At 56.5% G+C, this 56,438-nt stretch carries 54 protein-coding genes and 3 pseudogenes (2 of these 57 only partly in view); 20 read left to right on the top strand and 37 right to left on the bottom strand.

The genetic code is table 11. The features are described 5' to 3' along the window. The 3 genes in view from ACSQ3H_RS29140 to ACSQ3H_RS29150 are tightly spaced (at most 21 nt apart) and all read left to right on the top strand, a layout consistent with a single transcriptional unit that may run on beyond the window. A protein-coding gene (locus ACSQ3H_RS29140; RefSeq protein ID WP_436120525.1) for an ABC transporter permease crosses the window boundary here: on the top strand, nt 1-1,017 show its 3' portion. 18 nt of this gene lie to the left of the window's left edge; the window shows 1,017 of its 1,035 coding nt (coding positions 19-1,035); its start codon lies off the left edge, out of view; it ends in the stop codon at nt 1,015-1,017. Between the two features lie 21 nt (nt 1,018-1,038). Further along, nucleotides 1,039-2,040, top strand: coding sequence for a dihydroxyacetone kinase subunit DhaK (locus tag ACSQ3H_RS29145; protein ID WP_436120526.1), 1,002 nt, complete (start codon nt 1,039-1,041; stop codon nt 2,038-2,040). A 7-nt stretch (nt 2,041-2,047) separates the two neighbouring features. Further along, nucleotides 2,048-2,704, top strand: coding sequence for a dihydroxyacetone kinase family protein (locus ACSQ3H_RS29150; protein WP_436120527.1), 657 nt, complete (start codon nt 2,048-2,050; stop codon nt 2,702-2,704). Between the two features lie 364 nt (nt 2,705-3,068). On the opposite strand, the gene ACSQ3H_RS29155 is transcribed toward ACSQ3H_RS29150, so the two are convergent. Together ACSQ3H_RS29155 and ACSQ3H_RS29160 are read right to left on the bottom strand one after the other, a co-directional pair. Further along, nucleotides 3,069-4,271, bottom strand: a complete 1,203-nt coding sequence (locus tag ACSQ3H_RS29155; protein WP_436120528.1) for a ZIP family metal transporter — start codon at nt 4,269-4,271, stop codon at nt 3,069-3,071. After that, entirely contained in the window at nt 4,268-5,389 is a 1,122-nt protein-coding gene (locus ACSQ3H_RS29160) for a multicopper oxidase domain-containing protein (RefSeq protein WP_436120529.1), read from the bottom strand. Before ACSQ3H_RS29160 ends, ACSQ3H_RS29155 begins: the two co-directional genes overlap by 4 nt. A 116-nt stretch (nt 5,390-5,505) precedes the next feature. Between ACSQ3H_RS29160 and mntR the strand changes: the two genes are divergently transcribed. After that, a complete protein-coding gene (gene mntR, locus ACSQ3H_RS29165) occupies nt 5,506-6,063 on the top strand; it encodes a manganese-binding transcriptional regulator MntR (protein ID WP_436120530.1) in 558 nt (185 codons plus the stop codon). 156 nt (nt 6,064-6,219) lie between these two features. Here the strand turns inward: mntR and ACSQ3H_RS29170 are convergent, their stop codons facing one another. The 10 genes from ACSQ3H_RS29170 to ACSQ3H_RS29215 all read right to left on the bottom strand — a co-directional run bounded on the left by ACSQ3H_RS29170 (nt 6,220) and on the right by ACSQ3H_RS29215 (nt 16,306). Continuing rightward, nucleotides 6,220-7,002, bottom strand: coding sequence for an ATP-binding cassette domain-containing protein (locus ACSQ3H_RS29170; protein WP_436120531.1), 783 nt, complete (start codon nt 7,000-7,002; stop codon nt 6,220-6,222). Next, nucleotides 6,995-9,250: an ABC transporter permease gene (locus ACSQ3H_RS29175; RefSeq protein WP_436120532.1), complete on the bottom strand. Its 2,256-nt coding sequence runs from the start codon at nt 9,248-9,250 to the stop codon at nt 6,995-6,997. Before ACSQ3H_RS29175 ends, ACSQ3H_RS29170 begins: the two co-directional genes overlap by 8 nt. 83 nt (nt 9,251-9,333) lie before the next feature. After that, a complete protein-coding gene (locus ACSQ3H_RS29180) occupies nt 9,334-10,416 on the bottom strand; it encodes a substrate-binding domain-containing protein (RefSeq protein WP_436120533.1) in 1,083 nt (360 codons plus the stop codon). Between the two features lie 412 nt (nt 10,417-10,828). Beyond that, nucleotides 10,829-11,791 (bottom strand): DUF6454 family protein, encoded by a 963-nt coding sequence (locus ACSQ3H_RS29185; protein WP_436120534.1) that lies wholly within the window; start codon nt 11,789-11,791, stop codon nt 10,829-10,831. 158 nt (nt 11,792-11,949) lie between these two features. Continuing rightward, entirely contained in the window at nt 11,950-12,480 is a 531-nt protein-coding gene (locus ACSQ3H_RS29190; RefSeq protein ID WP_436120535.1) for a SixA phosphatase family protein, read from the bottom strand. 303 nt (nt 12,481-12,783) lie between these two features. Continuing rightward, nucleotides 12,784-13,254 (bottom strand): methyltransferase family protein, encoded by a 471-nt coding sequence (locus ACSQ3H_RS29195; RefSeq protein WP_436120536.1) that lies wholly within the window; start codon nt 13,252-13,254, stop codon nt 12,784-12,786. 193 nt (nt 13,255-13,447) lie between these two features. Beyond that, nucleotides 13,448-14,659, bottom strand: a complete 1,212-nt coding sequence (locus tag ACSQ3H_RS29200) for a sensor histidine kinase (RefSeq protein WP_436120537.1) — start codon at nt 14,657-14,659, stop codon at nt 13,448-13,450. A 125-nt stretch (nt 14,660-14,784) separates the two neighbouring features. Beyond that, the gene (locus tag ACSQ3H_RS29205; protein WP_436120538.1) at nt 14,785-15,462 is read right to left on the bottom strand and encodes a response regulator transcription factor; all 678 of its coding nucleotides are present in this window, start codon (nt 15,460-15,462) and stop codon (nt 14,785-14,787) included. A 4-nt stretch (nt 15,463-15,466) separates the two neighbouring features. Beyond that, nucleotides 15,467-16,027, bottom strand: coding sequence for a cytochrome b/b6 domain-containing protein (locus tag ACSQ3H_RS29210; protein WP_436120539.1), 561 nt, complete (start codon nt 16,025-16,027; stop codon nt 15,467-15,469). Between the two features lie 6 nt (nt 16,028-16,033). Then, the gene (locus ACSQ3H_RS29215; protein WP_436120540.1) at nt 16,034-16,306 is read right to left on the bottom strand and encodes a PepSY domain-containing protein; all 273 of its coding nucleotides are present in this window, start codon (nt 16,304-16,306) and stop codon (nt 16,034-16,036) included. Between the two features lie 246 nt (nt 16,307-16,552). On the opposite strand from ACSQ3H_RS29215, the gene ACSQ3H_RS29220 reads away from it, so the two are divergent. Further along, nucleotides 16,553-17,203, top strand: coding sequence for a BON domain-containing protein (locus tag ACSQ3H_RS29220; RefSeq protein ID WP_436120541.1), 651 nt, complete (start codon nt 16,553-16,555; stop codon nt 17,201-17,203). A 34-nt stretch (nt 17,204-17,237) separates the two neighbouring features. Here ACSQ3H_RS29220 and ACSQ3H_RS29225 read toward each other — a convergent pair. From ACSQ3H_RS29225 to ACSQ3H_RS29255, 7 genes and pseudogenes are all read right to left on the bottom strand, one after another. Then, a pseudogene (locus ACSQ3H_RS29225) lies at nt 17,238-18,860 on the bottom strand (MBL fold metallo-hydrolase). A gap of 128 nt (nt 18,861-18,988) precedes the next feature. Then, nucleotides 18,989-19,720, bottom strand: a pseudogene (locus tag ACSQ3H_RS29230) (YoaK family protein); the annotation flags it as partial. 37 nt (nt 19,721-19,757) lie between these two features. After that, on the bottom strand, nt 19,758-20,408 hold the full coding sequence (locus ACSQ3H_RS29235) for a helix-turn-helix domain-containing protein (protein WP_436120542.1): 651 nt from the start codon (nt 20,406-20,408) through the stop codon (nt 19,758-19,760). Nucleotides 20,409-20,489: 81 nt separating this feature from the next. Next, nucleotides 20,490-20,855, bottom strand: coding sequence for a transcriptional regulator (locus tag ACSQ3H_RS29240; RefSeq protein ID WP_436120543.1), 366 nt, complete (start codon nt 20,853-20,855; stop codon nt 20,490-20,492). 126 nt (nt 20,856-20,981) lie between these two features. Next, nucleotides 20,982-21,596, bottom strand: coding sequence for a response regulator FixJ (gene fixJ / locus ACSQ3H_RS29245; protein WP_436120821.1), 615 nt, complete (start codon nt 21,594-21,596; stop codon nt 20,982-20,984). After that, nucleotides 21,592-23,037, bottom strand: coding sequence for a PAS domain-containing sensor histidine kinase (locus ACSQ3H_RS29250; protein WP_436120822.1), 1,446 nt, complete (start codon nt 23,035-23,037; stop codon nt 21,592-21,594). Before ACSQ3H_RS29250 ends, fixJ begins: the two co-directional genes overlap by 5 nt. A gap of 296 nt (nt 23,038-23,333) precedes the next feature. Then, entirely contained in the window at nt 23,334-23,513 is a 180-nt protein-coding gene (locus tag ACSQ3H_RS29255; RefSeq protein ID WP_436120544.1) for a hypothetical protein, read from the bottom strand. Nucleotides 23,514-23,551: 38 nt separating this feature from the next. On the opposite strand from ACSQ3H_RS29255, the gene ACSQ3H_RS29260 reads away from it, so the two are divergent. From ACSQ3H_RS29260 to ACSQ3H_RS29285, 6 genes are all read left to right on the top strand, one after another. Next, a complete protein-coding gene (locus tag ACSQ3H_RS29260; protein WP_436120545.1) occupies nt 23,552-24,064 on the top strand; it encodes a hypothetical protein in 513 nt (170 codons plus the stop codon). A 228-nt stretch (nt 24,065-24,292) separates the two neighbouring features. Next, on the top strand, nt 24,293-25,267 hold the full coding sequence (locus ACSQ3H_RS29265) for a GAF domain-containing protein (protein WP_436120546.1): 975 nt from the start codon (nt 24,293-24,295) through the stop codon (nt 25,265-25,267). Nucleotides 25,268-25,458: 191 nt separating this feature from the next. After that, complete coding sequence (adh, locus tag ACSQ3H_RS29270; protein ID WP_436120547.1) at nt 25,459-26,976, top strand: aldehyde dehydrogenase; 1,518 nt, start codon at nt 25,459-25,461, stop codon at nt 26,974-26,976. A 75-nt stretch (nt 26,977-27,051) separates the two neighbouring features. After that, complete coding sequence (locus ACSQ3H_RS29275; RefSeq protein ID WP_436120548.1) at nt 27,052-27,390, top strand: DUF779 domain-containing protein; 339 nt, start codon at nt 27,052-27,054, stop codon at nt 27,388-27,390. A 123-nt stretch (nt 27,391-27,513) separates the two neighbouring features. Next, nucleotides 27,514-29,466, top strand: a complete 1,953-nt coding sequence (gene acs, locus ACSQ3H_RS29280; RefSeq protein WP_436120549.1) for an acetate--CoA ligase — start codon at nt 27,514-27,516, stop codon at nt 29,464-29,466. Nucleotides 29,467-29,798: 332 nt separating this feature from the next. Continuing rightward, nucleotides 29,799-31,352: a Fic family protein gene (locus ACSQ3H_RS29285; RefSeq protein ID WP_436120550.1), complete on the top strand. Its 1,554-nt coding sequence runs from the start codon at nt 29,799-29,801 to the stop codon at nt 31,350-31,352. 5 nt (nt 31,353-31,357) lie between these two features. Here the strand turns inward: ACSQ3H_RS29285 and ccoS are convergent, their stop codons facing one another. The 9 genes from ccoS to ACSQ3H_RS29330 form a co-directional block, all read right to left on the bottom strand. Continuing rightward, nucleotides 31,358-31,525 (bottom strand): cbb3-type cytochrome oxidase assembly protein CcoS, encoded by a 168-nt coding sequence (gene ccoS, locus ACSQ3H_RS29290; RefSeq protein WP_436120551.1) that lies wholly within the window; start codon nt 31,523-31,525, stop codon nt 31,358-31,360. Next, a complete protein-coding gene (locus tag ACSQ3H_RS29295) occupies nt 31,522-33,795 on the bottom strand; it encodes a cation-translocating P-type ATPase (protein WP_436120552.1) in 2,274 nt (757 codons plus the stop codon). The genes ccoS and ACSQ3H_RS29295 overlap by 4 nt, the downstream gene beginning before the upstream one ends. A gap of 4 nt (nt 33,796-33,799) precedes the next feature. Beyond that, nucleotides 33,800-34,588 carry a DUF2189 domain-containing protein gene (locus ACSQ3H_RS29300; RefSeq protein ID WP_436120553.1) on the bottom strand — a complete coding sequence of 263 codons (789 nt, stop codon included), beginning with the start codon at nt 34,586-34,588 and terminating at the stop codon, nt 33,800-33,802. A 41-nt stretch (nt 34,589-34,629) separates the two neighbouring features. Beyond that, nucleotides 34,630-34,818, bottom strand: a complete 189-nt coding sequence (locus ACSQ3H_RS29305; RefSeq protein WP_436120554.1) for a hypothetical protein — start codon at nt 34,816-34,818, stop codon at nt 34,630-34,632. Beyond that, nucleotides 34,815-35,720: a cytochrome-c oxidase, cbb3-type subunit III gene (ccoP, locus tag ACSQ3H_RS29310; RefSeq protein WP_436120555.1), complete on the bottom strand. Its 906-nt coding sequence runs from the start codon at nt 35,718-35,720 to the stop codon at nt 34,815-34,817. The genes ACSQ3H_RS29305 and ccoP overlap by 4 nt, the downstream gene beginning before the upstream one ends. Beyond that, complete coding sequence (locus tag ACSQ3H_RS29315) at nt 35,711-35,884, bottom strand: cbb3-type cytochrome c oxidase subunit 3 (protein WP_436120556.1); 174 nt, start codon at nt 35,882-35,884, stop codon at nt 35,711-35,713. The genes ccoP and ACSQ3H_RS29315 overlap by 10 nt, the downstream gene beginning before the upstream one ends. Nucleotide 35,885: 1 nt before the next feature. Beyond that, a complete protein-coding gene (gene ccoO, locus ACSQ3H_RS29320; RefSeq protein ID WP_436120557.1) occupies nt 35,886-36,617 on the bottom strand; it encodes a cytochrome-c oxidase, cbb3-type subunit II in 732 nt (243 codons plus the stop codon). 2 nt (nt 36,618-36,619) lie between these two features. Beyond that, on the bottom strand, nt 36,620-38,278 hold the full coding sequence (ccoN, locus tag ACSQ3H_RS29325; protein ID WP_436120558.1) for a cytochrome-c oxidase, cbb3-type subunit I: 1,659 nt from the start codon (nt 38,276-38,278) through the stop codon (nt 36,620-36,622). Between the two features lie 248 nt (nt 38,279-38,526). Beyond that, nucleotides 38,527-39,339 carry a cation transporting ATPase C-terminal domain-containing protein gene (locus tag ACSQ3H_RS29330; protein WP_436120559.1) on the bottom strand — a complete coding sequence of 271 codons (813 nt, stop codon included), beginning with the start codon at nt 39,337-39,339 and terminating at the stop codon, nt 38,527-38,529. Nucleotides 39,340-39,397: 58 nt separating this feature from the next. Between ACSQ3H_RS29330 and ACSQ3H_RS29335 the strand changes: the two genes are divergently transcribed. Continuing rightward, nucleotides 39,398-40,758, top strand: a protein-coding gene (locus ACSQ3H_RS29335) for an IS3 family transposase (protein ID WP_436116471.1) whose coding sequence is annotated in 2 segments (ribosomal slippage) — nt 39,398-39,878 and nt 39,878-40,758 — 1,362 coding nt in all. Because the reading frame shifts where the segments join, the coding sequence is not laid out codon by codon here. 12 nt (nt 40,759-40,770) lie between these two features. Here ACSQ3H_RS29335 and ACSQ3H_RS29340 read toward each other — a convergent pair. Further along, nucleotides 40,771-41,148, bottom strand: a complete 378-nt coding sequence (locus tag ACSQ3H_RS29340) for a hypothetical protein (RefSeq protein ID WP_436120560.1) — start codon at nt 41,146-41,148, stop codon at nt 40,771-40,773. Nucleotides 41,149-41,217: 69 nt separating this feature from the next. Next, nucleotides 41,218-42,549, bottom strand: a complete 1,332-nt coding sequence (locus ACSQ3H_RS29345; protein ID WP_436120561.1) for a cation-translocating P-type ATPase — start codon at nt 42,547-42,549, stop codon at nt 41,218-41,220. Between the two features lie 219 nt (nt 42,550-42,768). Between ACSQ3H_RS29345 and ACSQ3H_RS29350 the strand changes: the two are divergent. Continuing rightward, nucleotides 42,769-45,458 (top strand): annotated as a pseudogene (locus tag ACSQ3H_RS29350) (bifunctional acetate--CoA ligase family protein/GNAT family N-acetyltransferase). A gap of 15 nt (nt 45,459-45,473) precedes the next feature. Here the strand turns inward: ACSQ3H_RS29350 and ACSQ3H_RS29355 are convergent. Both ACSQ3H_RS29355 and ACSQ3H_RS29360 read right to left on the bottom strand, forming a co-directional pair. Continuing rightward, nucleotides 45,474-46,292: a universal stress protein gene (locus tag ACSQ3H_RS29355; RefSeq protein WP_436120562.1), complete on the bottom strand. Its 819-nt coding sequence runs from the start codon at nt 46,290-46,292 to the stop codon at nt 45,474-45,476. A 48-nt stretch (nt 46,293-46,340) separates the two neighbouring features. Next, nucleotides 46,341-46,727, bottom strand: coding sequence for a hypothetical protein (locus ACSQ3H_RS29360; RefSeq protein ID WP_436120563.1), 387 nt, complete (start codon nt 46,725-46,727; stop codon nt 46,341-46,343). Between the two features lie 134 nt (nt 46,728-46,861). Between ACSQ3H_RS29360 and ACSQ3H_RS29365 the strand changes: the two genes are divergently transcribed. Together ACSQ3H_RS29365 and ACSQ3H_RS29370 are read left to right on the top strand one after the other, a co-directional pair. Next, nucleotides 46,862-47,692, top strand: a complete 831-nt coding sequence (locus ACSQ3H_RS29365) for a universal stress protein (RefSeq protein ID WP_436120564.1) — start codon at nt 46,862-46,864, stop codon at nt 47,690-47,692. Nucleotides 47,693-47,724: 32 nt separating this feature from the next. Beyond that, nucleotides 47,725-50,289, top strand: a complete 2,565-nt coding sequence (locus ACSQ3H_RS29370) for a cation-translocating P-type ATPase (RefSeq protein ID WP_436120565.1) — start codon at nt 47,725-47,727, stop codon at nt 50,287-50,289. Nucleotides 50,290-50,522: 233 nt separating this feature from the next. On the opposite strand, the gene ACSQ3H_RS29375 is transcribed toward ACSQ3H_RS29370, so the two are convergent. Then, nucleotides 50,523-51,080 (bottom strand): flavodoxin domain-containing protein, encoded by a 558-nt coding sequence (locus ACSQ3H_RS29375; RefSeq protein ID WP_436120566.1) that lies wholly within the window; start codon nt 51,078-51,080, stop codon nt 50,523-50,525. A 517-nt stretch (nt 51,081-51,597) separates the two neighbouring features. Here ACSQ3H_RS29375 and ACSQ3H_RS29380 point away from each other — a divergent pair. Beyond that, nucleotides 51,598-52,272, top strand: coding sequence for a CBS domain-containing protein (locus ACSQ3H_RS29380; protein ID WP_436120567.1), 675 nt, complete (start codon nt 51,598-51,600; stop codon nt 52,270-52,272). A 416-nt stretch (nt 52,273-52,688) separates the two neighbouring features. On the opposite strand, the gene ACSQ3H_RS29385 is transcribed toward ACSQ3H_RS29380, so the two are convergent. Beyond that, on the bottom strand, nt 52,689-52,910 hold the full coding sequence (locus ACSQ3H_RS29385; RefSeq protein WP_436120568.1) for a hypothetical protein: 222 nt from the start codon (nt 52,908-52,910) through the stop codon (nt 52,689-52,691). Nucleotides 52,911-53,084: 174 nt separating this feature from the next. On the opposite strand from ACSQ3H_RS29385, the gene ACSQ3H_RS29390 reads away from it, so the two are divergent. Further along, nucleotides 53,085-53,921: a universal stress protein gene (locus ACSQ3H_RS29390; protein WP_436120569.1), complete on the top strand. Its 837-nt coding sequence runs from the start codon at nt 53,085-53,087 to the stop codon at nt 53,919-53,921. Nucleotides 53,922-53,961: 40 nt separating this feature from the next. Continuing rightward, complete coding sequence (locus tag ACSQ3H_RS29395; RefSeq protein ID WP_436120570.1) at nt 53,962-54,408, top strand: pyridoxamine 5'-phosphate oxidase family protein; 447 nt, start codon at nt 53,962-53,964, stop codon at nt 54,406-54,408. 21 nt (nt 54,409-54,429) lie between these two features. On the opposite strand, the gene ACSQ3H_RS29400 is transcribed toward ACSQ3H_RS29395, so the two are convergent. The 3 genes from ACSQ3H_RS29400 to ACSQ3H_RS29410 form a co-directional block, all read right to left on the bottom strand. Further along, nucleotides 54,430-54,897 carry a DUF6691 family protein gene (locus tag ACSQ3H_RS29400; RefSeq protein WP_436120571.1) on the bottom strand — a complete coding sequence of 156 codons (468 nt, stop codon included), beginning with the start codon at nt 54,895-54,897 and terminating at the stop codon, nt 54,430-54,432. Then, a complete protein-coding gene (locus ACSQ3H_RS29405; RefSeq protein ID WP_436120823.1) occupies nt 54,894-55,304 on the bottom strand; it encodes a YeeE/YedE family protein in 411 nt (136 codons plus the stop codon). Before ACSQ3H_RS29405 ends, ACSQ3H_RS29400 begins: the two co-directional genes overlap by 4 nt. Before the next feature lie 88 nt (nt 55,305-55,392). Beyond that, complete coding sequence (locus ACSQ3H_RS29410) at nt 55,393-55,626, bottom strand: hypothetical protein (protein WP_436120572.1); 234 nt, start codon at nt 55,624-55,626, stop codon at nt 55,393-55,395. A gap of 203 nt (nt 55,627-55,829) precedes the next feature. On the opposite strand from ACSQ3H_RS29410, the gene ACSQ3H_RS29415 reads away from it, so the two are divergent. Together ACSQ3H_RS29415 and ACSQ3H_RS29420 are read left to right on the top strand one after the other, a co-directional pair. After that, complete coding sequence (locus tag ACSQ3H_RS29415; protein WP_436120573.1) at nt 55,830-56,306, top strand: phasin family protein; 477 nt, start codon at nt 55,830-55,832, stop codon at nt 56,304-56,306. Nucleotides 56,307-56,376: 70 nt separating this feature from the next. Then, nucleotides 56,377-56,438, top strand: the beginning of a protein-coding gene (locus ACSQ3H_RS29420) for a phosphoketolase family protein (protein ID WP_436120574.1). Its footprint extends 2,371 nt past the window's final position; only the first 62 of its 2,433 coding nucleotides appear in the window; its start codon is at nt 56,377-56,379; its stop codon lies off the right edge, out of view.

The following is a 56,438-nucleotide window of genomic DNA, read 5'->3' on the forward strand; positions in this document are numbered from 1 at the left end:
GAAGAGCTCCGGGAAAGCCAGGGCGTATCCCGGGCATTCAACCTCGGCGAACTGCTCCGCCGCCGGCCAGAAACGATAACGCTTGCGCTGCTTGTGGCAATCTGCGTCGTCGTTGCGCTGATCAACCCCGCATTTTTACAGGCTTCCTCCCTGATCGACATCGGCAGAGCCAGCGTTGTCACGGGGCTTTTTGCGCTCGGCGTTTTCGTCATCCTCGCCGCCGGCGGTATTGATGTGTCGTTCACCGCGATTGCGGCCTTCACGATGTATTCGATGACGCTTCTGGTATCGAAACATTTTCCGGGCATGCCCATGCCGGTGATCATGCTGGCGTCCATCTTCGGTGGAGCGGCGCTCGGCGTCGTCAACGGTTTGTTGGTGCATAACCTCAAGGTTCCCTCGCTGATCGTGACCATCGGAACCCAATATCTCTTTCGCGGCGCGCTGCTGTCGTTCATTGGCACGGTCTGGATCATGTCCCTGCCGCCGCAGATGGGCGCCTTCGGGAGGATGCCGCTACTACAATTCGAATCTGCGAATGGGGCGACGATCACGCTTCCGATGTACTTTCTGATCCTGCCGCTGGCGGTGCTCGCGACTTGGTGGATCCTGAACCGTACGCTGATGGGGCGCGCCATCTTCGCCGTTGGGGGAAATGCAGACGTCGCCGGACGTCTCGGTTACAATCTGCGAACAGTGCACGTCTTTCTTTTTGCCTATGCCGGTGCGCTCGCCGGATTGGCCGGCATCATCCACGTGTGCGCCAACCGGCAGGCAAATCCTTTCGACCTCGTCGGAACGGAAATCAACGTTATTGCCGCAGTCGTTCTAGGCGGCGCACGGATTACCGGCGGCACTGGCACTGTGCTCGGTACGATCCTCGGCGTGCTTCTCGTCGTCGTCGTCAACAGCGTTCTGGTGATGGTCGGTATTCCCAGCACGTGGCAGCGTCTCGTCGTCGGCAGCTTCATTCTGCTCGCAGCAGCATTTTTCGTCACGCGGCAGCGTAAAAAGTAAGCTTCAATTCGAGAGGAAAACATGAAGAAATTTCTCAACGACCCGGTGGATTTCGTCGACGAGATGCTCGACGGCATCTATCGCGCTCATCCTCAACTTACCTACGTTGCTGACGACAAGCGATGCATGGTCACGGCCATACCGAAAAGCGGCAAGGTCGGATTGGCGACCGGTGGTGGGTCCGGGCACCTGCCGCTCTTCCTCGGGTATGTCGGCGACGGCATGCTCGATGGCGCTGCAGTGGGCGGCGTCTTTCAGTCACCAAGCGCCGAGCAGATGTATGAAGTGACCAAGCACATCGACCAGGGTGCAGGGGTCGTCTATATCTACGGTAACTATACCGGCGACATCATCAACTTCGATATGGCTGCGGAACTGGCTGATCTTGATGGCGTCAAGGTGAAGCAGATCATCGGAAACGACGACGTCGCATCATCGGTCGTCGGTGAAGAGCATAAGCGCCGCGGCGTTGCCGGCATATTCTTCATCTTCAAGGCCGCAGGTGCGGCGGCGGCAGAAGGTCTCTCTCTGGACGAAGTAACGCGAATTGCTGACAAGGCCAGGCTTCGCACGCGCACCATCGGCGTTGCGCTCAGCAGCTGCGTGGTTCCCGAAATCGGTCATGCGACGTTTTCCATCGGCGCGGACGAGATGGAGATCGGAATGGGCATTCATGGCGAACCCGGGATCAGCAGGAAGAAGCTTGCTCCCGCCGACCTCGTCATCAACGAGATGATGGAGCGCGTTTTCGCCGAACAGACCTTTGCTGATCAGGACGAAGTTGCCGTGCTGGTGAACGGGCTCGGCGGGACACCCAAAGAAGAGCTCTATATTCTCTTTCGACGGGTTTCCCAGCTGCTTGACGAACGTGGCGTCAAGGCCAAGCACGTGTGGATCGGCGAGTTCGCGACCGCCATGGAAATGGCCGGCGCCTCAATCTCTATCCTGCATCTGGATGACGAGCTCGATCGCCTGATCGGGGCTCCGGCCAATACCCCTTTCTTCAGCCATTACAGCGCTTGAGGTGCTCATGATGGATGTAATTCATGCAGCTGATCTCCTTCGGCTTTTCGGGGCCTGGCGGACAGTATTCGTGCAGCAACGTGAGTTTCTCATCGCGCTCGACGGCAAGGTCGGTGACAGTGACCTCGGCATCACGATGAGCAAGTCCTTTGCTGCAGCCTATGATGCGGTTTCGGGAGAGGAAGAGGGCGCCACGATTGCGAAATTGATGCGGACAGCGGGTGTGACCATGGCGAAGACAGCTCCTTCAACTATGGGAACTCTGACAGCCACAGGCTTCATTCGCGGCAGCAAGGCACTAGAGAACGTGAGCGCCTTAGGAACGAAAGAGGTTGCCGCTTTTTGGCGGGCGTTCTGTGACGGTGTCGCTGAACGCGGCAAGACGAAAATCGGCGACAAGACCGTGCTCGACGTCCTCGATCCCATTGCTAGATCTTTGGAAGACGCAACCGCATCGGGAGATGTATTGGGCGATGCGCTTTCCATTGCGACAGGCGTGGCGGCAGAGGCCTTGGAGAGTACGAAGTCGATGGTCGCCCAGCACGGAAAAGCTGCGGCTTTCCAGGAGAAGACGGTTGGTCTGCAGGACGCCGGCGCGACGGTCGGCTTTCTCATGGTCCAGGCAATGCGGGACTTCGTATCAGGACAGACGTCAGCAGCTTGACCGGGGCTGCTCCTCAGGCTCATCATGATGATCTGAACGGCTGACGCGATTAAGGTATTGATCTGCGATGTAGCTGACGTGGTCGCACATATTTCTGCCGTCGAGCGCGCTGCGAACGGCTTGGGTGATGGCCAGTGCACCAGTTGCGATATGGTGACTGAAAAAATCCAGCAAGATGTCAGCCGATCAGTTGAGCGTCGGCTGATCCGCTGCGATCCTGGTTGATTTGGAACTTCGCGATGCTATCGATGTCCTGTCAGATCGCCCAGGACAGCCAGTTTGTAAACACGGTGTCTGAGCCCCAATAGGCCTGAACAATGAGCCCACTACGCGCACCCATTTGGTCAAGTCGCACATCTCGTTGTCAGATTTTGACGAGCATGGCGGTGATGTACATAAACGCGGTTCCTGCTGCCAACCCGCCAAATGTTGAAGGCACGAGCAATGCGGTGATGCCTCGATTGCGTGAGCGGACGATCAGTGCGGTGACCTCGACGATGACTTGGGCAATAGCTCCCGCTCCGATCGCCAGGGCGATCGCCGTCCATTGCGGGGCATAGGCGAGGCTGCCAATCCATATTCCGATAACGGCGGGCGCGCCCGCCAACAGCGCCAGGCCAACAAATGAAACAAGTGTCGGGCTTTTCTTCAGTATCGGAGCCGCAATTCCGATGCCCTCGGTGATGTTATGCAGCGTAAATCCGAGGACCAGGAAAGTCCCGAGCCCGGCCGCGCCTGCGGTGAATGCCGCGCCGATCGCCAGTCCTTCACCGAAATTATGCAGGCCGATACCGAGAGCGATATATGTTGCCAAAGCCAGTCCCGTCGGTGTTCCGTGCCGCCGACCGATACTCATCAGCACAAGGAAACTGGCAACAGCCACAAGCACGACCATGACGCTGCGCTGGAAGATTGCTGCTGACTTTTCAGCAAATTCAAGCGCCTCGACCATCGTATCCACGACCAGGAATGCCAGCAGACCAACAGTCATGGCCAGAAGAAATGTCATTGTTTCGGTCCCCGCGCCACGCAGTGCCGGGTAACACATCAGGCCGATGGCGACGGGCAGAATTCCCACGAACGCACCAAGAATAGCCTGTGCCCCGAGACTTCCAGACGTGGCGGCGGGCGTTGGCACCGCTACGGCAATCTCGTGCTCGAACGTCGCTCCGGTATTTGTGACAAAATTCACCTTGTGCGTCTCTCCAAGCACCCACGGAAAGGGCAAGCTGATCCAGGCTGTTTCACCTCTTGCGACGGGCCCTTGCGGGTCTTGCTGGAACTCCCAATAGGCATCATCGATCTGGACCTGGGCGATCACCATCGGGTCAGAGCCGCCGGCACGCACCAATAATTGCAGTCCGTTGTGATCGAGGATTGTCCGCTCAACTGTCAGGTTTTCGACTGGTGGTGCGCCGTTGTTGAAACTTTGGAGAAAGTTCGCCTGAAGCAGCCAAATGAATGCCAGGGCGAGAACGATGATCGGGACGAGCAACCAGAGCAAACGTGCCAATCCAGAGGGTGCCGCTGCAAGGGACGGAGTAACGTTGACAGGTTCATGCATCATGACACCGTCTCCCTGACATCAAACATGCCCATCCAGCCAAGTTCTGTAAATTCCGATTGATGTGCATGGAACATGTAGAGGCCCGGCTCGTGTTCCTTGAACGTAAACTCGAGAATGCCACGCTGCGCCTGGCACTGCATGATCAGGTCGACGGTCTTCAGCGTTGGCGTCAACGTCGTTCCCTGATCGTAATAGTCAAAGAAATTGGCGTGCAGATGGAACGAGTTGATCGGGTCAAACTCGGTGATATTGACCAGGTAAATGCGAACGGGCCGGTCACGCACGATCTCGATCGGTTCCTTCGCATAGCAATGAGCGATCGTATTGCACGCGTAGAATTCATTTTCGCCGTCGAAGTTCGTATCGAACGCGTTCATGACCATGGCCAATTCTTGCCACTGCGCATTTTCCGACGAACCAAGAAGACGTGATTTTGCAATGCCGGCATATTCCGGATGCCGCTCTGGATCAGGATCGATTACGAACAGACCATACATGCCTTTGTGAAGATGTCTGGTCAGCGGCAAGGCATGGCAATGATACAGATGGCAGCCGAACGGCTTTGCGTCGAATTCATAGACGAACTCTTCACCCGGCTCGATGACGCCCGCGCCGGGAACACCATCCATCCGCGCCGAATGGATCCCGTGAAAATGCAGGGAATGGGGATGTGATCCGTTGTTTTTGAGCGTGATTTTAAGGCGGTCGCCCTCAGTTGCCCGAAGTGCAGGACCAGGTACTCGGCCATTGTAGGTCCAGGCCGAGAACATGACGCCTGGCGCGATCTCAATTTCCTTCTCTTCGACGGTGATCTCAAAGCTGCGTTGTTTGCGGCCGTCCGGCAGTTCCCTGACGGTGCCGGTATACCAGTCCGTCAGCATCGCTGTCGGATCAAAACCGTTGCGGGTATTGTCGACCGAGCCGACAGTGATCATCGCACCGTGTGCCGATCTGTGAGTAGAGGCCGCAACGGCAGCGTTCGCTGCGGGACCTCCATGATGGCCATGGACTTCCTGCGCCGTCGCACTGCTGGAACAGATCGCTGATGCGCCGATTGTCGCAATACTTCCCCCCAACAGACGCCGTCTGCTCAGGGTTGTCTGTCCCCATTTCAGCATTATTCAGTCGCCGCTCCGATTAGCAATTTAAATGAAGTAAAGCATCATACCTATAGTATAGCAAGTGCTATATTCATTTGGTTGCCTTGTTCGCCGAAGCTTGAAAATTTCCTCCAGTGTGGAAATTTGTCAGATTTTATGGAAAAATAGCCAAGGCTATGTTAGAAAATTCCTGCGTTCAAAAGTTTACCGAAGTGAAGAATCACATGAGTCCCGATGACAAACCGCACAGCGATTCCGAGAGTTTGCTCGTTGACCCCAGCACACACATGGAGAGTTTCCGGCGAACCCGTCACAACCGCCGGACGGAGTTGGTCGAGGATTACGTCGAGCTCATCGCGGATCTTATCGAGGACGGGGGCGAGGCCAGGCAGGTCGATATAGCACTGCGTCTTGGAGTGGCTCAGCCGACCGTAGCGAAAATGCTGAAGCGGCTGGCTGCGGACGGCTATATTCAACAGCGCCGATATCGTGGCATCTTTCTGACGGATATCGGCAAGCAGCTCGCGGAACAGAGCCGTGAGCGCCATCACATAGTTGAATCGTTTCTATGCGCCATTGGTATCAGTATTGAGACGGCAAGAATTGATGCAGAAGGCATTGAGCACCACGTCAGTCCGGAAACCTTGGAAGCTTTTAAGCGATTTGTCACGCAGACTATCGCTTTCCCTTGAGTCTTCGGATGGTGGAAGATCTGCTGCGTGCGATATTATCGTCACCCATCAGACATGCCAACGGTTTGGCAAAGCGCGCCATGCGATTGAACATCGGATATTCGAAACGCCCAAGTGTGAACCAGTATTTGCCTGGAAAAGGCGATCCATGACCGGTCAAGTCTCCCTTGCTTCATCGGCTGTAAGCGCGTGTTCGCGCGCGCCGGAGACAATAATCTCCAGCACCTCGTGCTCATCGGTGTCCTTGATGTAGCGATCGCCGACATATTCGCCGCGCTTGAGCACCATGACGCGGTCGCCCACGGCGAAGATGTCGACGAGACGATGCGAAATGATAATCTGGGCGACACCCTGCTTTTTTAGCTCCAGCATGGTTTCGAGCAGGCGCTCTGTCGCCATGACGGAAAGGTTGGCAGTCGGCTCATCGAGGATGACGACGCGCGGCTCGAATGAGATCGCGCGGGCTATCGCTACAGATTGTTGGCGGCCGCCCGACAGGCTTTCGACCTTCTGATAGACCGAGTTCACGTCGACTTTGAGCCGTCTAAGCACGCTGTCAGCTTCCGAGTACATCTTCCGTCGATTGACAAAAAGACCTTTGCGCGGCCAGCGGCCAAGGAAGATGTTCTGGCCGACATCCATGTTGCCGCAAAGTGCGAAATCCTGATAAATCATCTCGATGCCAACATTGCGGCTCTCGTGCGGGCTCTTGAAGTGCACTGGTTCCCCGGCAACGAAGATTTCCCCGGCATCGCGTTGGTAGGCGCCGGTCAGGATCTTCATCAGTGTCGACTTGCCCGCGGAGTTGTCGCCGACCAAGCCAAGAATCTCACCTGGATAAAGCGTGAGATCGACATTGCGAAGCGCCTGCACCGCTCCGAAAGCTTTTTGAATGCCCCGCATTTCCACTATCGGCGCGGATGGTGTCGCTTCAGCCATTGCTACTATCCCGTATTGGCGCGCCTCTTGCGATCCGGGTTCGCAAGATTCCGAAAATATTGGTCTGGCGCACCCATATGTCGATCAGCACTGCCACGATCAGGATGATGCCTATAAAGACATTGATCCAGTGCTGCGGCATGCTGAATCCCTGGACGTTAAGTTGCAAGAGCGCCCGCACGAGCGTGATTACGGCCGCGCCCGCAAGCGCACCGATTACGGTTCCGTAACCACCGAAGATCGACGCGCCGCCTATGATCACGGAAGCGATAGCGTCAAGCTCACGAAATTGGCCGGCGACCGGGTTGAAGCTACGAAAGTAAGCGACGTTAATGATCCCCGCCATGCTCGCGCACAGTGCTGCCAGCACGAGCGAAACGAATCGTACCCGGTCGGTGTTGATGCCGGCGTAAGCAGCGGCGCGCACGTTGCCGCCGGCGGCGCGGACCTTCAGCCCGAACGGTGTATACGCCAGCACAATGCCGGCGATCACGGCGACGAAAAACATCCAGATCGTCTGGACGCTGACGACCTCTGCCACCGTACGAATCATTCCCGATGGTAGCGAAAACTCGAAATGGAGGAGGACGTCATTCACCTTGCGGCCGAACAAGTTGTAGCCCTCCGGCCAGCCGGTCAGTTGTTGTCCGGCGACAAACCAGGCGGCGAGGCCGCGGGCAATGTAGAACATGCCGAGCGTGGCGATGAAGGCAGGTAGTTTGAAGCCGACTGTGACGACGGCGTTGACCACTCCGGCCGTCGTGCCCGCGAGCAGGCCCATCGCTACGGCGGTGAGCGGGTCGGCGCCGAGCACCTTCAAGAAATAGGCCGCGGTGCTGCCGGCAAGGGCGAGCACTGCGCCGACGGAGAGATCGATATCGCCGGCTGCGATGACATAGGTGAGGCCGACCGTGATGAGGGCAAGTTCCGTGTAGTTGAGCAGGATAGCAAAGGTGTTGGGGAGGTTCCACCAATAGTCGGGCCTGAGCGCGAGGCCCGTCAGCCACAACACGGCCGTAAGGATGATGGCGAGCGCGTCGCGGCGGGCGAGAAACTTGCCGAGCCCCGTGGCAGACAGCGCCGTGTCAGTCGCCATTGCACCCTTGGTCTGGACCCCCTCAAGCGCCACGCCGCCCATCTCGTAGGCAGGCGGCGATGGCCGGCCGCGGAGCCACGCCCAAAGTCGGGCGGCGACCTGGCGCCGAATGAGGATAGGCTCCATAAGCACGGCGACGACGAGAAGGAGACCAAGGAAAACCAGCACAGCGCCCGCGGGTAGGGTGAATTTGGCGCCGACTGAAATGTTCTCACCGTCGACAACGACGATGCGCGTGATCGGCCAGCCCTCGCGCAGCACCTTGTCAATCAGGACGACGACCGCTGCGCCAAGGCACGACCCGAACACTCGACCGCGCCCGCCAAGGATCGATGCACCACCGATAATGACGGATGCTATGATGGTAAGCTCCCAGCTTACGCCGTAGAGCGGGGTCACACCCTTATCCTGCGCGGCCGACAGGAGAGCCGCAATGGTCGCGCAAAGCGACGAGAGTAGATATGCGCGAATGCGCACCCAACGCGTGCGAATTCCGGCATAGGCTGCCGCCTGCTCGTTTCCCCCGGTGGCGAAAGTCTCATAACCCCAGCGGGTTTTGGCAAGCACATAGGCTCCGACTATGGCGATAAAGAAGAAGATCGCGATCTGGTTGTTGAAGCCGAGAACATTCGTCTCGCCGAGATGGAAGAAAAGCGGCTGGCCTTTCGCCTTGTCGGAATAGTAGATTGCCTGACCATGCGTCAGTGCGAGCACGAAGCCGCGACCGATGAAAAGCATCGTCAGCGTTGCAATGAAGGCAGGTACTTTCAGGATAGTAACAAGCAAGCCGTTGACTAGGCCTATGACCGTGCCCAAGAGCACACTGAGTATCACGGACGTAATGACGTTGAAGTCGAGAAAGTTCGGCGCATAGAGCCTGGCAAAGACCACAGCGACCAGACCGTAGGTTGAACCAACCGAAAGATCGAGATCCTTGTTAGCGATGACGAAAGTCATGCCGACGGCAATGATCCCCACACGGGACGTATCGCGCAGAAGCGCATGAAGGGCCTCCGTTGATCCGAAGAACGCCGGATTGACGATAGCCCCGCCGAAATAGAGCAGCACAAGGAATACAAGCAGCCCGGCCTCCCAGCCGCCGACGAGCTGGGGCGGTGCACGGCCGAGCGATGTCGTCGTGTTGAGCGCCATGGTTTTCTACCGGCCGGTCCTTTTGTCGCGATGCGGGACGGCTAGCACCCTCCCGCGTTTATCTCAGGCGTTTCGATTGGATATCAGTTTTCGAAGCGCTTGCCGACGTTTGCGACCGTATCCTTCGTTACGAGCTGAGCACGTGTATCGAGATTGGCTGCCGCGATACCGCGATCGATCTGCAGATAAAGCTGCATGACAGGCCAGAAGCCCTGCAGGAAGGGCTGCTGCCCGAGCGAGCCGGTCAGATTCCCCGAGGTGATACCCTCCTGCTGTGCCGGACCGAGATCGAAACCAAAGGCACAAAACTTGCCGGTCCGCCCAATCTGAGCGACCGCCTTGACGAGCGGCGGTGTAAAGACGTTGTTTGCTGTGAAAGCGCCGACAACGTCACCGCGGGACTCGAAGAGCGAAACAAGTGCGTTGACCGGATCGTTCGGGTTGGTGTCGATGCCGACATTCTCTGGACCGGCATCAACCTTGAATGCCTCGAGCTTGCCGGCGTCCTTCAACGTTTTCACGATTGCATTGAACGCAGCGGTTACACGATTGTTCACCTCGATGTTGCCCATCGCCGTCGAGGACGGCAGCACGATCGAGCCGCTGGGCGCACCGCTGGCAAGCACGCAATTTGCGAGCGCCTCGCCGCCGATTGCCGCGGCCGAAGCGTCTTGGCCGGTGTGGCTGATCGCGCTTCGGTGCAGTATAGTGGCGTCGAACGAATTGGTTGTCGCGATCGGGATGCCAGCCGCTTCAGCGGCCTTGACGATGTCATTGTAGGCGCCGACCTGTGGTGTCGTCATAATTATCCCATCGATAGTCGGGTCCTGCACGATCTGGTTCAGGATTTCGATTTCGCGGGCGGGATCATCCACCGGCGATTCCGAACCGAGTAGCAGGATCTTGGCGCCGATCATGTTGCCGGCGACCGTTGCGCCGACATAGACAGGGTCAAAAAAGCCGTTGCCCGCCGTGTGCGTCACGATTGCAAATGTCAAATGACCGTCGGCCGAATGGAAATCCTTCGTCGCGGCGGCCTCCTTTGCGGCTTCCTCGAAATTATAGCCGCCAACCGCTTTTTCTACACTGCCGGATTGTGCGAAGGCGTGCGAGACGCCAAGCGACAACGCCGCGGCGGTTGCCGCGAGCAAGAAAATACGCCTCATGATTAGTCCTCCCTTGTAACCAAGGGACCGAAAGCCGTTCGGGCGCACTTATCGAGAGGGCTCCGAATGCTTCCTCCCCTTCGGTGATATTCTGCGCAAATCCGGTCCAAGTAAATGGTAAACTCCCCAAACAAGGATTTTTGACGCGATGATTGAATTCGCCGCGGTGGGCGGATGCGGGGAAATCCCTGTGTGCCGCCGACAGTCTTGCGGCTTCCCACGTCGCTCTGCCGTCACGGAAAAGAAGAAGCCCAATTCACCGGAACGCAAAAAACCAGTGAATCGGACTTCACGCTGCCTTGGGGGGCTTGGCAGCGATGGCATTCTCCGAATAAGTCTGTCGAAATCAAGAGCGCATTGGTCAGAGTGGGGCATCTCGAGCACGTGTGCTGAGCAGCCAGTGCCAGTCGCGTTATTTTCCCTCCACGTCGTAAATATAGATGATCGATCTGTCGTCTTCAGGTGCGAAATAGGCCCTGAGACCATTAACCGTCTGTTCGATCCAGAACGGGTTTTGTGTCATGGGAAGCCCTGCTGCCGTCCAGAGCTGAACCGGAATTTGATAGACGGGCTGACTCGTGGCAAGATTGACGATCTCGAGTCCGCCCAGCGCGAATTTTGGGCCATCCTTCTTGATCTGATAGTTGGTCAGCCCACCACACAGCATTTCGCTGTGGTCAAGATATTTACAATCCTGATAATCGATATAGTGGGACGGGTTCAGCGTGGCCAATTGTCCACGGTCAACATCGGCGTTGGTTACTTGTCCGTTGTCGTCAAGTGTAAAGGCGTAGAAGCGCCGCGATCCCCAGCTGACTGCATTCAGCGTCTTCTTCTCGGTGTCATGTATTATACCGCCAAGATGATCCTTGTAGCGAAATACTTCCTGCGGCTTCATCGTTTCGGGGTCGACTTTGTAGATGATGGACGCGCTGTTCGGCCTGTATTCGGCAACCGGCACGAAGATCGCTTTTCCATCGAAGTCAATTCCGCCCGGGTGATAGATCGAGCCGTCGCCGAGGATGACATCCTCGACAAGATTGCCTTTCGAATCGACCTTGAAGAGGTGACCCCTGCCTTCTCCCGTATCGCGATCATAACCGCCCTCCGGCTTGTCGTATTTCGTGGTGGGCTTGGTGATCTCCACCGACGTGAAGTAGAAAAAGTTACCGATCTTCACCATTCCCTGTGGGTGGAACGTAGGAAAGGACAGTTGGATTTGCCCAACAGGCTTCCAGACGGTTCCCCGGTCCAACGTCTTGACCCTATCGCTGATCGTGCTTCCGGTATCAGCGGTCTGCGAGAGGGCGGGGGAAGTAACAACCATCATCAAGGCGGCCATTGGGGTTGCTAATTTGCTGAGACTTTCGAACATCCTACGCTCCTTCACTGTCAGGTCTTTTCGCCAGACGTACAATGGAACGGTGACAGCCGCGTGAATTGAAAGAGCTTTCCCAAGCCCATTGGTTACGTGCGCGCAACTGATGACCACCCGGACGGATCTCGGAGACGTGAAAGGGTCCCCAACCGCACTTATTCGACGTCCGCAAGGCCGCCGATGGACTTCGGTGTCTCGAACCGTTCAAGTTGGCCCAGGCCTTCGGACACGTCACTCCAGCGTTTGACATCGAACTCGATCACGACAAGCCCCGCTGTCGGGAACTTTCGGTGTAGTCGCGACAGATCGGATGGACTTCCCTTTCCAATGAGCCTGAGCGCAAGGTCCTGCAACCCCGGATTATGTCCGACGAGCAACAGCGCCTTAACATCAGGTGCTGTTGTGTTGATAACATCAAGGATCGCCTTTGCCGAAGCGTCGTAAATGCGCGATTCTTTTCGCTGGGAAATATCGCGCTTAAAGGCGGCACGTACAAGTTTCCAGGTTTCTCTGGCGCGCCGCGCGGTCGATACAATAGCGAGGTTGGGCCGCAGTCTTTCCTTTGCCATGTAGGTGCCCATCAGCGGGCTGTTCTGACGACCGCGCTTGGCTAGTGGGCGCTCATGGTCATCGATACCGTCGGGCCAATCCGATTTGGCGTGGCGAAGCAGTATCAACCGGCGCATCAGCGCATTCCTCCCGCTCATATATCTTGCAGTCAAGGAGAATACTGCCAATGGCGCGATCCACTCAAGGGCCCCTGGAGATATCGTAGATAATTGGAACGTTTTCGTGAAACAATTGGAGATTGACGAGTGGACAAGCCGTTCAATTCCCGCGCTTCTCCCCAAGGGCGAAGGATACCAGTTCCTGTTGTACGGCGACTCCTGCTCGGCGGAAGTGCGCAACGATCCAACGAGCGAAACTGCGAGCACCTGTCGCGGCGCGACTCAGGCTCCACCGCCTCGGGACCGATCTGCTGCCACGCGCTACAACCAGCGCCGCACATGCGCGCGGTAGTGGCGATAGGCGTCGCCGAACTTGCGCTCGAGATAGGCTTCCTCGCGGGCCACCACGCCGTAGCGGATCACGAGGGCGAAAGGCACGAGCGTCCCGGGCAGCCAAAGGCTATCGAAGGCAATGGCGAGACCGACGAGCCCGAGAAACATGCCGAGGTAGATGGGATTGCGCGTGAAGCGGTAGGGTCCGGTCTGGACGATGGTGGTGGTAGGCATGCTGGTGGGCACGTTCGAGCCGGCTCTGGTGATGGTGACGATCGCCCAGGCGACCAGCGCCAGCGCTAGAACGAACACCATCCCGCCGACCCAACCCGCGGGCACAGAGGCTGGCATGAACGGCAAGGACACGACCCATTGCAGGGCGAGTCCGGCGAACACCGCGAGCGCCCACGCGATCGGCGGCCGAATTATGACATTGGCGGTGTCTGTCAGGTCACTCATGGCGGGACTGGTGAAACTTGGGCACTGTTACCTTAACTTTCGTTGAGATCCGTTTCGGTCTTTGCTCTCTCGATTAAGCGTTTTTGAGGCAGGAATGAAGACAGATAGCAGCGCTGCCCAGCTCCAGGGTTTGATCAGGGTCAAAGCGTTGGATAGAAACTGATTGGTGGGCGGAACGTTGGTCGTTGCCCAGTCAGTCGATTGATCTTCCGCCGTGCATTGGAAAGGAGATGACTGCATTGCTGCCGTTGCGCGTCTTTTCGAACCGGAATGCGGAACCATGTATCGTTGCAATTCGATCGATGATTTCCAGTCCAATGCCACGCATGTTTCCATCATCGCGCTCGACGGGGGTCTCAGGCCACCGTGGGGGACCCGCATTGTCATAAACGCCAACCGTGCTGTCTTCGCCGACTCTGACTGTGATCAATGTGCCCGCCTGGGTATGTTTGACGGCATTCTCGATCAAATTCCGCAGCGCGTCCCGTATCAAGCTTCCGATGGCAGGTACGATCAGTTGGCCGCTCTCCTCGAAAGCAATTGAATGATACGTCTGATATACCCAAGGAGCGAGACTTTCGATTAGCCCCTCTGCAAGCTTGTTGATGTTTGTCGACTGAAATTGCTTTCGGTCTACTCCGTCCAGATTTCCCAACGCTGATAACTGCTGCACAAATTGTACCAGGTCGTCGAGGTCTTTTTCGGCCTTTCGGGCGCGCGGATGAACTATTCGCTCAAGTTCCAGCTTGATGATCGCCAGGGGGGTTCGAACTTCATGTGCGATGGCGGAAGTCAACAGCTTCTGGGCTTGCATGAGATGGCGAACGCGGTCGAATGCTTCATTCATCGCCCCGGCCAGTTGCGCCACCTCAAGCGGCATCCCGATGGTGTCGAGTCGTGATTGTGGGTCAGCGGCGTCGATGGCTGCTGCTTCTCTCGCAGCCCGCCGCACCGGACGCAGCGCCGTGGTTATCGACAACAGTGTCGCGCCAAGGACAAAGACGACGAGAATGCCCATTGGCACAATCATATGATCTGTCACTTCGTTCCACAGGACCGCATTTACCCGTTTGTCCGGATCGCCGATGGTTGCGATTTCCAAGATGAAGGGCTGGTGCGCGATTTCCACTGTTTCCCCGCCGGCAAGCGTGAGTGGTTTGCCCGGCTCGATAATTCGAAGCCAGAAATCTGGGGTCTTCAAATCGGCGGGAAGAAATTGCTCAGTGCATTGTTCCGTGCAGTTGGAAAACAGGATTCGTCCCGATCCGTCGCGAATTCGGGCAAAATATCCGGTTGTCTGACTCCCATATCGATCAACCAGTTCGAGCGGAAGTTCAAACGTCGGCGACACGCCACCCGTTCCAATACCTTTGGCAAGTTCGGATACCTCTTGTTCGACCAGCAACCGGCCAAGTTCCTCATCGTTCCAAAGTAATCGGCAAGGACAATCAGCAACTGCGCGAGCATTGCCAGGATTGCAAAAAGCACGATACGGAGCCACAATCTGCCCGAGAGGTTGGGATCGCCGCATCAAGGATTGCTTTCATACAACATATACCCCACCCCTCTGATTGTTTCGACGGAAAGACCTGTGTCGAAGTATTCCAGCTTCTTCCTCAGTCTGGATATCGCCAGTTCCACTGCGTTCGACGTCCGCTCGTCGCCGAATTCAGAAAATGCGCTTTCCAGTCTTCGTTTGGGGAGAACACGACCCGCATTGCGCATCAAATGTTCGAGCACAGCACATTCCCGCGGGGCAAGGAATATTTGTTCGTTGCCGCAATTGACCAATGACGTTGCGAGGTTGAGTGTGAGATTCCCGAATGCGAGCTCCGGCATTACCGTCTGGGGAGGGCGACGGAGCAAGGCTCTCATCCGGGCCAGAAGTTCTCCATTGTTGAAAGGTTTGACGAGATAATCGTCGGCACCTGCGTCGAGACCGACGATCCGCTCATCGATCGTACTTCTAGCTGTCAGGATCAGGACAGGAATTTCGTGTCCCAGCTTGCGCAAAGATCCGAGCGTTTCGATGCCGTCTTCATCGGGCAATCCGAGATCGAGCAGTACAATATCATACTCGGCTCCGGACATGGCATGGCGAGCGTCTTCCCCCGTTGCAAATGAATCCACCTGCCAATTCGCATCCCGCAGAGTCTCGCTGATGAGGTGGCGCAGACGCGCACTATCTTCAATCAACAGTACTCTCATATTCTCACCGTCGTTTTTTTCCCGTGACCATCGACCAAACCAGATTTTCCCTCAACCGCCAGCTTTCAAAGATAGCGGATGCTGCGTGCAACAACGCCAAAACCATAATCATGTTGCCTGAGAGCGCATGTAGGGATTTTACGAGCTTGTTTCCCCAAAAAACATCCGTTCCCATAAGCCAGCCAGTCAAACAGCTAAAGGCAAGCAGCCCCATGAGCGCAAGCATCATTACTGCTCCCAGCGGGGAATGGCCGACGTGACGACTGACGTGGCCCTGCTTTAATTCACGCAGATGTCCCACAATCTTGCTCGGGGTCGGGAAAAACTCCGTGAACCGCGCGTAGCGTGTTCCAGCCACGCCCCAGACGAGACGGACTGTCAATACAGCCGCAATGACGTATCCCGTCACGCGATGCCAATATTTCCCCTCCTCAAGAATCCAAAGATTGAGGATGACACCGCAAACGACAGTCCAGTGGAAGAGCCGAACAATCGGGTCCCATACCTTGATAGTTGCTCCTGTGGAGGGGCGGGTCCCCTCCACGTCAACCGAGAACTGGTCCATGATGCGTTATCCATCGATTTCGGATTTGACAATGTCGCCCGACATCGGATTGAAATAAACCTCGGCTTTCTTGCCTTCCCTATTCCAACCGTAGATTTCGTAACAGCTTCCGGTTGTTTCGAAGGTTTTCACCTTATAACCGAGGTCGGCGATCTTTTTCTGCATAGCCGTCTCGGACATCCACTTGGCCTTTGGCTCCTTGGTGCATGCAGGACTTGCCAAGGCTACGGCAGGAGACAGCAGAAGGATTGAGAGTGCTGCGACAGTCTGAAGTTTCATAGGTCTTTTCCTTTTTCCCCGCGTCCGGGAGCGGCACGGTGAAACGTTCATAATTCGGGCAAGCTGTCTGTTAGCTGTCGAAAGGATGATTTCCGTCCGCCGACTTTCCCAAATACCCATCTCGGATCGACAGGATCATTAGTGGTAACGCTGCCATTTTGCTTTGACCTTGATCAATGCCTCTGTTGTCACGCGGCGCGAGAATTGGAGCCTCGGCATTGGCCGTTTGCTCAAAGGATCACTACGATGAACGACATGGTTTTGCGACAGAACATTCTCGACGAACTCGAATTCGAACCAAGCCTCAACGCTGCAAACATCGGCGTCTCGGTCGAAAATGGAGTCGTCACTTTGACGGGCCATGTGCCCACCTACATAGAAAAGAATACCGCGGCCGACGTCGTGTGCCGCGTCAAGGGAGTTCGCGGGATTGCGCAGGATATGGAAGTGCGCCCAGTTGGTAGTCATCGTACAGCTGACGACGAGATCGCCAAGCGTGCTTTGAATATTCTCAGCTGGAGCGCCGCTATTCCTGATGGGGCCGTTCAGGTTCAGGTCGATGACGGATGGGTGGTACTCACTGGCACAGTCGAATGGAACTATCAGAAAATCGCTGCGACGGAAGCGGTCCGAACGCTGGCGGGTGTATTCGACGTTGCCAACAATATTCAGGTCAGACCGTATGTGTCGTCGTTTGATGTCAAGAGGCGGATCGAGGACGCGTTTAAGAGAAGCGCGCAGCTCGAACCGTCCGGCATTCGAGTCACTGTCGACGACGCTGGCAAGGTAACTCTCGAAGGACAGGTCAAAGCCTGGGGAGCGCGCGGCTCTGCGGTCCGGGCAGCATGGTCGGCACCCGGCGTTAAAGCGGTCGAGGACTTGCTCACCGTCGCCTGATTATCTGAGGCTCGGCGGCCAGCACGGCCGCCAGCTATACCCTTTCACTTTCGGGAACTGGGTCCAGCGCACGCCTAAGGCGACGAATTACGATTGCTCTTCCTCGCTGGTCTGCCTGGTTACCGACAGCTTGGTTGATGTCCAGCAACAAGCGCGAAAGTTCGTTGTGCCAGTCGAGATGCGCTACGTCCGCCGGCAGCAAACGGCGTAGGCGACCCGTTTCGACACGACGGGCTCCGTCCTTTGTCAATTCAAATGCTTCATCCAGAATGGGAGCTATGATCCCTGTCGTTGGCGAGAGCGTAGAGAGACGTTTTTTCAATACGTTGAGCCCGCTTTCTTCACCATGCGCGAGAAAAATCTCATGCCGTATTGGAAAGCGTTTGTGCACCCAGCTTTGGAGTTCCGGCGCGTCCGCATGGCCCGAATAGAGGTCGAGCTGACGAATTTGTGCCTTGACCTCTATCTCCTCGCCTTGAATTCTTACCCGCTTGGCTCCGTCAAGCAGTATCCGGCCCAACGTACCCTGGGCCTGGAAGCCCACAAGCAGCAACGTGGCTTCCCTGCGCCACAGGTTGGCCTTGAGGTGATGACGGATGCGCCCCGCATCACACATGCCACTTGCCGCTATGACGATGAAATTGCCGCTTATCTTATTGATTGCCTTGCTCTGTTCCACTGTCTCCGTGAAATGAACATTGGCAGCAGAAAGGGCCTCCAGGAGAACGTCGCCGTTCTCAATCTCCGCCGCATGGCGCTCAAAAATTTCGGACGCCCGTGTCGCCAAGGGCGAGTCGACGAAGATCGACGTCGTCGGGATGCTTCCGTCTTTCATTAACAAGGACAGATCCACAAGCAATTCCTAGGTGCGTTCCACCGCGAAGGAGGGGATGATGAGCGGCCCCCCAGCCTCGGCTGCACGCCGCACCTCGTCGCGTAAACATTTCCGGCGCAGGTCCGCCGAAACATCACCGCGATCCCGATCGCCATAGGTGGATTCGCCTATAAGGTAATCCAAGTCGACGGGCCCCTCCGGTTCGAACTGCAGGAGCTTGTGGTGCGGCCCGATGTCTCCGGAAAAAAGAAGACGGAGTGAACTGCTTTCGCCTCTTTCGATTTCGATCTCGACTGAAGCCGATCCCAAAAGATGGCCGGCGTTCCAGAAGCGAGCTTTGATGCCATCGGCGACCGGAAACCATTGCAGATATTGTTCAGGTCGAAACAACAGCATGCAGGCTGCCGCATCTTCCTGCGTGTAGATCGGAGCAACCGTTTCCCTGCCGCGCCTTGCGTTGCGACGGTTCAATTGCTCGACTTCCATTTCCTGAATGTGCGCAGAATCCGGCAACATCACCGAACATAGATCGACGGACGCCAACGTTGCGAAAATGTGCCCTGCGAAACCGTGCTTGACGAGCTTCGGCAACAGGCCACTGTGGTCTATGTGAGCATGTGAAAGAATGACGGCGTCTATTGACGTGGGTTCAAAAGGGAATGGCTCATAGTTGAGCGCGCGCTCCGATTTCGAACCTTGAAACATCCCGCAGTCGACCAGGATACGCGTTTCTTCTGTCTCTATTTCAAAACAGGAGCCGGTGACGCCGTGTGCCGCTCCATGGAAGTGCAGTCGAGAGTTTAGCATTGGGTTTGCTTCCATCTGGGTTGGGAAAAAAATCGAGCCCTGAATTGGCAAAACTTTCTATCCGAAAGTCCCGAAGCGCATTGATCCGGGTCAAACCGAGGTGGACGCAATATTCACCGCGCCAGAGTTTCATTCAGTGTTGTTTTCACATCGGCGAAGAACGGGACAGCCGCAGCGACCAGAAGGACGAGGGCTAGAAATATCGTTGCACCAAAGCCGGCAAATCTGAATCCCACTGCGCCAACGATGCCCCCGGCAAAGAACAGGAATACCAGCGATGTGTGAACCTTCAGTTTCGTTCGGTCCGCGCGCACCAGGGGTCTGGCAATGTCGTCGCGCGCTATATTCCAATAGAAAAGCTTTCCCAGTTCAATTCCCATATCTGTGGTCATCCCCGTAACGTGGGTGGTCCGAATTCGAGCATTGGAAAGCTTGGTGATCACGGCGTTTTGCAGGCCCATGATAAAGCATAGGAGCATCACGGTCACAGGGACAAACAGCCATTCGTGCTGCGATAGATTGCTGCCCATAAGGCCAAAGCAAAGCAGCAGAACGGCCTCGATCATGATCGGAAAAGCGTATTCGCTTTGCAGCGACTGTCGCCGTCCCCAATTGACGAGGATAGCCGAAACAGCCGCGCCTGCGACAAACGAGGCAAACGCGGCAAATCCCGAAAGCGCAAATTTGACATCGCCTAAAGCAAAGCTGTCGGCCATAGACGACACGATGCCCGACATGTGCGAGGTGTACTGTTTTACTGCCAGAAAACCTCCGGCATTCGCCGCACCCGCGACAAAGGTCAGGATGTAGGCCAAGTGGCGGTCGGCAGGGTCGCTTCTTACCCGTCCCGTCAGCCGGCGCAAATAGTTCCTCATGGTATAGCCACAAGCATAATCAATCAACTACGCTGGTCTATTCACTCATTGCCTGAAGGGCGTTCCACTTTTTGATCTCGGCGCTTCGCAGAGTTGGAAGGGCGATGATTCCCTTGTCCTTCAACTTTGAAAATACCCTGGACACGGTTTCGATGGTGAGACCAAGATAGTCGCCTATGTCCATGCGTGACATAGGAAGATCCACCTGTTCCAATCCACCCTGACGTTCCGCCAGATCAAGGAGGAATGCGGCCACGCGCTCGGCTGCTGTCTGACGGCCGAGAACGAGCAAATGTTCCTGCGCGCGGGTAAGACTGCGCAATGTCAGTGAGAAAAGTTCCTCGGAGATGTCGCCGAGCTTCACGCGCGGAAATAACCGGAGGTTTGTGCTCGTTATCGCTTCCGCAAAGAAATGGTGGTTTGCGTCGGCTTCGAGACCGAAGACTTCGCCGGATAGATAAAATGCGCTGATCTGCCTCCGACCGTCGGCGAGTAACCGATAGACACGGACAGCACCAAACTCGACCTGGTAAATGTTTCCCGCTTTTTCGCCCTGGGCGTAAATCTCGGAGCCCGGAGCAAAGAACGAAATTTGTTGCAGACGAGCGGGGCCGAACGGTAATGGAACGATTGGGTGATCGATGCCATCTGATCTGAGCTGCGCTGGAATTGTGGTGTAGGCTAGCATAACGATCTCCCATTCAATCTGATGGGACAACACTGGCTGATATCATCACACTGCGAAATTCGTTTAAGTACCTACGCGTTTCTACGTAAGTTGACCTGCGCCGCCAGCTTCGTCGGTCAATCTAACGGCCGTTATTAAGGCGTTGCCCAGGATGGGCTTTCGAAGCACCCTGACGCCGAGCGCATCAGGCATGGAGCGAGAGCGGTCCACCAGCAGCAATACGGGCTTGTGGAATCGTCGGACCGCAGCCATCGCGAATGGGTCGTCCAAAAGTGCTTCTTCGTCTACGACGACGCAACTGCCCTCGGCGGCACTGGGCGATGCAAGGGCAGCGTTCACGTCGTCGAACGAGAGAACCGCAAAGCCTTCAACCTCGAGCGCAAACTCAAGCGACCGTCGCAACCCATAGTCCGGGGCAACAACAAGGACTTGGCTTGAATTGGACAATGGGCATCCCCTCTAAACATGACCGAACGATCGGTGGCCGGCAAAGATGGCCCCAAATGGTTTAATTGTGTTTTCGAGGGTGCGCATTGCGCTAAGTCAAATCAGCGGATAGACCGCATTGAATAGTCAATTGATATCGAGCTTCACACTGAGCGCCATTCGTACAAGTTCCGGCAAGCTCCTCGCTTTCATTTTTGCCATTACGTTGGCACGATAGACCTCAACCGTACGTGGACTGATATTCAGATCATAGGCGATGGTTTTGTTGGCAAGACCTGCCACCACGCCTGAAAGGACTTGCTTTTCGCGGTAGGTCAACTCCTCCAACCGCGCTTGGATGGCCGAAGTATCATCCAATTCATCGGCCGTTTCCGTTAATTGTGCCGCCGCCCGCTTTACCGCTTCAATCAAGACTTCGTCTTCAAACGGCTTTTCTATGAAGTCCAAAGCCCCGGCCTTCATGGCTTCCACGGCCATCGGCACATCTCCATGCCCCGTTATAACGATAGAGGGAATATGAAGCTCGGCAGATTTCAAGTTGCGCAACAATTCCACGCCGTTCATGTCTGGCATGCGCAAATCTGTAACCAGGCAGCCATTGCGGATTGTCGGCGCGGTCGCAAGAAATCCTGTTGCCGACTCGTGCACGCGGACGGTGAAGCCGGACATGGTCAGCAAGAACGCGAGAGACTTTCTGACGGCCTCTTCATCGTCCACAACGTGGACAGTGTAGTCGTCAATCGTCATTTGGGTGCTTATCCTCAATTGCCGGAAGCGTGAAGCGGAATGTAGTACCCCCGCTCTCGTTCTTCCTTACCGTTATTCCGCCACCATGTGACTCGACAATCCGCTTGGAGATCGACAGACCGACCCCCATGCCGCCAGGTTTGGTGGTCATGAAGGGCTTGAACAGCTGCGCGGCGATCTCGTCGGGAATGCCCGCTCCAGTATCGGCAACCTCGACCACGACCCACCCATTCTCGTCCAAACTCGTTTGCACAAGCAGTTCACGTTTTTCACTGTCCCGCATCGCTTCCATGGCATTGCGCATCAGGTTGATCAAGACCTGTTGGATTTGCACACCGTCAACCATGACGAACTTGGCTTTGGAACCGAACTCGAACACTGACCTGATACCACGTTCGCGCGAACCCACGAGTGCCAGCGCACCAGCTTCCTCAACCAGCTTGCGGATGTCTTCCTGCGCCTTGTCGGTTTCGCCGCGTGTCACGAATTCCCTTAGATGCCTGATAATCTGGCCCGCACGCAAGGCTTGCCTCGAGGTCTCTTCCAGAGCCTCGCGCATTTTCGATGCGAGGGCATCGTCCATGTCGCGCAATAGTCGTGTACACCCCTGGGCATAGTTGGCTATGGCAGATAGCGGCTGATTGAGTTCATGGGCCAGCGTCGAAGCCATTTCCCCCAGCTCGTTGAGCCGCGCCAGCCGTGCCAGCTCGCCCTGGATTTCCTGCAGCCGAGCTGCGGATTCTTCGCGCTCCGTTAGATCCCGAATAAATCCGGTGAAGAAGACTTGATCTCCCGTCTTTATCTCTCCGACTGCAAGTTTCATCGGAAACGTCGAACCATCCTTGCGTTTGCCGACGACGACGCGATCGATGCCGATGATCCGTTTTTCCCCTGTTTGCAGATACCTGCTTATGTAACTGTCGTGCTCGCGTTGGTAGGGTTCGGGCATCAGGATACGGACATTCCGGCCGACGACCTCAGCCTCCGTGTAGCCGAACTGGCGGACTGCTGCAGCGTTGAATGATGTGATTGTTCCGTCCTTTTCAATGACAACCGTTGCGTCGAGCACCGTGTCCAGAATCGACCGGAGATGCGCTTCGCGAGCATCAAGGTCGCTCACCGTCTTGTCGGTAACCCGCCGCGCGTGATGAAGCAGTCCTCCCATCCAAGCGATTATCAAACCGATGACAATTAGAATGCCAAACTCCACCACATTTTGCGAGTGATTGAAGTGGACTCCGCCCAAGTAAAGCGACGAGATCAACGAGAAGCAGACGGCCGCCAATCCCGGTCCAATTCCTCCTGCGATCGAAGCGATGAGAATTGAGGGAATGAACAGAATAAAAATCGCGCGATCCTGAAGCAGATCCTGCATCGCCAATCGAATTAGCAAGGCGGCTAGGACTGCTGCAGCCGCGAGGACATAACCTTTCATCCCCTCAAAACGGGAGGAGAGGGCGGCTTGCAGGAACCGTCCCCGGACGCCGGGTATGTCACGTGCGGGCATGGTTGTATCGCGGTCCCGGATTAAATGAGGAGTCATACTTTCCGGCAACACACAGCAACATAAATGCGTTCTTTTCAACAACAAACAGAATCATTAGGCTACGGTTAATGTGGGCATACAACTTCTGGCCACAGGCCGACACTCGTTGCGTACATGACCTAACCGCATGATGCCCGTTATTCTTTGGTCAGAGGGGGCAAGGTCTCTCGGATGGTGGTGCGTTTTCAGGGTCGTTCAACGAGGGTGATCCGGTAGGTGCGGATCGTCCCGCCGCCACGAATTGAAATGTATTCGCCCCAGAGGAAATGTTCGCCGCTCCACTGAAGTGCGAGCTCGTCGTCGCAGGTCTCCATCCGCGTATTCGAAATACCATTGGCCTCCAGGCTTGCGGCCCAGCCGGCCATACAGGTCCGCTGCCCCGGGCTGGACCGGAGACCACATCATGCCGCGCAAAAGCGTCTTGTGCATCATCGGGACAGATCGTTGTGACCGTGACATCATGAACGCGATCAACTTCTGCAACGAGCTGAATGCCCATCTGAGCGTGCTGGTCGCGGGATTGGCACCCGTCCCGATGGGGGAAGCGGGACGCTTCTTCCAGATGGACACTGGAGCGGGAGGCAAACGTTGCTGCTGTCAAGACACGCGAGCGACGGGTCAGATGTGCGTCGAGTTCGACAATATCTCGGCAACCAACCACTGGCAGAGCGTAGGCGTCACGGGACACTACGATGAGCTGCCAAAGGATCGTGAACACTTCGACGAACGTCTTGCCGCCTACGAGCTTCTTGGCAAGACAGCTGAGTGGTGGGAACCCGCCTGCGTAAAGACGGTCGTCCATGACCATGTTCGGGAAATGGAGCCAGTTTATTTTCGCATTCTGATCACTGAGAAGACAGGACACAAAGCGAAAAAGGTGGGAATTGTTCAAACAATCGGTGCCCCTGCCACTTGATTTGAATTGTTGATCTCGATCATTGCGACCCGCAGCCGGTCCTATAGGGATACAAGGCAGAAGCTGGCAATCTGATTGCATCTCCGGAGGGATTTGAAATCATGATGCGGGTGGCCGTCGAATTGGCTTCTTCTTATTGGAGCTAATAGACAGGCTTGACGTGACGTCGAACTGCCTTAGGCTGATAGCGGACGATCGGCGGGTCGTCCTGGACTTCGGGAGGAGACCATGGGAACGCAGCATGACGGCTTACACGCCGACCATATTCAATCTGCGCTTTCCGGGAGCGCTGCTGCTCAGTCGGCGCTCATTGCCTCATGGCGGCGATCCATGCGGCTCTATGGTCTGAATCCTGGTGAGGGCACACTGCCAAGCGTTCTGACGGATCGTGAACTGAAAGAGGCACGCGAGCGGCTCGGTTCCCTGATCCACACTGCACAGGCCAGTCTTGACCGGCTCCATTCGGCCGTTGGCGGCGCAGGCTGCTGTGTGCTTCTGGCCGACAAGGATGGTGTGCCGGTCGACCGACGCGGTTCTGCCTCCGATAATGAAACCTTCTACAGGATGGGCCTTTGGACCGGAGCGGTGTGGAGCGAGGAAAGCGAAGGGACCAATGGGATCGGTACTGCGCTTGCCGAGCAGCGGGCCCTGACCATTCACCGTGATCAGCATTTCCGCAGCAGAAATACTGGCCTGTCCTGCACGGTAGCCCCGATCTTCGATCATCGCGGCCGCTTGATGGCGGCAATTGATGTCTCTTCAGCCCGTTGGGACTTGACGGACGATTTCGTCAAGCTGGTTTCGGTTGCCGTTGTTGACGCTGCGCGGCGGGTGGAGGCTGAAAATTTCCGGTTGGCGTTTCCCAAGGCACGAATTGTCCTGGCTCAACGAGCAGAAGACGCCATGAATGAGCGCGCCATCCATGCGCTGATCGCGGTCGACGAGGATGATCTCGTCGTCGGTGCTTCGCGCTCCGCTCGCCATCTCCTTGGACTGACGGATGAAGCGCTGAGTAAACCACTGCCAGCCTCTGATCTTCTGGGCCAGCACACCAGCGTCGAGCGTGACTATGCCACCGCCGAACGCGGGGCCATCCAGCGCGCCCTGGCGCACAACGGGGGAAATGTATCGGCTGCCGCTACTGATTTGGGCATCAGCCGCGCCACCTTGCATCGCAAACTGAAACGGCTCGGTCTTTCCTGAGGACTTTTTCCATTCCGCTGATTTGTGCGCCTGATTTGTCGCAAAACTGCGACAGATCGGGAGTGATGCTGTTTTGCCGGGGCTGACACAATAGCTATATCGCGCGATTCTCACTTCCGATGCTGCAGGAGGCAGCGTCTTAGCACAGGCGATCTCGCACGAGCGTGCAGCAGCGCCAGGGAGGAAGTTTTATGAACAAGGTAGAATTCAACCGCACAATCAAGCCCAATTTCAAGAAGCGCTATGGCAATTTCATCGGCGGCAAATTCGTCGAACCGAAAGCCGGGCGCTATTTCGAAGACACATCGCCTGTGAACGGTCAGGTTCTTTGTGAAATCGCCCGTTCCGATGCAAGTGACGTCGAGGCTGCGCTCGATGCGGCGCATGCTGCAAAAGAGGCCTGGGGCCGTACAAGCCCGGCCGAACGCAGTGTCATCCTCAACAGGATCGCGCAGGTAATGGAAGACAATCTCGATGTGCTTGCTCAGGCCGAAACCTGGGACAATGGCAAGCCGATCCGCGAAACGACCGCCGCCGATCTGCCGTTGGCCATCGACCACTTCCGCTATTTCGCCGGAGCGATCCGCGCCCAGGAAGGTGGAGTTTCCGAAATCGATCATGACACCGTGGCGTATCATTTTCACGAGCCGCTCGGCGTCGTTGGCCAGATCATTCCCTGGAATTTCCCCATCCTGATGGCCGTATGGAAACTGGCTCCGGCATTGGCTGCAGGCAACTGCGTTGTGCTGAAGCCTGCGGAACAAACCCCTGCGTCGATCCTGGTGCTCGCCGAACTGATCGCGGATATCCTGCCGCCCGGCGTGCTCAACATTGTCAATGGTTTCGGGCTGGAAGCAGGCAAGCCGCTGGCATCGAGTCCACGCATTGCCAAGATTGCCTTCACCGGCGAAACGACGACTGGCCGCCTGATCATGCAATATGCCAGCCAGAACCTCATTCCTGTCACGTTGGAGCTTGGGGGCAAGTCGCCCAACATCTTCTTCAAGGATGTGACTGCCGAGGACGATGACTTCTTCGACAAGGCGATCGAAGGTTTTGTCATGTTCGCGCTCAACCAGGGCGAGGTGTGCACCTGTCCAAGCCGCGCGCTGATCCATGAATCCATCTATAACAAGTTCATGGAGCGCGCGCTGAAGCGGGTCGAGGCAATCGTGCAGGGCGATCCATTGGATCCAGCAACAATGATCGGCGCACAGGCATCCAGCGAACAGCTGGAGAAGATCCTCTCCTATATCGACATCGGCAAGCAGGAAGGTGCCGAGGTGTTGACCGGCGGCGGGCGCAACGTTCTCGCCGGCGATCTGGCGGGCGGCTATTATGTCAAGCCGACCGTGTTCAGGGGCCATAACCGCATGCGCATCTTCCAGGAGGAGATCTTCGGCCCTGTGGTCTCGGTGACAACCTTCAAGGACAATGACGAGGCACTGTCGATCGCCAATGACACCTTGTACGGTCTGGGAGCCGGCATCTGGAGCAGGGACGCCAATACCTGCTACCGCTTCGGCCGGGCGATCCAGGCAGGGCGGGTCTGGACCAACTGCTACCATGCCTATCCGGCGCATGCCGCGTTCGGCGGCTACAAGCAGTCGGGCATCGGACGGGAAAACCACTTGAAGATGCTGGACCATTACCAGCAGACCAAGAGCATGCTTGTCAGTTACAGCCCCAAGAAGCTCGGCTTCTTCTAAAGGCCCTCACCAGAGCCGAACCGTCGATGGCGCTTCCGCAGCGCCGCCGACAACTTTTCTGGGAGGGGAACAAAGATGGAAGACAAGGTCAGTGCCACTCCGGCAGCTCTTGAGCTGATCGCAACATTGCAGTCGGAATATGGCCCGATCCTGTTCCACCAATCCGGCGGCTGTTGCGATGGATCATCACCCATGTGCTATGCGCAAGGCGACTTCATCATCGGCGACCGGGATGTTTGCCTCGGTGAAATCGGTGATGCGCCGGTCTATATCAGCGCATCGCAATATGACGTCTGGAAGCACACGGAACTGATTATCGATGTCGTGCCGGGCCGTGGCGGCATGTTCTCGCTCGATAACGGCCGGGAAGTGAGATTCCTGACGCGGTCACGGGTTTGCAACGTTCCTGGATAGCGTCAAATTTTAAATATCGTTCATTCGAATACCCCGGCGGTTGGAGCAGTCGATTTCAGCTTTGAATATAATTTGACTGAATCCAGCGGCTTGCCAAGAGACAACAGATTCTGGAGGAAATGGATGTCCGAGAAGGTTTATCCCGTGCTGGCAAGCGCGAAGAAAAACGCGCTCATCGACAATGATACCTATCTCAACTGGTACAAGCAGAGCATCAAGGACCCGGAGAAATTCTGGGGCAAGCACGGCAAGCGCATCGACTGGTTCAAGCCTTTCACCAAGGTCAAGAACACCTCGTTCGAGGGCAAGGTCGCGATCAAGTGGTTCGAGGACGGCGTCACCAACGTCTCTTACAACTGCATCGACCGCCATTTGAAGAAGCGCGGCGACCAGGTCGCGATCATCTGGGAAGGCGACAATCCCTATCTCGACAACAAGATCACCTATAACCAGCTCTACGAACAGGTCTGCCGTCTCGCCAATGTGCTGAAGAAACATGGTGTCAAGAAGGGCGACCGCGTTACCATCTATATGCCGATGATCCCGGAAACATCCTATGCGATGCTTGCCTGCACCCGTATCGGCGCCATCCATTCCGTCGTCTTCGGCGGCTTCTCGCCGGATGCGCTGGCCGGACGCATTGTCGACTGCGAATCCACCTTCGTCATTACCTCGGATGAAGGCATGCGGGGCGGCAAGCCGATCCCGCTGAAGGATAATACCGACAAGGCGATCGATATTGCCGCCAAGCACCATGTCATGGTCAAGAACGTGCTTGTCGTGCGCCGTACCGGTGGCAAGACCGGCTGGGCACCCAACCGTGATCTCTGGTATCACGAGGAAATCGCCAGCGTTAAGCCGGAATGCAAGCCGGAGAAGATGAAGGCGGAAGATCCGCTGTTCATCCTCTATACCTCCGGATCAACCGGCAAACCGAAGGGTGTCCTCCACACCACCGGCGGCTATCTCGTCTATGCTTCGATGACGCATCAATACGTCTTCGATTACCATGATGGCGATATCTATTGGTGCACTGCCGATGTCGGCTGGGTCACCGGCCATTCGTATATCGTCTATGGACCGCTCGCCAATGGCGCAACGACACTGATGTTCGAGGGCGTTCCCAATTACCCGTCCGTATCGCGCTTCTGGGAGGTCATCGACAAGCACAAGGTCAATATCTTCTACACCGCCCCGACCGCCATCCGCGCGCTGATGAGCGCCGGTGACGAGCCGGTCAAGAAGACCTCACGCGAGTCTCTGCGTATCCTCGGTACCGTCGGTGAGCCGATCAATCCGGAAGCCTGGGAATGGTATTACCAGGTCGTTGGCGACAAGCGCTGTCCCGTCGTCGATACCTGGTGGCAGACGGAAACAGGGGGCATCCTGATCACGCCATTGCCCGGTGCGACGGCGCTGAAGCCCGGCTCAGCCACGCGGCCCTTCTTTGGTGTTCAGCCACAGCTTGTCGACAATGAAGGCAATGTGCTTGAAGGAGCCGCCGACGGCAATCTCTGCATCACCGATGCCTGGCCGGGTCAGATGCGCACGGTCTATGGCGATCACAAGCGCTTCATCGAGACCTACTTCTCCACCTATAAGGGCAAATACTTTACAGGTGACGGCTGCCGCCGCGACAAGGACGGCTATTACTGGATCACCGGCCGCGTCGATGATGTGCTCAATGTTTCCGGTCACCGCATGGGCACGGCGGAAGTGGAATCCGCGCTTGTCTCGCACGATACGGTTTCGGAAGCTGCTGTGGTCGGCTACCCGCACGACCTCAAGGGACAAGGCATTTACTGCTATGTCACGCTGATGGCCGGTCTTGAGGGCACTGATGATCTGCGCAAGGACCTCGTTGCGCATGTGCGCAAGGAGATCGGCCCGATCGCCACGCCCGACAAGATCCAGTTCGCTCCGGGCCTGCCGAAGACCCGGTCGGGCAAGATCATGCGCCGCATCCTGCGCAAGATCGCCGAGGATGATTTCGGCGCGCTCGGCGATACCTCGACCCTCGCCGATCCGGCGGTTGTCGAGGACATGATTGCCAACCGCCAGAACAAAAGATCCTGAGCGCAAGGGGAGCGGCAAGTCCATGCAACGACCGTGCTTTGTTCATTGCGCCAAATCAAGCGCGCATTTTTTTAGCTAGACTTCACTTTCGACCTTAGGAACCAATACTAAGCGGTTCACGACTTTGGTCATAGATTTTCGACCGGAAGCTTGGATCCGCGCGATTGCTAAAGTTGGCGACGTTATCAAATGGTTTATCGACCTTCACAGTCGAGAATAAACGCTTTTCGACTTGGGTAATCAATTTTCGATTTAATTGAAAATCAACCTTGACCTTCTATATTAATTGCTATTCGATAGTAGTAATCGCTTTTCGACTTAAAGGAAACGTAGTGCAAATTGAGACACCGCGAATATTTCAAGAACGGACCGTGCCGCGCGATTCGAAACTTGTGGGCCTTTCGGCACTTGTTCATACCTTCAACCTTGAAGCACCTGTACGAAGTCCTTCCTGCGCCATTGAAGCTTACGTGAAAGGTTCAAGAAGGCAGGAGGACGGCTGGACGGTGTTTGACAAACGCTTCACTCCAAAGGACACCCTAGCAGGCCACCTAGCATTTGCCTTGAGACATGAAACGATCGATCTTCTCATACTGACGCGTTTGTTTGCTATTCTTCCAAAGACGGACATTGAAGCCATTGTTCGATCCGAACCCACCGGGTCTATCGCACGCCGCATCTGGTTTTTCTATGAATGGCTGACAAAAAGCCAACTTGACTTGCCTGACGCAGCTCAAGGTAACTATGTTGACGCGACAGATCCGAAGCAATATTTCACAACCGCTCCCACAAACTCGACCCGCCACCGCGTCCGCGACAATATGTTGGGCGTTCCCGATTATTGTCCCATCATCAGAAGAACGCAGACCCTGGATGACGATGTGGGTAATCGTTGGGACATGCAGGCCAAAGAACTGATCGGCCCCATAAACAAAGGGATCATCGCGCGGGCCGCAAGCTTCCTGCTGCTGGCCGACAGTCAAGCCTCGTATCAGATAGAGGGAGAGCGTCCACCACGCAATCGCTTGGAAAGGTGGATGAGAGCCGTCGCGCAAGCGGGGAAACGGCCTCTCTCAATTGAGGAGATCGTCCGGCTGCAACACATCGTCATCGAAGAAACAAGATTCATCAAGCCCGGTCTTCGGGAAGAGGATGGTTTCATCGGTGATCGTGACTGGGATAACAACCCATTGCCGGAGTTCGTATCCGCCAAGCACCAGGATATTCCCAGCCTTTTGACGGGAATCATAGCCGCAAGCACCAAGATGTCCAACCGTGGACTTGATGCCGTGTTGCAGGCCACAGCAGTCGCCTTCGGATTTGTCTTCGTCCACCCATTCATAGACGGAAACGGCAGGCTTCACCGATACCTTATTCATCATGTTTTGGCGGAGCGCGGGTTTACCCCCAATGGACTGACCTTCCCGGTTTCGTCGGTACTGCTTGACCGGGAGGAAGAGTACGCACGGCATTTGCGGGACTTCACTGGTCCACTCATGTCAGCCATCGAGTGGGTGCCGACGCAACAAAAAAATGTTCACGTGACAAACGATACTGCCGATCTCTATCGGTACGGTGACTACACTGAATTGGCGGAATTCCTGTACCAATGCGTGATCAGGACGATCAAGGAGGATCTCCCGCGAGAGATTTCCTATCTTAAGTCTTACGACGCGGCGAAAAAACAACTCCAGGACATGATAGAAATGCCTGATGCCATGGTCAGCAAGTTGATCATGATGATCGTTCAAAATGAAGGTCGATTGGCGAAGAAACGCCGCGCCAAGGAGTTCGCTGTGTTGACGGACGACGAAGTGACCACAGTGGAAACAATCGTCGGAGATGCCTTCCAGATTGACGCATCCGAAAATGCAAATAGCTTCTAGCAAACTCACTCGGTCCAAGCCGCCTCGGAAGGCTTGTCATCATCATAGAGAATGCGCTCGGATGCGCCGTCCAAGTCTTCATACTGCCCGTTCTTGAGAGACCAAAGAAACAGAAGCAGTCCTGCCAGACCGAGCGCAAGGGAAACGGGAATCAAGTAAAAGAAGTCGCTCATTTTGCCAATCGCCCCAATGGCAACTTGAAGCTCAATGGCTTTGTCGTGCCCTGCATCGGCTCACCTTTGAGCCTCAGGGCGTTGGCGACGACCACTATGGATGACAAGGACATGGCAATCGCCGCGACAAAGGGAGTTGCATGACCGAGGATTGCCACGGGCAGCGCCACCACATTGTAGCCTATGGCGATGACGAAGTTCTGCCGGATCAGTTTCCCGGCATCCCGCGAAACCCGGTAAGCAAGGAAAACCGTCTCGAGGCTGTCTTGAAGAAAGACAAAGTCGGCATTGTTGCGGCCGACATCAGCAGCATTCGCCGGAGCCATGGATACATGTGCGGCCATGAAGGCCGGGGCATCGTTCAGACCGTCGCCGATCATCAAGACCTTTCGCCCTTGCTTTGTCAGCATTCTTATTCGCTCAAGCTTCCCGCCCGGCAGGATGCCGGCCATGTAGTTCGGAATGCCGAGCTGATCGGCAATTTCACGCACCGTGGGTTCACTGTCGCCGGATATTATCTCCACGGCAATTCCGGCCTTACGCAATTTCTCGACGAGGGAATGCGCGCCTGGCCGGAGTCTGTCGGAGAAAACGAATGACGCGAGCTTTCGCCCATCGCAAGAAAATACCGTCTCGGCCGGAATTTGCCCGCCATCGTCCTTACGCGCGAATGCCGCTCGCCCGAGCCGATAGACCTTCCCTTGAGAAATGCCTTCCAATCCGAGGCCGGGAAATTCCTGTACTTGGTCAAAGTGAAACCCGGAATGGCTCTTTACGTGTGGCGCGGTCACGTGAATTGCCTGTGCGCTCGGATGGCGCGAATGGGAAGCAAGCTCCACAGCCATCGAGAGGGCCGCGCGGTCAATCTCGTCGATATTCGTGACCTGCATTTGCCCCAGCGTGAGCGTACCCGTCTTGTCGAAGACGACGGTGTCGATCTCATTGAGACGTTCCATGGCCGACCCGTCTTTGACCATGATCCTGCTTTCGAAGAGCCGGCGTGCAGCCATGACCTGGACCATCGGCACCGCAAGACCGAGTGCGCAAGGGCAGGTGACGATCAAAACAGCGATGGCGACTGTCGCGGCCTGATGCACATCGCCTTGAAAAATCATCCAGCCCACGAAGCTGAGGAGCGACGTCAAGTGAACCGCCGGCGCGTAAAGACGGGAGGCGCGGTCGGCGATACGCCGATAAACCGACTTGCCGGATTCGGCGGATTCCATCAGCCGGATCATTTCTGCGAGGAATGAATCTTCGGCGACTGCTTTGGCAACAACCGCCAGCGATCCAGTGATATTCAATGTTCCGGCCTGCAGGGCTGCACCCGATTCAACTTGGCGTGGCGCGCTTTCGCCTGTTACGAGCGAGAAGTCGATGTCGGAGATACCGCGCTCAACTTCACAATCGACGGGAACTCGTTCGCCGGCTGTAATCAACAGACGCGTCCCCGGCCTGATCTCTTTCAACGGAAGGTATTCATATTCGCCGTCAGCGTTGATCGTCATCGCACCCCGAGGCGATAGTTGTGCGAGCCCTTTCACCGCGGTCCGCGTCCGCTCCCGCATCACGTAATCCAGCGTGCGCCCGATCAGCAGGAAGAACACCAATGACGTTGCGGCATCGAAATAGGCGTGTTCATAGCCGTGATAGGTGTCGTAGAGGCTGAGGGCGAAGGCCGCGGCGATGCCGATGGAAATCGGTACATCCATATTGGTCTGTCCATGCCTGAGCGCGCGCCAAGCGGATTCGTAGAATACGCGTCCAGAGTAAAGGAGCGCGGGCAGAGCAATGCCGGCACAAATCCAATGAAGGATGTTTCGGGTGGAACCTTCCGCGCCCGCCCAGACGGAAACCGACAGCGACATGATGTTCATGGAGGCAAATGCGGCAACTGCCAGGGCCCTGAGCATCTTTGAAAGTTCGCCGTTGGGCTTGGCGGCTTCGGTCGGATCGAAGAGATGCCCATCATAGCCGAGCTGCTTCAGCGCGCCGATTGCATCGGGAGGAGTTCCCCGGTCCGACCAGCGCAGTGCCAACCGTTTGCTCGACAGATTGACCCGCACGTGCTGAACGCCGTCCAGTTTTGCCAGTCCCCGCTCGATCTTGTTGGTACAGCCGCCGCAGTGAATCGAGGGCACGGAGATTTCCGTCTGCAAGATGCCGTCGCCGATGCTCCGGCTTGCCAGCCTGAATTCTTCGGCCGACGGTGAAGACGGGCGAAACGCATCTGCGGAGACAAGCGGCGTTGCGGGGGTGCAGCAGGTCATGTCGCTAATCCGGATCCCGCATCGTCACGTATGCATGCCAGGTCGCGTGACCGAGCAGCGGGAAAATGATGACGAAGCCGATCATTCCCGAAAGCAGCGCGATCACGGAGAGGCTGAGCACGATTGCCCCCCACAGCAGCATCACTGGCAAATTGTTCCAGACGATCGACATGCTCGTTCCCATGGCGGTGAACGCATCGAACTTCTTGTCCAGCACCATTGGGATTGAGAAGACACTGGTGGCAAAGGCGAACGCGGCGAAAATACCGCCGATGGCCATGCCGATCACCAGCATTGCCACGCCGATCGGGGTGCCGAACAGCATGGGGATGATATGGTCCATGCCGGGGAAGGGCCGCCAGCCAAAGAACAGCGCGTAAAGGAGCACGGCGGCGCGCATCCATAGGAGCATCAGTCCCAACAGCACCGCTCCCACGAACAGGACGTGCTGGCTGGTGCCGCGCTCAGGAATAAGCATTGAGGCCAGCGTGACGGGCAACCCCATGGACAGGCGTCGGCTCTTGACGTAGAGGCCTGTCGCGAGCGCCGGGCCAACCACCAGAAATCCCGCCAGCGCCGGAAAGAACGCAAAATCCAGCTGGTAGAAGAGGATTCCCGCGGCGATTGCGAGCGAGATGATTGCCACGCCAGTGCCATATGCAAGACTGGGGAACGGGACCGTCCACAGATCGTGCCAGCCTTGCGCAAACCAGGCGAACGCTTCGCTCGGTGAAAGATGCCTGTCGCGGTCGACGGCCTTTGGCAGAGGCGGAACGGTTACGGGAATTTTCATTGGAAGCCTCTCCCTGTGTCGCTTGACTGTGCGGACTTTACTCAACATGCTGAATCCGCTGCGCGGTACGTGCCGTCTTGCTGGCTTTTGACCTTCAGGTGGTCGACGCAGTCGGGGCGGGACTGAAATGCAACGTAAACCAGATGAATGTTCGCCAGGATGACCACACTCAATCCCAAAGCAACTACGAGAAATATCCAGCGTTTCGGCCGTGCGATGATGATGTTCATGACGCGCCTCCCGCCGTCGTCTCGGCTCGGTTTTTCCTTAAATCGAGAAGATAAAGCGTGATGATCTTGATCTGCGCAGGCGTGAGACGTGCACCCCAGCTCGGCATGTGGCCCTGGCGACCGGAAAAGATGGTTTGGTAGATGTCGCCGCGGCTTCCTCCGTAAATCCAATATTGGTCGCTAAGGTTGGGAGCACCGCTCTCGACCAAGCCTTTGGCGTCTTTGCCATGACAGGCGACGCAATTGGTGACGAAGAGGTCTTTTCCCTTCGCAATATCTTCCTTGTTTTTGTCGGTGACCATGGCGGGGTCGGAAAGTGACGTCACAAAGCCAGCCAGCAGCGAAACCTGTTCCTGCGTCAACATCCCATCGCGGCCAAAGGCTAGCATTTGGGAAACCCGTGTGTTGGGATCGGCACCATTGATGCCGTCTGTCACAGTCTGCAACACCGTTTGGGGATCGTCGCCCCATAGCATGGGTGACTCTGCGATGTTGGGGAAGCCCTTGTTGCCCCTTGCGTTCGCCCCATGGCAGGCCGCGCAGTTGTCGCCGAACAGCGTGCGCCCGTCCTCGCGGACAGTGCGCATCAAATCGGTGTCGGACTGGATTTGTGCGAGATCTTCCTTTTCGATCCGGGTCATCCAGTTCGCGCGTTCTGCGGTGGCCTCTTTGATCGATTTGGCAACAGCCTGCTTCTGATCAACTCCGAGCAGCCCTTTGAAATACCCGGTCCCATACGGCCAGCTCGGCATCAGAAGGGTCCAGCCCAGCGCGAAGACGCCCATGGTGATGAGAAAAAAGTACACAGGTCTCGGAACCGGTGTGTTCAGTTCCTTGATGCCGTTCCATTCATGCCCGGTCGTTTGATGGCCAGTGAATGGGTCACGTTCGCCTACAGACATGGCCTATCCTCTTCGTCGGATATCACCGCTTCCGCGGCATGTTCAAAAGGCTTCTTGTTCGACGGCCAGTAGGTGTAGACCAACACACCGATCGACATGGCGATCAGGTAGAACAGTCCGAATGATTTGGAAAAACCCGTCAGCATCTCATGATCAATTGTCATTTCACTCCACCTCGTTTTGCGGCGTGGTATGGGCGGCGTCTGTCAGGTGTCCGAGCACCTGAAGGTAGGCCACCAGCGCATCCATTTCGGTGACGGAGCCCTGATTGCCGTCAAACAGGCTCACATCCGTCTTCTCGCCATATCGCTCGAACACGCCAGTGGCCAAATCCGTGTCCGGGTTGGCTTGGCCGACGGCGTCCTTCGGCGCATTGGCGATCATGTCATCGGTGTAGGGCACGCCCACCGCCCGCAATGCTGCCAGATGCTCGCCAAGGTCACCCGTCTCCAACTGGTTGCGCAGCAGCCAGCGATAGGCAGGCATGTTGGACTCCGGAACCACGTCACGCGGGTTGTTGAGGTGTACAGTCATCCAGTCGTTGGAATATTTCCCCCCGACGCGGGCCAGATCCGGTCCCGTTCGCTTCGAGCCCCACAGCATGGGATGATCATATTTCGACTCTACCGCCAGTGAATACGGACCGTATCTCTCCACCTCGTCGCGCAACGTGCGGATCATCTGGGAATGGCAGGCATAACAACCTTCCCGGATGTAGATGTTGCGGCCGGCGACCTCGAGCGGCGTGTAGACGCGCATGTCGGGGGCTTTTTCGACGGTCTCGTCGATCGTGAACAGCGGGGCGATTTCGATGACGCCGCCGATGCTGGCGACGACAATGATGGCAAGGACAAAGCCGATTGCATTGCGCTCAAGTCGATAGTGAAAATTGAACATGTTTATTCTCCGGCCTGGGCGACTGGTGTCGCGGGCCGCAGGCCCAAAGGAATGTCGGAAGCGGATTCGGATGAGACAGGTACAGGGGACCGGATCGTCATCACGATATTGTAGAGAGCAATCACCGCGCCCGACAGGAACAGCAATCCGCCGAATGTGCGGGCTATATAGTAGGGATGCATGGCGACTAGCGAGTCGACAAAGGAATAACTCAAGGTGCCACTATCATTGTAGGTCCGCCACATCAGACCCTGGATCACGCCGGAATTCCACATCGCGAAGACGTAGACAATCGTTCCGGACAAGGCTAGCCAGAAGTGCCATTCGACCAGCTTGGCCGAATAAAGTGCTGGGCGTTTCCATAGCCAAGGCGTCAGTGCATAAAGCGAGCCGTACGTGATCATGGCGACCCAACCGAGCGCGCCGGCATGAACGTGGCCGATGGTCCAATCGGTGTAGTGGGAGAGTGAGTTGACGGCGCGAATTGCCATGAAGGAGCCCTCGAACGTGGCGAGGCCGTAGAAGATCGCAGCCAGCATCATGAAACGAAGTACGGCATCATCACGCACCTTGTGCCAGGCTCCGTTGAGCGTCAGCAGCGCATTTCCGGCCGATGCCCAGGACGGAACGAGCAGGACCACTGAGAACGCCATGCCAAGGCTCTGAACCCAGTGGGGGAGGGCCGTGTAATGGAGGTGGTGCGAACCCGCCCACATATACATGAAGGTGATGCCCCAGAAGCTGATGATCGAAGTTCTGTAGGAATAGATCGGACGACCTGCTCGTTTAGGAAGGTAGTAATACATCATTCCAAGGAAGCCGGCGGTCAGGAAGAAGGCGACGGCGTTGTGGCCGTACCACCATTGCGTCATGGCATCCTGAACGCCGGAGAACAGCGAATAGCTTTTGGCGTGTCCGAAGGAGATGGGAACGGCGAGGTTGTTGATGATGTGCAGGAGGGCGACGACCAGGATGAAGGCCATGTAGTACCAATTGGCCACGTAGATATGCGGCTCCTTGCGGCGCAGAAGCGTGCGAATGTAGATCGAGAAATAAACCACCCAGACGACGACCAGCCAGATGTCGGCATACCACTCCGGCTCGGCATATTCCTTCGATTGGGTGATGCCCATGAGGTAGCCGCTCGCGGCGAGCACGCAGAACAGGTTATAGCCAAGCAGCACGAACCATGGGCTGAACTGATCCGGTAGGCGCGCGCGGGTTGTTCTTTGAAGAACATGAAACGATGTGGCGATCAGGGCGTTGCCGCCGAAGCCGAAAATCACGCCACTGGTGTGGACCGGGCGCAGACGACCAAAGCTCGCCCACGCGGCGTTAATGGTCAGTTCCGGCCAGGCCAGCAAGGCGGCGACCCATACGCCGACGAGCATGCCGATCACCCCCCAGATTAACGTTAGGATGATACCGACCTTGCTGGGCTCGTCATAATACTCGGAGAGCCGCGTTGCAGAAGGCTCTGGAGCGTCGTAGGCGCGCAGCAACGCGACGGCACCTGCCGTGGCGCTGAATGTGATGACCCAACCGTGCGTCCCGATGAGGTCACCGCGCCCGGCGGCGGCCATCGCCAAACCAAGACAAAGAAGGATTAGGAACGTAAACGCTGCAAGAACGCGCTCATTGCCCGTCAATTGTGAAATCACTTCGATTACCCCCGCGATAATGAAAGCCCTGTCGCATCGATTGGTTTGGCTGTGATCAGTCCGATCCGCTCTTGCGTCATGTGTAGACTCTGTTGAGAGCAACCTAGCGTGCCGCCCAATCTCTTCTTTGATCCATGTCAAAGAGCCCGGACTTATATTGCGGCCGCCATTGATGAGCCTTACGCGCATTCTTCAGCGACCAACCGAGAACCGGACGGGTTGGGACATCCTGTTTCGGGGGTCCGTGCTCAAATGATGTGTACTCTTGCCGCGTCGCGCGTAGGAGAAACGTGTGTGCCAGAGAAGAACCAATGCTTCGTGGCTTCGGATGCGATGAGATACATGATGGTAATAGCAAAGAGCCCGGCCATTATCGGCAGCGGCAATGGCACGAATCCGAACCAAGCCGCGTACGGCAATGTAGGCGTCGCGACAGCTACCAAGAAAGTTCCCGCCGTCATCCAGACGAGGAGGGCGCTAGGCCGACTTTGCCAAAAAGCCTTTCTGGTGCGAACGACGAGAACGATCGCCAGCTCGGTGATAAGGGACTCAATGAACCAGGCAGTCTGGAACGTCTGGGCCGTCGCGTGGGTAACAAAAATCAAGAAGCCAAATGTCATGAAATCAAAGAAGCTGCTGACGAGGCCAAAGGTCAGCATGAAGCGCCGGACAAAGGCAATGTCCCAATGTCTTGGCGTCCTGGTCTGATCTTCATCGACATTGTCGGTCGAGATGGCCAGCGAGGGCAAGTCCGATAGGAAATTGTTCAGGAGTATCTGTTTGGCAAGCAAGGGGAGGAACGGCAAAAACAGGGAGGCCAGCGCCATGCTCACCATGTTGCCAAAATTGGCGCTGGTCGTGATCGAAATGTATTTCATCGTGTTGGCGAAGGTTTTCCTGCCATCATCGACGCCACGCCCGAGCACGCCAAGATCGCGTTCAAGCAGAATGATGTCGGCTGCCTCCCGTGCAACATCGACCGCGCTGTTGACGGAAACGCCGACGTCGGCTGCGTGCAGGGCGGGCGCATCGTTGATACCGTCGCCGAGATATCCGGCCACGTGGCCCCGGCTTTTGAACTGACCCCCGAAAGTTGGACACCAACTTCCGGGGGTTTGCATGTTGAGATATAGCGAAAGTTTGAAGCTATCGATTATTAGCCGGTGCGTGAACGAGAACGAGAGTTACCGTGCGGCAGGCCGGCCTTATGGTATCGATCATTCTACTGTTCGCAGATGGGTAGCGCGCTACAAGGCGCATGGTGCTGTTGGCATTACGAAGAAGAAGCTGAAGCACTACGATGCAGATTTCAAACTATCAGTGCTGCAGCGGATGTGGGAGGATGGTTTGTCCTATCGTCAGACGGCAGTGCTGTTCAATATTCACGGTTCTCAGTGTATACCGGATTGGGAGAAGTGCTATGAGATCGGCGGGATTGATGCATTGACTCCGCGCCGCAGAAGAAAGCCTCGATCGATGCCCGAGCCGCCGGTGCCTAAAGAACCAGACGTTCCACAGAGCGACGAGGCCAAGAGCCGCGAAGAGTTGCTGGCGGAGTTAAATTATCTGCGCATGGAGAACGCCTATCTAAAAAAACTGAAGGCCTTAACGCAAGAACAACCAGTGCTCAGAAAGCACAAATCGTCCAAGCGTTAAGGCCGCTTTATCCATTTGATGAGGTGCTTAAACTGGCAGGCCTTGCCCGCAGTACCTTTTACTACCGGCAGAAAAGATCATCACTGACGAGCAGGTATGCCGCGCTCAAGGAGAAGGTCAAGGCTATCTTCGAGGCTCATAAAGGCCGCTACGGCTATCGTCGGGTAACTGCGGCAATCCGACAGCTCGGGCAAAAGGTCAATCACAAGACGGTACAACGCCTGATGACTGAGATGGGATTGAAGTCGCTGGTGCGTCCGAAGAAATATCGATCATATAAAGGCGGCGCTGGCCAGGTTGCCCCGGACCTGCTCCAGCGGCAATTCACTGCGCACGGAGCCAATCAGAAATGGGTGACCGACGTAACGGAATTCCATGTGAGCGGTGAGAAGCTTTATCTCTCGCCAGTCATGGACTTATTCAACGGCGAAATCGTCGCCTTTGAAACTGCAACGCGACCTGACTTCAAGCTAGTGGAAAGCATGGTGACCAAGGCATTGAGCCGGTTGGGAAACAACGAACGACCAATCCTGCACTCCGATCAAGGGTGGCAATATAAGATGCCGGTCTATCAGCGTCGGCTTCGAACGCACAACATTACCCAGAGTATGTCACGCAAAGGAAACTGCCTCGACAATGCCGCCATGGAAAGTTTCTTCGCCGTGCTCAAATCCGAGTTCTTCTACCTCAGCCGCTTTGACACCATCCAGAGCCTACGGGATGGTCTCAGTGACTATATCCATTATTACAATCATCATCGCATAAAGCTGAAACTGAAAGGACTGAGCCCTGTGCAATACAGAACCCAGTCCTTATTATCCTAGCCCATCAACCGTCTAACCTTTTGGGGTCAGTTCACTTTGCGGGGCCTCGACAATCCGCTCTTTCTGATTGGGATCGATCTCGACAAAGAGGTCTGTTTTTGAGGCAACTGCAAAGAGAGCATTCTTGGTCATGCGCGCCAGCTGCTGACCTGTGATGATATTCTTGTTGGCAAGACCGATCGACTCGGCGAGATGCGCCGCCACGTAGCGGTTGTCGCCAGTGATGACCTTGATGCCAATGCCTCTTCTGGCCAGCGAGGCAAGCGTTTCGGCCATACCTTGCTTCGGCGGATCGAGGAAAAGCAGAAAGCCCGCAAAACAAAGATCTGTCTCGTCTTGCCGCGTGAACGCCCGATCCGGACTGAGCCGGCGGATTGCAAGGCCGAGCACGCGATAGCCTTGACCGCTCCACGTCTTGAATCTCGTCTCAATCTCTGCACGGATGCGGGCGTCGATCGGTTAGAGGCTGTTGCTAACCAGAACAGATGTGCAAGCTTCCAAGACATTTTGGACCGCGCCCTTGCAGATGACCAGATTTGCGTTGGTCTCTGGCTCCCGGACAATGACGGAAAGACGCTTTCGTATGAAGTCGTAGGGGATCTCGTCGACCTTGGCATAATGCGCAAGACAATCCGTTGCGTCTTCGGCGTTGGCGATAGACTCATCGAGAGGGTTTTTTAGCCCTGTCTGCAAGGTTGCATTCAACCTGGCCCAAAGTGCCACCTGCTGCGACTCTTTTCCCTCCACATCGAGACACCCGTCCAGGTGTATGACGCCTTCCGTGAGAGTGCCCGTCTTGTCAGTGCAAAGCAGATCCATGCTGCCGAGGTTTTCGATCGCATCGAGCCGCCGGACCACCACGCCGGCCTTGGCCATCGCCCGCGCGCCTCGCGCCAACGTGACACTTATGATTGCGGGCAGAAGTTCGGGCGTCAGGCCCACGGCTAATGCCAGGGAGAAGAGCAGGGAATCGATCAGCGGGCGATGGAGAAGAAGGTTTGCAAAAAGGACCAGGATAACGATCGCCAGCATGATTTCAGTCATGAGATAACCGAAGCGACGGATGCCTCTTGCAAATTCGGTTTCCGGAATTCGCCGCTCGATGACAGCGGCGATGCTGGCGAACTCGGTTCGACTTCCCGTCTTGACGACGAGAACCGTCGCGGTCCCGCTGCGAACCGATGTACCTGTAAAGACGCTGTTGCTGCGGGCCGCAAGGCCCGCTCCTACGTCTGATATGCCTGGCGATTTCGCTGCCGGAAAGGTCTCGCCCGTGAGCGCCGACTCGCTCACGTTGAAGTCGCGGGCTTCCAGAATGATGCCGTCTGCCGGAATAAGGCTTCCGGCCGAAAGATGGAGGACGTCTCCCGGTACAATGTCGCTCGCCAATACGCTGATTTCGGCTCCGTCCCGCAGGACCGTCGCCTTGTGGGCCACAACCTCTCTTAAGGCCTGTACTGCTTTCGAGGCACCGTATTCCTGGGTAAAGCTCAACAGGCAACTCGCCAGGACGATGGCGGTGATGATGATTGACTCATGCCCCTCACCGACGACGGCTGACATGCCTGCGGCAAAGACTAGAATGAGCACAAGAGGACTGCGAAACTGACGTGCCAGCGTGGCAATTGCAGTTGTTCCCGAGACGCCAGTGAAAGAATTGGGACCGACCGTGGTCAGTCTCTTTCTTGCTTCTGTCGAGGAAAGTCCCTTTGATGTTGTCGCGAGTTCACCTATCAACTGGCCTGCAGGGCGAGACCAATATGCATCGCCGAGGGGGGTATCCTTGGTCATTTTAGATTCTGGTGCCGATCGGAATAGCATTCGATGCACAGCTTTCACGTTCAAAGAGGGATTTAGTTCCCATCGTCGGAGCTCTTACCGATAGTCTTCCCGCGGACGGCGGCATTGATCCGTATCAAGTTTGCCCAAGGACCACCGTCCTTTGATGCCGATCAAAGATGAAGATGAGTTAATGTGCATGATCCAGCGCAAGTCATAAGGAAGTTGCGCATGAGCGTTCGAAATCTGGAACACGCCTTTCACCCAAAATCCGTTGCTCTGATCGGTGCGTCGGACAAAGTAGGATCGGTCGGCAGCATCGTCATGCGCAACATTGTGAGCGGTGGCTTCGAAGGCGAAATCTGGGCCGTCAATCCAAAGCACCGAATGGTCGATGGCCGGACTTGCTATCACAAAGTGGAAGACATTCCGGGTGTCCCGGATTTGGCCATAATTGTCACGCCCCCACAGTCGGTTCCCGGTCTCATCCGCGATCTGGGGGAAAAAGGTACCCGCGCGGCCGTCGTCATTACCGCCGGCCTTAATGGCGCGAACGGATTGCGGCAGGAAATGCTCGATGCTGCGAAGCCCTACCTTTTACGCATCATCGGACCCAACACAGTTGGTCTGCTGCTGCCGCCAGTTAAACTGAATGCCAGTTTCGCCCACATGAATGCGGAGCCCGGCAAGATTGCGCTGCTGTCGCAATCGGGCGCGATCGCAACGTCGCTTATCGATTGGGCTGCCGACAATCAGATCGGCTTTTCCCAAATCGTGTCACTTGGAGACATGGCGGATGTTGACGTCGCAGATTGCCTCGACTTGCTGGCGGGAGATACCGGGACAAAGGCGATCGTCATGTATCTGGAATCGATTCCGCATCCGCGCAAATTCATGTCCGCCGCCCGGGCTGCTGCCCGCCTCAAACCCGTCATTGCGATCAAGCCTGGACGGCACAGCGAGGCCGCGAAAGCCGCGGCAACGCACACAGGTGCCTTGTCGGGTGCCGACCGGGTGGTAGACGCAGCGTTGCGCCGGGCCGGGGTGTTGCGCGTTGGCGGTCTGGCAGAATTGTTCGAAGCGACGGAAACCCTGTCAAGATTTGCGGTGCTGGAGCGGGTGAGGGTGGGTATCGTCACCAATGGCGGCGGCGCAGGCGTTCTTGCGGTCGATCAGCTGATGGACAACAAGGGCGGGCTTGCAGAGCTTTCGGCGACCACGCTGGAGCGTCTTGATCAGTGTCTGCCGCAAAATTGGTCTCATGCAAATCCGGTGGACATCGTCGGCGACGCACCGCCCGAACGGTTCAAGGCTGCGGTGGAAGCTGTTGCCGCCGATCCCGGGACCGATGCCATTTTGGTGCTCAATTGTCCGACCGGACTGGCGTCGCCCATCGCCGCCGCCACCGCTGTTGCTTCGTTGGTGAGTTCCGGAATGATTGCCGGCAAACCCTTATTTGCCTGCTGGCTCGGTGAACGTGTGGCCCGTGAAGGTCGCCGCGTGCTCGTCGCCGCCGGGATCGCAAGCTACGAAACGCCAGCGGCCGCCGCCAATGCGATATCCTATCTTTCCGACTGGTCACACGCACAACAGGCGTTGATGCGTGTTCCCGACAGTCGGCACGCTGATAAGCGCTTTGATCGGGAGGCCGTTTACCGGCTCTTTCACCGGGCAGCGGCCGAAGGCCGCCGCATGCTGACTGAACCGGAAGCCAAGGCGGCAATTGCAGCATACGGAATTCCAGTTCCCCGGACCCTTGTGGCGCGGACGGTTGATGAGGTGGAGCATGCTGCCGGCGAATTGCTGTCAGCAGGCGGCAAAGTTGTGGTGAAATTGCTTTCCAAATCGCTCACCCACAAATCAGATGTCGGCGGCGTTGTGCTGGACATTGCAACGCCGAGAGCGGCGCGCGAAGCAGCGGTCGCAATCGGCGCGCGGGTCAAGGCTCACATGCCCGATGCAGACGGCGACGGTTTTGCAGTGCAGCCGATGGTCATGCGTAAATACGCGCAGGAGTTGATCCTGGGTATGAGCCACGATCCTGTTTTCGGCCCTGTTATCTTATTCGGAGCCGGCGGCGCCGGGGTGGAACTTATCGATGATACAGCCGTCAGCCTGCCGCCGCTCGATGACGTCCTTGCAGGCGACCTGATCGACAGAACACGCATCGGCCGTCTGCTGGCTGGATTTCGCGACCGCCCCCGGCCGCCGACAGGGCGAGCATAGTCGATGCGATCAGTGCCGTGTCGCAAATGATCGTCGACTTTCCCTGCCTTATTTCGATGGATATCAATCCGCTTCTTGCCGACGCCAACGGTGTAGTTGCACTTGATGCCCGGATTGAAATTGATCCCGATGGGTTGAAGCGATCCGGTCCCAATCCCGGTCTCGCCATCCGGCCTTACCCGTCGAACTGGGCGAGAGATGTGACGCTCGAGGGAACAGCGTACCACTTGAGGCCAATTCGACCGGATGATGTGGGTTTGTATCCGCTTTTTCTGTCGAAGGTGTCGCCGCACGATCTCCGCTTGCGCTTTCTTGCCCCGCGCCGGACGTTTTCCGATAATGCCCTGCGCCGGCTTACCCAGCTTGATTATGACCGCGACATGGCTTTCGTGGCATTGAACACACCTAGCGGGGAACTGGCCGGGATAGCTCGACTCAACTCCGATCCGGATCACGAAATCGCAGAATACGCAGTCCTTGTCAGAACGGACTTGCAGGGGCAGGGCCTTGGTTGGGAATTGCTCCGTCAATTGATCGATTTTGCAAGAGCGGACGGGATGAAACAGATTGAAGGGCTCATACTCAGCGAGAACAAGAAGATGCTGACATTGTCCCGAGAATTCGGATTTTCAATTGCACACCATCCGTCAGATCAAAGTCTCATGCTGGCAACGCTCAATCTGCAGCCAGCATGATGACACGGACGACGTTCAGCTCGACAAGAATCGACTGAAACTGTCTTCTGCGAGGAGGGAACGGGTGACGCCGCCAAAAACCAATTCCCGTACCCTGCTGTGGCCGTACGCGCCTGAGACGACGAGTTCCGCACCCATTTGCCTGGCGAAACGAAGAAGACTTTCGCTCTCGTGCCTGTCCTTGATGATCTCGCTTCGTGCGGTCACGCCATGCCGGTGAAGGAATGCGCAAACGTCGTCGATGCTTTCCTGTGTCAGCATGTCCGCCCCCCGGTCGACCGTCACGACCACTACTTCGCTGGCTTGACATAGCAACGGAAGGGCATCGACGACAGCGCGGCGCGCCTCGCGCGTGTCCTTCCAAGCGATCACGGCGGTGTTGGTTAAGATGCGTTTCGCTCCCTTAGCGGCCACGAGGACGGGCCGACCAGCTTGCAGTACGAGATTGCCCAAATTGATGAAGCGCTCGGGGTGACCGAGGGTCAGATCGTCTTCGCACCCCGTGACGATCAGGTCGGCCACCCTCGACATTTCAATGATAAGCCGAGTTGGATTGGCGACACCATCGCGCCATTCGCGCGAGACGTTGGTCCCTGCATGGCTCTCAAACTCACGGCGCAAATTTTTTATCCGCAGTTCGATTTCTTCGCGCTCGTGGGCCATCTCGCCGTCGGTCATCATCCCTTCGGGCCATGCCATCGGAGCAGACGGGACCGCAGCTGCAAAGCCGATCAGGTGGGAGTTGAATCGAGCAGCGAGATTAATCGCGTAGTCCATGAGCGGCGCAACCGGGCCGTCGATGTTGAGATTGACGAGTATGGTTCTGTAGGACATCGCTGTCACCTTTCAAACTTACGGGTTCTTCTTGTCGCGGCGGATGACCTATGGCTTTTCCACCAGGGTGATCCGGTAGGGACGCATGGCTTCGCCGTTGCCGATGGAGATATATTCGCCCTGGACGAAGCGTTCGTCACTCAGATGAAAGGCAAGTTCGTCGTCGGACAGGCCTTGCGCGTAGTCGAAATACCATTGACCGCCGGGTTTCCTCCGCAGCCTCCCAATCAAGTCCTCGCCCTTGGGGCGAAAGCGGCGGACGCGGCACAGGCTCTGGTTTTCTTTCCATTCTGCGGGGTCAAGCTGTCCGTGCTCGTCGAGGGGCACCAGCAAATCATAGCCTTCGCGGGAATCGCCCTCGGGATGGCCTTTCTCGCGTGCCAGCACCAGCCGCACATGGCGGAATTTGGAAGTCAGTTCTGTCAATTTGACCATCGGAAATCTCCTTGTTGGCGTGGAATCTACTGAAGAAATTTTCGGGGCGCTTTGATCCAGCGCAAGGAGTCCTGCAGTGCCCCGGCCTATGGCTAAGACTTGGACATATGGTTCCTCAAACAAGGATAGCTGCCATGTCGTGCAGGAGCGTCTTTAGTGTCATCGGGATAGATCAGTGTGACCGCGACATTTTAAATGCCATCCACCTCTGCAAGGAGCAGGACGCGCATCTGAGCGTCCTCATCGTGTCGCTCGCACCCACGCCGATGGGGGGCTATGGGGTCGTGGTTTCCGGAGCGTGGTTGCTTGAGCGCGAGGCAGATATTGCTGCGATGAAGAAGCGCGAAAAGCAAATCATATCGCTTGTCCAAACTGCTGGCCTCAAGGCTGACGTCGACAGTTACTATTGCGAAAAGGATTGGGCGGACGAAATCATCGGGCAGCGCGCGCGATTTTCGGACGTCACCATTATCGGTCCTGATCTTCTGCATCAGCCTGCACTGAAAACGCCTGCATTAAGCGGAGCGCTGTTCCATTCCGGAAGGCCGACCTTGGTAGTGCCGACAGGCGCGCGTGCCACCTTGCGTCCGCATAACGTTATGCTTGCCTGGGACGGGCGGATCGAGGCTGTGCGCGCGGCGCGTGAGGCCGTCAATGTCATGGCAACGGCCGTGGATGTCCACGTTGCGATAGTCGATGGCGATTCAGCGGAGGTGTCGGATAGCCGTCCACGGGCAAACATTGCCGCCTACCTGGCCAGACATGGCATAAAGGTGAAGGTTGATCGGTTGCGCACACGCGGCACGTCAGTCGCAGACCTTTTGAAACAGCATGCCAGCGAAATCTCTGCCGACATGATCGTCATGGGGGCATACGGACACTCGCGGCTGCGCGAGCGGCTGTTTGGGGGCGTAACCAGGACCATGATCGAAACATCGCCAATCCCCACTTTCATGATGCGCTGACCAATTCTTAAGCGAATTACCAAGGTGACGAGATGAACATGCCGCAACCGATTGCCCGCTCAGCGATGTCTTCGAGCCCAATACATGCGGGGCTGACCAGTGCCGAGGCCAAGCGTCAGCTTGAAAAATATGGCCCCAACACTATGCCGGAAGACACCAGCAGGTCGGTCTTCGCTATCGCGAGAGAAATTTTGACCGAACCGATGTTGTTGCTCCTCGTTGCGGCGGCAACGCTTTATCTCCTGATTGGCGACCTTGCGGAAGGTCTCCTTCTGGCTGGCTTTGCTGTCCTCACCGTCGGGCTCGTCTTCTATCAGCAGCAGCGAAGCGAAAATGCGCTTGCCGCCCTGCGGAAGCTGGGTGCACCCACGGCGCGGGTCTTCCGTGACGGCAAGGAGTGCACCATTGGAGCGAGTGAGGTCGTTGCAGGAGACCTGATGCTGCTCGATGAAGGGGAACGCGTTCCAGCCGATGGAATGTTGATCAGCAACTCAGGGTTGGTTGTCGATGAATCGCTCTTGACAGGAGAGAGTGTTGCCGTCCGCAAGCGCACAGACGACGGCGGTGAGCTGGCTGCCGTGCCGGGAGGCGACGACCAGCCATTCGTCTATTCCGGAACGCTTGTCGTCAAGGGCCATGGAGCGGCGACTGTGTTGGACACCGGAACACGGACCCGTGCGGGACGCATCGGCGTTTCGTTGGCGTCGATCGTCGTGGAACGAACCCGGCTGCAGATCTCCGTGAACCGGATCGTTCGGCTTTTCGCAGGACTGGCCGCGATTGTGTGCTGCGCTTTGGTCGTCTTCTACGGTGTCTATCGAGGGGACTGGCTGCAGGGCGTCCTCTCCGGCATCGCGCTTGCCATGGGCATGCTGCCGGAAGAATTCCCGGTCGTTTTGACAATTTTCCTGGCCATCGGTGCATGGCGGCTCGCACGTATCAATGTCCTGGCCCGCCGGCCCGCCGTCATCGAAACTCTTGGAGCCGCCACCGTTCTTTGCGTGGACAAGACCGGGACGCTCACCGAAAATCGCATGCGTGTCCGGTTTCTCGACACCTTGACTGACCAACTCGAAGTTGAGCCAGACTTACGTGACATACCGCAAGCCTTCCGTCCGCTCGTAGATGCCGCTTGGCTCGCGACACGGCATGCATCCATCGATCCGATGGACCGGGCGGTCGCAGGACTGGCGTCACGGGCCGGAGAGTATGAAACGATGGATTGGCCGATGGTTCGCGAGTACGGCCTCAAGCCGGAACTGTTGGCAATGTCTATCGCTTGGAAGAATGACGCCGGGCATTTTGCGGTTGCCTGCAAAGGCGCACCGGAGGCCATCATCGATCTATGCCATCTCGCCGATGAAAAAGCAGCGAGGATCATGGAACATGTTCAGGCCATGGCCGAAAAAGGCTTGCGTGTCCTTGGCGTTGGCATCGGGACGGCCACGCGGGGTGAACTGCCTGAATCACAACACGGCTTCGATTTCACCTTCACGGGGCTGCTCGGCTTCGAGGATCCTTTGCGGACAACTGTGCCTGCGGCAATGAGTGAAGCATTCCGTGCGGGAATATCGGTCAAAATGATCACGGGTGATTATCCAGCAACGGCACTGGCGATCGCCTCTGCTGCCGGCATTGACACCAAAGACGGCGCTGTCACTGGCGACGAGCTCGAACGTGCGGATAATGCTGAGGTGAAACGGCTGGTTTCTTGCGCAAATGTCTTTGCCCGCATCATGCCCGAACAAAAGCTGCGTATTGTTGAAGCTCTCAAACGCCAGGGTGAGATCGTTGCCATGACAGGCGATGGGGTAAACGATGCGCCAGCACTCAAGGCGGCACATATCGGCATTGCAATGGGAAAGCGTGGCACCGACGTCGCCCGCGAAGCGGCAGGGATAGTGCTGCTCGACGAAGATTTTGGAAGCATCGTCAGGGCAGTCAAGATGGGAAGGCGCATCTTCGACAATCTGCGGAAGGTGATGATCTACATTTCCGCGATCCATGTCCCGATCGCCGGGTTGGCGCTAGTACCGCTGATTGCGGGCATGCCACCGCTTTTCTTTCCGGCCCATGTTGTGGTGATCGAGATGATCATCGACCCGATGTGCTCGATTGTTTTTGAACGCACGCCAGCTGAGCGAGATATTATGATACGGCCGCCGCGGTCGGTCGAAGATCCGCTTGCCGGCATTCCTCAGATTATCTTTGGCGTTCTCCAGGGCGGCGTGCTCCTCATCGTGTGCCTTGCGCTTTACCAGGGACTGTTGCTGCAGGAAGCATCGGTCGAAGCGGCCAGAACTGCGGCTTTCATTGCCGTAACGGCCGGGAATTTGTTGCTGGCCTTGGTAAACAGCAGCCGCGAAGCGGTCATTGTGCACGTGCTTGAACGCGGTCGAATGACATTCTGGATCGCCGCGGCGATCGCAGTGTCGGTTGTTTCAATCTGCATTGTCCAACCCAACCTGGCCGAACTATTCGGATTCACCAGGCTTCAAATTGGACAGGCCGCGCTCGCTGCAGGTGCCGGAGTGGTTGCGGTGCTGCTGTTCGACGTGGTGAAGTTTCTACCCGCTGTCCGACGAATTATCGGCTAGGCCAAAGATTGGCTGCTGCAGCAGGTCGTTTTTTCGGAGAATTTACCGTTGGCCTCTAAACCACGACAAGACTGCTGGCCATAAGGCCAATATTCCCATGAACACGGTAATCAGGGCCAGCATCACAAACATCTGCAGGACCCCAAAGTTTGTAGCGTCGCGTGTCACGAACCATCCGGTGATCGCGCCGGCGACAATCAACAGCACGCGAACGAGCCAGCCAAACATCGCTGTTACTCGCCCGCCAGATCGCGTTCTTTGATGAGAGCTTGCGAGATGTCATCGACAAAGCGCTTGACCTCGGCCCAATTGGTCAGCTCGTAATCGTGTTTTGTGTCAATCGGTCCGCCCTCGGCCGATGCGATACGTTTGAGCATCCAGCGCTTGAAAAAGTCGTACTCCGTATACTTGAGTGCGCCGGCACAGTGTAGGACAAACCGAGGTTTCCACCCCGTCTCATCCGAAAGCCTGACCGGATAATTCCTCGCCTCGGTCTTTTCCTTCTCATCGGCACTTGCAATGGAGAGCGACACGGAAATGAAGGCTGACGGCATGCCGTTGAGAACCGTACTCCAGTCATGGACATAATGGACAAATGGCGACGGGTAACGACCTATATGAACAGGCGCGCACAGGATCGCCCCGTCGCCTGTGCCTGGATCCGCAAATCCGACCTGATTTGCATCGGTCAGCAGGACCATGTGACCTTGCGTCTCCAGTTGACTGGCAACCGCTTCGGCGATCTTTCGAGTCTGACCCTCAATCGTGGAATAAAGCACCAGGAAATTCATGGCGTAGCCTCCTGCGTTGATCATCCGGAATTTATTTTCCGGGTTGCAAGCCTCGGTGATCTACGAGCTGCCCGCATTGATGCGCATCAATAAAACTCGAGGGACGCGTGAAAGCGCAGTCGGAACGAAGTGCGGTGGAGCGGGCATCCTGGGCTGCGCCGGGAGTGAAAATATTTGATGACCGCATTATCGTTGCATGATTGCGGTACCAGGACGCGGAACCTCGAGCTTTGTTCCGGTACGGAGAATGGCGCGAACTTTTGATTGAGGTCGAAGCCTGCGCCGTGTGCGGGACTGGCCTGTGGCGGTCTTGGGGATACACGGTTGCCGCTCATGCCCGGACACGAAATCGTCGGGAAAGTCATTGACAGAGAGGTGTTGTCGCAACGCGCCAAGGGAAACGCGTCGGCGTTCCGTGGCTTGGACATCTGAGCGTCATCAATCCGTCGTCGGGGTATGAAATGATCTCTGAAACATTGTCGCCCCCTGATTTTGACCACGCTGGACGGAGAGAGCCATGAACGCATCTGATGTAATGATACGAGCCGTGGCAACGGTAGGGCCGGATACGCCCATTGCCGAGGTGGCGAAACTCATGATGCTCAACGATGTTAGCGCGGTGCCAGTTGTCGATGACAAGGGAGGCATCGTCGGCATCATCAGCGAAGCTGATCTCTTGCGGCGTGAAGAAATCGGTACAGAAAGGCACCGACCATGGTGGCTCGAAGCTATGACTCCGGCGACAACGCTCGCCGCAGAATTTGCGAAGTCGCATGGCAAGCGGGTAGACGAACTTATGTCGAAAGAGGTTATCACAGCAACAGAAGACACTCCGCTTGCGCAAATCGCGGCTATCCTGGAACGCAACCGCATTAAACGGGTTCCCATCATGCGGGGATCTGAGTTGGTTGGCATCGTCAGTCAGGCAAATCTGGTCCAAGCGCTGGCGTCATCTGCCATGGCCACGCAGGACGGATGGGACGAGAGCCGTATGATAAAGCAGGAGATCCTGTCGCGATTGGAGCAGCAAACGTGGACGGATTTCGGAAACCGCAATGTCATCGTGACGGGCGGCAACGTTCATCTGTGGGGGCTCGTCGGCTCACAAGCAGAGCGCAAGGCGCTCACAGCGCTTGTCGAAGGAGTGCCGGGCGTCACGGGCGTCATCGACGAGATGATTGCAGCGTACTAAAACATTGCATGTTGAGCACCTATCGCCGCAACCGGCAATTTCAACATTGTGGGAGCGACACCCGGTTTGAGGACGCGACAATGGGACTGGAAGTCGTTGTTCGCTGTAGCGCGACGCGTCGGCCACCCGGCTCGGTTGGTTGAAGCGTTTGGTCCACCGCTACTCCGTCTGGTCAATGACCGCTTGCACCTTGAAAAACAGATCCTCCGGGACGAGCGCGAGGAATGATTTCCCGCAGGTCGTAACCTCGCACACATTCCGTTTTACGGGTTCCGGGTTCGGACAGTGTTAAGAACGACTTGGCGACGGCGTCTACCGCACACCTGTCGATGTGCCTCCCCGGGCGGCGCTTCGCTCCCGGAACTGGGGAACGGATTCACCTTCGCCGTCTGCCGTCTCCAAAGAAATCGGGCGAGTCAGTCTGCGACAGACATCGACTGATCATCGATCCTAGATATGATTTCTTGATTGGCTTCGATGGTACTTTCATATCGCTTCATCATGCCATTTAACAGATCGGTCCACGCCCGATTACCCGGCATCTTGCCCGAGGCAAGCATTTCTTGAATGTCCCTAATTAGCGCTTCGGCTTCGTCATTTCCCTTGGCGAGTCGAGCCCTCAAATCGTGCAAGTCCATTTTCTCCTCCAGCGTCTACTGGCGTTGATTTCCCGAATTAGTCCTCGCGTCAATCGCGCCTCAGAATGTAGGACCCGTGCGTCCCTCACACATTGATCTAGCGCAATGCCGACTTACAGGCTTGCCTCTAATGTTGGGTCCACGAAAACGTTGTTTCCACTCGGAGGGATTAAAATGCGTTTCAAGAGCCTGCTGAGCATCGTAGAGGTTAATCAAACCGACAACGACCTAAAGATTGCAATTGACCTCTGTTCGGAAATTAACGCCCAACTATCGGTGATGGTTTTCGCTGTCGCATCTTTGCCGCCAATCGGGGACTACCCGATTGGCACCGCCGATGTATGGGTGAAGGAACGTCAGAGAGATCTCGCTGTCCTCAAAGGGAGGGTCGAAGACGTGGAGATGCTAGTCAGAGATGTAGACATTTCGGCTGCGATAACAGACGAATATCCCGAACTCGCGCGAATTGGGCACATCGTCGGGAGATATGCGCGCTATGCAGACGCGACTATTATTGGTCCTGATCTTCTCACCAATGAAGCGTTAAAGGCCAAAGTTATCGACGGAGCCTTGTTCGAGTCCGGCCGACCAATCCTTTTGATCCCGCATGGCACGAAGCCAACGCTCCGTCCGAAGCGTGTTTTGCTTGCCTGGGATTCTGGTGTGGAATGCACGAGGGCGGCCCGCGAGGCGTTAGACATCATGGCTTCTGCTGAAGAGGTACACGTGACCATGGTCGATCCCGACACCAGTTCGATCGCCAATGGTCCCGAACCCGGTGCCGACATCGCCGCCTATCTTTCGCATCACGGAATCAACGTTGACGTGGACCGTCTTCCGAGCGGAGGCCAGTCCATCGCAGATGTCCTGAAACAACATGCAACGGACATCTCTGCCGATTTAATCGTCATGGGCGGCTACGGTCATTCGCGCACGCGGGAGTGGATCGTTGGTGGTGTGACCAGATCTATTGTTGATGATTCCAACCTGCCTGTCCTCATGGCACGTTGAGAAGGCAACCGTAACAGCGCGCAACAAGGAGTAATTCACCATGCAGATTACCGAGATGAACCAATTCGAAATCATGCAAGTGATCGAGAACGCCACCGTGGGACGGTTGGCCTGTGTGCATGACGGCCAGCCCTATATCGTCCCGCTGAATTTCGCCCATCACTTTGGCGCGCTCTACGCGTTTACCACATTCGGCCGCAAGGTTGAATGGATGCGGAGCAATCCGAAGGTTTGCGTGGAATTCGACAACGTCTCTGCAACCAACGATTGGCAAAGCGTCATCGTCATGGGGCAATACGAGGAGCTGACCCATGATCAGGACACCAACGAGGCACGCAACGAAGCGTACGGACTTCTGAGCAGACGAGCTGAATGGTGGGAGCCAGCCTTTGTGAAAACTGTCATTCGGGATCATGTGCGGGCGCTGCAGCCCGTCTATTTCCGGATCTTGATCACCGAAAAGACAGGGCACAAAGCGATGAAGTGACAGGTTCATCGTAACGTCACCTCAGCGACGCAGTTGAAGGTCAATTGGCGGGTCACTGGTCTGGCTCGTTCTAAGCAAACGGTCGTGCACTTGCATGCCGGCGAGCATGCAGACGACGAAAACCGTTGGCTTAACCGATCCCATAGACAACAGTGCCACGGCTGGGCCCGGGCACAATCCGCCGAGGCCCCACCCGATCCCGAAGATTGCCGAACCAAGGATGAGCGGCGCATCGATCTTCTTGTTCGTTGGAACGTGGTATCTCGGTTCCAAGACGGGGTGGCTGGATATCCGCATGATCTGGACTCCGAACGTCGCAACGACTACCGCTCCCCCCAGCACGAAAGCGAGACTGGGATCCCACACACCGAAAATATCAAGGAAACCTTGCACACGTTGCGGATTCAGCATTCCGGACAAAGACAGTCCAAAGCCGAATACCAATCCCGAGACCAAGGCTATGGCGAGTTGTGCGTATGGATGCTTCATAGCCCGGCGATCCTCAGGATCGTTACCGCAGCAATGCCTGTGGCCAGGAAAGTGACGACCGCCGCAATCGAGCGGCGCGAAAATCGCGCGAGGCCGAGCACGCCGTGGCCGCTGGTGCATCCGGATCCCATCCGTGTTCCGAACCCAACCAGAAATCCCGCGCAAATGATCAGCGGCCAAGATGAAGTGACTGTAACGACGGGCCAACGGCCGAACAAAGCATTGAACAGGAGTGGTCCCAATATCAGCCCCAGGACAAAGGCCGCGTTGAGACCTGTGTTGAGGCCTTGCGCCAACCGCCCGACAATTCCGCTGATGCCGGCAACACGGCCGTTGAACAGTAGGAACATTGTCGCGGACAGCCCGATCAGCATACCTCCAGCCAAGGCAGACAAATAAACGTGCATTTCCATTCTCAATCCCGACGAAGGCCCTTGGGTTCCGCCATGCCGCATGGCTTGCATGGCGAAGGTTGGGCGGCAGTAACGAACAATATCAACTCTTCCTACTGAACTTTCTCAAGTAGCTCGCGACGTCGACCTGAACTTTGGCATCTAGTTTGAGAGCTGCCTGGTCAGCAATTCTGTTCATGGCGGCAAGCACCTCCAGCTTTCCCCATCCCGCGGCGAAGGCGTCGCTGAGCAGCTCCATCAACCGCAACTGGATCGCCAGTTCGCAATCCTCCGCACGCTTGGGATCGTTCAGGCAGCGTTGCGGTCTCGCGATCATCAGATGTCCTTTCATGCTGGAAGGTCTTTGCGGCTTCTCATGTTGCCGGATCAAGGAGAAAGTCCCCATCTATGTTAGCCTGGTCGAAAAGTTGCACTTTGATCTCGGTCAAAGAAGCCGGAGTCTACGCTTCGAACCAAATCCTAGCTTGCCCGATACAGGCTTTTACAGCTCGATCTGTTTGTGTGCGTTGAGTTTGACCTATGTCAATGAAGTGCCGCGACCTGCGTGAGACGGTCGGTAATCTGATTGCATTCCGCTTTCAGGCTTCGACCGAAGGATCAGATATGTCCTATCAATTTGAATCCCAGCCTTCCGCGTCCATCGTCAATTCCGTTCCCTTTGCCCAGGCCAGCCGGACACTGGCGATGGCAGCTGTGCATATACAGGCTCACGCGTTAAAGGCCTTGATCCGCATGCAAATCGAGTCTCTGGCGTTCGTCCAAAGCCGTTGCGAGCAGGACGTGAAGTTGATTGACGATCTGATCACTTCCGAGAAGTATCACAACACGTTTGGAGTGTATGGAGAATTTTGCCGCGACGCCGCTTCGGAGTACGCTGCCGAAACGCGCAAACTGATGACCATCGGCTCCCGGTTCGTTTCCGATTCGGCTACATTTGCGGACGGCGAAGTTGACAAGGTCTTCGAAGATGTGACCGCTCGAACCATAGAGCCTTGAGCCAATCAGGACTGGTGATTGAACCCCGCCACTCGCATGGCATCACCACAGCAGCGCACAGGAGGCCGAAATGTCCAACGATGCAGCAGTCACCGCAAAGCGTCTCTCTCGCCAAGAAGCGGAACAGATCGA

Origin of the sequence: Phyllobacterium sp. LjRoot231 (genome assembly GCF_964253365.1) — a bacterium.
In the GTDB taxonomy this organism is placed as follows: Bacteria; Pseudomonadota; Alphaproteobacteria; order Rhizobiales; family Rhizobiaceae; genus Phyllobacterium.

What these genes read in the sequence shown, in the direction of transcription:
- ACSQ3H_RS29195 (WP_436120536.1), bottom strand. Translation starts at nt 13,254, where the DNA reads ATGAGTGACCTGACAGACACCGCCAATGTCATAATTCGGCCGCCGATC.
- ACSQ3H_RS29345 (WP_436120561.1), bottom strand. Translation starts at nt 42,549, where the DNA reads ATGACCAAGGATACCCCCCTCGGCGATGCATATTGGTCTCGCCCTGCA.
- ccoS (WP_436120551.1), bottom strand. Translation starts at nt 31,525, where the DNA reads ATGAGCGACTTCTTTTACTTGATTCCCGTTTCCCTTGCGCTCGGTCTG.
- ACSQ3H_RS29150 (WP_436120527.1), top strand. Translation starts at nt 2,048, where the DNA reads ATGATGGATGTAATTCATGCAGCTGATCTCCTTCGGCTTTTCGGGGCC.
- ACSQ3H_RS29260 (WP_436120545.1), top strand. Translation starts at nt 23,552, where the DNA reads ATGCCGCGCAAAAGCGTCTTGTGCATCATCGGGACAGATCGTTGTGAC.
- ACSQ3H_RS29400 (WP_436120571.1), bottom strand. Translation starts at nt 54,897, where the DNA reads ATGAAGCATCCATACGCACAACTCGCCATAGCCTTGGTCTCGGGATTG.
- ACSQ3H_RS29385 (WP_436120568.1), bottom strand. Translation starts at nt 52,910, where the DNA reads ATGGACTTGCACGATTTGAGGGCTCGACTCGCCAAGGGAAATGACGAA.
- ACSQ3H_RS29215 (WP_436120540.1), bottom strand. Translation starts at nt 16,306, where the DNA reads ATGAAACTTCAGACTGTCGCAGCACTCTCAATCCTTCTGCTGTCTCCT.
- ACSQ3H_RS29410 (WP_436120572.1), bottom strand. Translation starts at nt 55,626, where the DNA reads ATGATCGCGAGACCGCAACGCTGCCTGAACGATCCCAAGCGTGCGGAG.
- ACSQ3H_RS29395 (WP_436120570.1), top strand. Translation starts at nt 53,962, where the DNA reads ATGCAGATTACCGAGATGAACCAATTCGAAATCATGCAAGTGATCGAG.
- ACSQ3H_RS29170 (WP_436120531.1), bottom strand. Translation starts at nt 7,002, where the DNA reads ATGGCTGAAGCGACACCATCCGCGCCGATAGTGGAAATGCGGGGCATT.
- acs (WP_436120549.1), top strand. Translation starts at nt 27,514, where the DNA reads ATGTCCGAGAAGGTTTATCCCGTGCTGGCAAGCGCGAAGAAAAACGCG.
- ACSQ3H_RS29360 (WP_436120563.1), bottom strand. Translation starts at nt 46,727, where the DNA reads ATGGTCAAATTGACAGAACTGACTTCCAAATTCCGCCATGTGCGGCTG.
- ACSQ3H_RS29175 (WP_436120532.1), bottom strand. Translation starts at nt 9,250, where the DNA reads ATGGCGCTCAACACGACGACATCGCTCGGCCGTGCACCGCCCCAGCTC.
- ACSQ3H_RS29185 (WP_436120534.1), bottom strand. Translation starts at nt 11,791, where the DNA reads ATGTTCGAAAGTCTCAGCAAATTAGCAACCCCAATGGCCGCCTTGATG.
- ACSQ3H_RS29390 (WP_436120569.1), top strand. Translation starts at nt 53,085, where the DNA reads ATGCGTTTCAAGAGCCTGCTGAGCATCGTAGAGGTTAATCAAACCGAC.
- ACSQ3H_RS29160 (WP_436120529.1), bottom strand. Translation starts at nt 5,389, where the DNA reads ATGCTGAAATGGGGACAGACAACCCTGAGCAGACGGCGTCTGTTGGGG.
- ACSQ3H_RS29180 (WP_436120533.1), bottom strand. Translation starts at nt 10,416, where the DNA reads ATGAGGCGTATTTTCTTGCTCGCGGCAACCGCCGCGGCGTTGTCGCTT.
- ACSQ3H_RS29220 (WP_436120541.1), top strand. Translation starts at nt 16,553, where the DNA reads ATGAACGACATGGTTTTGCGACAGAACATTCTCGACGAACTCGAATTC.
- ACSQ3H_RS29355 (WP_436120562.1), bottom strand. Translation starts at nt 46,292, where the DNA reads ATGTCCTACAGAACCATACTCGTCAATCTCAACATCGACGGCCCGGTT.
- ACSQ3H_RS29305 (WP_436120554.1), bottom strand. Translation starts at nt 34,818, where the DNA reads ATGAACATCATCATCGCACGGCCGAAACGCTGGATATTTCTCGTAGTT.
- adh (WP_436120547.1), top strand. Translation starts at nt 25,459, where the DNA reads ATGAACAAGGTAGAATTCAACCGCACAATCAAGCCCAATTTCAAGAAG.
- ACSQ3H_RS29275 (WP_436120548.1), top strand. Translation starts at nt 27,052, where the DNA reads ATGGAAGACAAGGTCAGTGCCACTCCGGCAGCTCTTGAGCTGATCGCA.
- ACSQ3H_RS29415 (WP_436120573.1), top strand. Translation starts at nt 55,830, where the DNA reads ATGTCAATGAAGTGCCGCGACCTGCGTGAGACGGTCGGTAATCTGATT.
- ACSQ3H_RS29405 (WP_436120823.1), bottom strand. Translation starts at nt 55,304, where the DNA reads ATGCACGTTTATTTGTCTGCCTTGGCTGGAGGTATGCTGATCGGGCTG.
- ACSQ3H_RS29190 (WP_436120535.1), bottom strand. Translation starts at nt 12,480, where the DNA reads ATGCGCCGGTTGATACTGCTTCGCCACGCCAAATCGGATTGGCCCGAC.
- ccoO (WP_436120557.1), bottom strand. Translation starts at nt 36,617, where the DNA reads ATGTTCAATTTTCACTATCGACTTGAGCGCAATGCAATCGGCTTTGTC.
- ACSQ3H_RS29155 (WP_436120528.1), bottom strand. Translation starts at nt 4,271, where the DNA reads ATGATGCATGAACCTGTCAACGTTACTCCGTCCCTTGCAGCGGCACCC.
- ACSQ3H_RS29210 (WP_436120539.1), bottom strand. Translation starts at nt 16,027, where the DNA reads ATGGACCAGTTCTCGGTTGACGTGGAGGGGACCCGCCCCTCCACAGGA.
- ACSQ3H_RS29295 (WP_436120552.1), bottom strand. Translation starts at nt 33,795, where the DNA reads ATGACCTGCTGCACCCCCGCAACGCCGCTTGTCTCCGCAGATGCGTTT.
- ACSQ3H_RS29205 (WP_436120538.1), bottom strand. Translation starts at nt 15,462, where the DNA reads ATGAGAGTACTGTTGATTGAAGATAGTGCGCGTCTGCGCCACCTCATC.
- ACSQ3H_RS29145 (WP_436120526.1), top strand. Translation starts at nt 1,039, where the DNA reads ATGAAGAAATTTCTCAACGACCCGGTGGATTTCGTCGACGAGATGCTC.
- ACSQ3H_RS29315 (WP_436120556.1), bottom strand. Translation starts at nt 35,884, where the DNA reads ATGACAATTGATCATGAGATGCTGACGGGTTTTTCCAAATCATTCGGA.
- ccoP (WP_436120555.1), bottom strand. Translation starts at nt 35,720, where the DNA reads ATGTCTGTAGGCGAACGTGACCCATTCACTGGCCATCAAACGACCGGG.
- ACSQ3H_RS29300 (WP_436120553.1), bottom strand. Translation starts at nt 34,588, where the DNA reads ATGAAAATTCCCGTAACCGTTCCGCCTCTGCCAAAGGCCGTCGACCGC.
- ACSQ3H_RS29235 (WP_436120542.1), bottom strand. Translation starts at nt 20,408, where the DNA reads ATGCTAGCCTACACCACAATTCCAGCGCAGCTCAGATCAGATGGCATC.
- ACSQ3H_RS29380 (WP_436120567.1), top strand. Translation starts at nt 51,598, where the DNA reads ATGAACGCATCTGATGTAATGATACGAGCCGTGGCAACGGTAGGGCCG.
- ACSQ3H_RS29375 (WP_436120566.1), bottom strand. Translation starts at nt 51,080, where the DNA reads ATGAATTTCCTGGTGCTTTATTCCACGATTGAGGGTCAGACTCGAAAG.
- ACSQ3H_RS29250 (WP_436120822.1), bottom strand. Translation starts at nt 23,037, where the DNA reads ATGAAAGGTTATGTCCTCGCGGCTGCAGCAGTCCTAGCCGCCTTGCTA.
- ACSQ3H_RS29365 (WP_436120564.1), top strand. Translation starts at nt 46,862, where the DNA reads ATGTCGTGCAGGAGCGTCTTTAGTGTCATCGGGATAGATCAGTGTGAC.
- ACSQ3H_RS29265 (WP_436120546.1), top strand. Translation starts at nt 24,293, where the DNA reads ATGGGAACGCAGCATGACGGCTTACACGCCGACCATATTCAATCTGCG.
- ACSQ3H_RS29255 (WP_436120544.1), bottom strand. Translation starts at nt 23,513, where the DNA reads ATGGCCGGCTGGGCCGCAAGCCTGGAGGCCAATGGTATTTCGAATACG.
- ACSQ3H_RS29370 (WP_436120565.1), top strand. Translation starts at nt 47,725, where the DNA reads ATGAACATGCCGCAACCGATTGCCCGCTCAGCGATGTCTTCGAGCCCA.